The organism is Peptoclostridium sp. AF21-18 (assembly GCF_003478825.1).
GTDB lineage: Bacteria > Bacillota > Clostridia > Peptostreptococcales > Peptostreptococcaceae > Peptacetobacter.
On record NZ_QUGE01000014.1, the window covers coordinates 1 to 44,692 of the forward strand.

Annotated in this window: 31 protein-coding genes and 1 tRNA gene; 3 read left to right on the forward strand and 29 right to left on the reverse strand. The window is 30.5% G+C overall.

What is annotated here, in order from left to right:
* Window positions 1-101: 101 nt before the first annotated feature.
* From DWX74_RS07055 to DWX74_RS07160, 22 genes are all read right to left on the reverse strand, one after another.
* The gene (locus DWX74_RS07055) at window positions 102-1,229 is read right to left on the reverse strand and encodes a glycosyltransferase family 4 protein (protein WP_118549347.1); all 1,128 of its coding nucleotides are present in this window, start codon (window positions 1,227-1,229) and stop codon (window positions 102-104) included.
* Window positions 1,230-1,245: 16 nt separating this feature from the next.
* Window positions 1,246-2,538 carry a UDP-glucose dehydrogenase family protein gene (locus tag DWX74_RS07060; protein ID WP_118549348.1) on the reverse strand — a complete coding sequence of 431 codons (1,293 nt, stop codon included), beginning with the start codon at window positions 2,536-2,538 and terminating at the stop codon, window positions 1,246-1,248.
* 26 nt (window positions 2,539-2,564) lie between these two features.
* Window positions 2,565-3,317: a glycosyltransferase family 2 protein gene (locus tag DWX74_RS07065; protein WP_118549349.1), complete on the reverse strand. Its 753-nt coding sequence runs from the start codon at window positions 3,315-3,317 to the stop codon at window positions 2,565-2,567.
* A 50-nt stretch (window positions 3,318-3,367) separates the two neighbouring features.
* Window positions 3,368-4,273 (reverse strand): glycosyltransferase family 2 protein, encoded by a 906-nt coding sequence (locus DWX74_RS07070; protein ID WP_118549350.1) that lies wholly within the window; start codon window positions 4,271-4,273, stop codon window positions 3,368-3,370.
* Window positions 4,274-4,285: 12 nt separating this feature from the next.
* A complete protein-coding gene (locus tag DWX74_RS07075) occupies window positions 4,286-5,035 on the reverse strand; it encodes a glycosyltransferase family 2 protein (protein WP_199647602.1) in 750 nt (249 codons plus the stop codon).
* 21 nt (window positions 5,036-5,056) lie between these two features.
* Window positions 5,057-6,235 carry a CDP-glycerol glycerophosphotransferase family protein gene (locus DWX74_RS07080; protein WP_118549351.1) on the reverse strand — a complete coding sequence of 393 codons (1,179 nt, stop codon included), beginning with the start codon at window positions 6,233-6,235 and terminating at the stop codon, window positions 5,057-5,059.
* An 18-nt stretch (window positions 6,236-6,253) separates the two neighbouring features.
* A complete protein-coding gene (locus DWX74_RS07085; protein ID WP_199647604.1) occupies window positions 6,254-7,096 on the reverse strand; it encodes a glycosyltransferase family 2 protein in 843 nt (280 codons plus the stop codon).
* Window positions 7,062-8,243: a polysaccharide polymerase gene (locus DWX74_RS07090; protein ID WP_118549352.1), complete on the reverse strand. Its 1,182-nt coding sequence runs from the start codon at window positions 8,241-8,243 to the stop codon at window positions 7,062-7,064. Before DWX74_RS07090 ends, DWX74_RS07085 begins: the two co-directional genes overlap by 35 nt.
* 1 nt (window position 8,244) lies before the next feature.
* Window positions 8,245-8,979, reverse strand: coding sequence for a glycosyltransferase (locus DWX74_RS07095; RefSeq protein WP_118549353.1), 735 nt, complete (start codon window positions 8,977-8,979; stop codon window positions 8,245-8,247).
* Window positions 8,980-8,995: 16 nt separating this feature from the next.
* Window positions 8,996-10,696 (reverse strand): phospho-sugar mutase, encoded by a 1,701-nt coding sequence (locus DWX74_RS07100; protein ID WP_118549354.1) that lies wholly within the window; start codon window positions 10,694-10,696, stop codon window positions 8,996-8,998.
* A 12-nt stretch (window positions 10,697-10,708) separates the two neighbouring features.
* A complete protein-coding gene (gene murJ, locus DWX74_RS07105) occupies window positions 10,709-12,259 on the reverse strand; it encodes a murein biosynthesis integral membrane protein MurJ (RefSeq protein ID WP_118549355.1) in 1,551 nt (516 codons plus the stop codon).
* 95 nt (window positions 12,260-12,354) lie between these two features.
* A complete protein-coding gene (locus DWX74_RS07110) occupies window positions 12,355-13,014 on the reverse strand; it encodes a sugar transferase (RefSeq protein WP_286164265.1) in 660 nt (219 codons plus the stop codon).
* Window positions 13,015-13,091: 77 nt separating this feature from the next.
* Window positions 13,092-14,183, reverse strand: coding sequence for a cell wall-binding repeat-containing protein (locus tag DWX74_RS07115; RefSeq protein ID WP_118549357.1), 1,092 nt, complete (start codon window positions 14,181-14,183; stop codon window positions 13,092-13,094).
* A 101-nt stretch (window positions 14,184-14,284) separates the two neighbouring features.
* Window positions 14,285-16,297, reverse strand: a complete 2,013-nt coding sequence (locus DWX74_RS07120) for an N-acetylmuramoyl-L-alanine amidase (protein WP_118549358.1) — start codon at window positions 16,295-16,297, stop codon at window positions 14,285-14,287.
* Between the two features lie 264 nt (window positions 16,298-16,561).
* Complete coding sequence (locus tag DWX74_RS07125) at window positions 16,562-17,875, reverse strand: glycerophosphodiester phosphodiesterase family protein (protein WP_158573245.1); 1,314 nt, start codon at window positions 17,873-17,875, stop codon at window positions 16,562-16,564.
* Between the two features lie 1,294 nt (window positions 17,876-19,169).
* Window positions 19,170-21,299 carry a cell wall-binding repeat-containing protein gene (locus DWX74_RS07130; protein WP_158573246.1) on the reverse strand — a complete coding sequence of 710 codons (2,130 nt, stop codon included), beginning with the start codon at window positions 21,297-21,299 and terminating at the stop codon, window positions 19,170-19,172.
* A 622-nt stretch (window positions 21,300-21,921) separates the two neighbouring features.
* A tRNA-Gln gene (locus DWX74_RS07135) sits at window positions 21,922-21,996 on the reverse strand.
* A 202-nt stretch (window positions 21,997-22,198) separates the two neighbouring features.
* Complete coding sequence (locus DWX74_RS07140; RefSeq protein ID WP_118549361.1) at window positions 22,199-23,662, reverse strand: hypothetical protein; 1,464 nt, start codon at window positions 23,660-23,662, stop codon at window positions 22,199-22,201.
* 23 nt (window positions 23,663-23,685) lie between these two features.
* Window positions 23,686-23,955, reverse strand: coding sequence for a hypothetical protein (locus DWX74_RS07145; RefSeq protein WP_118549362.1), 270 nt, complete (start codon window positions 23,953-23,955; stop codon window positions 23,686-23,688).
* A gap of 290 nt (window positions 23,956-24,245) precedes the next feature.
* Window positions 24,246-24,755, reverse strand: a complete 510-nt coding sequence (locus DWX74_RS07150; RefSeq protein ID WP_118549363.1) for an AAA family ATPase — start codon at window positions 24,753-24,755, stop codon at window positions 24,246-24,248.
* A gap of 255 nt (window positions 24,756-25,010) precedes the next feature.
* Window positions 25,011-25,367 carry a hypothetical protein gene (locus DWX74_RS07155; protein WP_118549364.1) on the reverse strand — a complete coding sequence of 119 codons (357 nt, stop codon included), beginning with the start codon at window positions 25,365-25,367 and terminating at the stop codon, window positions 25,011-25,013.
* On the reverse strand, window positions 25,360-25,818 hold the full coding sequence (locus DWX74_RS07160) for an AAA family ATPase (RefSeq protein WP_118549365.1): 459 nt from the start codon (window positions 25,816-25,818) through the stop codon (window positions 25,360-25,362). The genes DWX74_RS07155 and DWX74_RS07160 overlap by 8 nt, the downstream gene beginning before the upstream one ends.
* A 335-nt stretch (window positions 25,819-26,153) precedes the next feature.
* On the opposite strand from DWX74_RS07160, the gene DWX74_RS07165 reads away from it, so the two are divergent.
* Window positions 26,154-28,496: a cell wall-binding repeat-containing protein gene (locus DWX74_RS07165; RefSeq protein WP_118549366.1), complete on the forward strand. Its 2,343-nt coding sequence runs from the start codon at window positions 26,154-26,156 to the stop codon at window positions 28,494-28,496.
* A gap of 215 nt (window positions 28,497-28,711) precedes the next feature.
* Here DWX74_RS07165 and DWX74_RS07170 read toward each other — a convergent pair whose 3' ends face one another.
* Window positions 28,712-30,463: an RNA-binding domain-containing protein gene (locus tag DWX74_RS07170; protein WP_118549367.1), complete on the reverse strand. Its 1,752-nt coding sequence runs from the start codon at window positions 30,461-30,463 to the stop codon at window positions 28,712-28,714.
* A 392-nt stretch (window positions 30,464-30,855) separates the two neighbouring features.
* Between DWX74_RS07170 and DWX74_RS07175 the strand changes: the two genes are divergently transcribed.
* Entirely contained in the window at window positions 30,856-32,970 is a 2,115-nt protein-coding gene (locus tag DWX74_RS07175) for a cell wall-binding repeat-containing protein (protein ID WP_118549368.1), read from the forward strand.
* 196 nt (window positions 32,971-33,166) lie between these two features.
* Here DWX74_RS07175 and DWX74_RS07180 read toward each other — a convergent pair whose 3' ends face one another.
* Together DWX74_RS07180 and DWX74_RS07185 are read right to left on the reverse strand one after the other, a co-directional pair.
* Window positions 33,167-33,934 (reverse strand): hypothetical protein, encoded by a 768-nt coding sequence (locus DWX74_RS07180; RefSeq protein ID WP_118549369.1) that lies wholly within the window; start codon window positions 33,932-33,934, stop codon window positions 33,167-33,169.
* Window positions 33,915-35,294 carry an ATP-binding protein gene (locus DWX74_RS07185; protein ID WP_118549370.1) on the reverse strand — a complete coding sequence of 460 codons (1,380 nt, stop codon included), beginning with the start codon at window positions 35,292-35,294 and terminating at the stop codon, window positions 33,915-33,917. The genes DWX74_RS07180 and DWX74_RS07185 overlap by 20 nt, the downstream gene beginning before the upstream one ends.
* A 268-nt stretch (window positions 35,295-35,562) precedes the next feature.
* Between DWX74_RS07185 and DWX74_RS07190 the strand changes: the two genes are divergently transcribed.
* Window positions 35,563-37,890, forward strand: a complete 2,328-nt coding sequence (locus DWX74_RS07190; RefSeq protein WP_118549371.1) for a cell wall-binding repeat-containing protein — start codon at window positions 35,563-35,565, stop codon at window positions 37,888-37,890.
* 429 nt (window positions 37,891-38,319) lie between these two features.
* On the opposite strand, the gene DWX74_RS07195 is transcribed toward DWX74_RS07190, so the two are convergent.
* The 4 genes from DWX74_RS07195 to DWX74_RS07210 form a co-directional block, all read right to left on the reverse strand.
* Window positions 38,320-40,635 (reverse strand): cell wall-binding repeat-containing protein, encoded by a 2,316-nt coding sequence (locus tag DWX74_RS07195; protein ID WP_118549372.1) that lies wholly within the window; start codon window positions 40,633-40,635, stop codon window positions 38,320-38,322.
* A 184-nt stretch (window positions 40,636-40,819) separates the two neighbouring features.
* Complete coding sequence (locus DWX74_RS07200; protein WP_118549373.1) at window positions 40,820-41,827, reverse strand: hypothetical protein; 1,008 nt, start codon at window positions 41,825-41,827, stop codon at window positions 40,820-40,822.
* 2 nt (window positions 41,828-41,829) lie between these two features.
* Window positions 41,830-42,297, reverse strand: a complete 468-nt coding sequence (locus DWX74_RS07205; protein ID WP_118549374.1) for a DUF4869 domain-containing protein — start codon at window positions 42,295-42,297, stop codon at window positions 41,830-41,832.
* A 268-nt stretch (window positions 42,298-42,565) separates the two neighbouring features.
* Window positions 42,566-44,602, reverse strand: coding sequence for a cell wall-binding repeat-containing protein (locus DWX74_RS07210; protein ID WP_118549375.1), 2,037 nt, complete (start codon window positions 44,600-44,602; stop codon window positions 42,566-42,568).
* Window positions 44,603-44,692: the final 90 nt, after the last annotated feature.

Here is a 44,692-nt window from a genome sequence, read left to right on the forward strand (position 1 = left end):
CACAAGTTTTCCACAGTTTTAAATTATTATAATTTCCTTAAGAATAAAAAAAGTTCTCGGCATTAATAATTGTATTAATACCAAGAACTACTAATCATCATTTAAAAAGTATCATAATACTTTATATATTCTTCAACAACATTGTCCCAATTGAAGTCATTTTTTATTTTTTCTTCAAGATATTCCATATTCCATACATTTCTGTTGTATATATCCTCTACTCTATCAGCTATTTCAGATACATTGTTGCAGTCAACCGCATATCCTGCCTCTCCTTCTTTAAAGTAGCCATATACACCCTCATTTTTAGTGTATATTATAGGAAGACCTTGAGATAAAGCTTCTATATATACTAGACCAAAAGTTTCTCTTTTAGAAGGCATTATAAATATATCATTTCTTCTATAAAATTTTATAAGCTCCTCTTTAGGCATAAATCCATAAAAGTTTAAAGCTCCTTCTAATTCACCTTCAGCAAGTTTCTTTATCTTGCCTTCTTCCGGTCCTTTTCCTATTATATCCAATGTAGCATTATATCCTCTTTTTATAAGCTCTTTTAATACTGCTATTGTAGTATCTAAGTTTTTAACCCCTTCAAGTCTTCCGGCATAAACAAGTCTTATCTCTTTATCCTTGAATACTCTCTCTCTCATATCCATATTATCAAGCCAGAATTTATCTACACCATTTGGTATTACAATAGATTTTTTCTTCATTTCTTCTTTAAGATTTTCTGGTACATAAGTATCTATTACATCATCCTTATAGTAAGGTGATATAAATACTAAATACTTAGCATTCTTCATTATTTCAACACCTAGCTTTCTAAGCATTATCATCTTTTTGAAAAACACTTTAACATCAGTAGCCCTTATAGCTACCATGTAATCATATCCAAGCTTTCTTTTTAGTTTAAGTGCTAAGTAACCATTTACAAAAAGCGAATGTGCATGTACAACATCAACACCATCAAAATCCACTTTTTTATACATATCTTTTTCTATTCTATAATTTTTTAGATGGAATATTATTCTATCTAACTTTCCAAAACATTTAGAATAGATATAATTTATCCTCTCTGACTCAATTCCTTTATACTTTCCTATGTTTTCATCTCTATCTACGGGAATATATATATCATTTAATATCCCTGGTCTATCCATATGAGATATCAAATGCTTATATATTGTCGAACTTATATAGTATGAATTTATATGTAAAATTTTCATTTCCTTCTCCTAAAATTTATCTACCTATTGAATAGTACTCTATTCCGGCATTTTTCATATCTTCAGGACAGTAGCAATTTCTTCCATCATAAACTATACTTTCTGCCATATTTTCATTAAAATCATTAGGAGTAAGATCTTTAACCTCTTTCCATTCAGTCATTATAAAACAAAGTTTAGCATCTTTTAACGCTTCCTTAGCTGTTTTTGTATAGACTATCTTATCTCCAAACAATGTCTTTGCATTTTCAACACCAACTGGATCAAATGCATATATATCAGCACCTCTATCAAGAAGGTATTCTATATTTGGTATAGCTGGTGATTCTCTTAAATCATCAGTACCTGGTTTAAATGTAAGACCTAGTATAGCTACCTTCATACCTTCAAATGATTCTATCTTTTCTGCTGCAGCTCTAACTAATTTTAACTTCTGCTGCTCATTTACCTCTATAGCTGCTCTAACAGTCTTTAACTCATATCCATTCTGAGCTGATAACCAGTGAAGAGCCTTTGTATCTTTAGGGAAACAAGAACCACCATATCCTATTCCAGCTCTCAAGAACTTGCTTCCTATTCTATCATCGTAGCTCATTCCTTTTGCAACATCCTCAACATTGGCCCCTACTATCTCACATAAATTAGCTATATCATTCATATAAGATATTTTTAAAGCTAAGAAGTCGTTTGATGCATATTTTATCATCTCAGCACTGTTTCTGTCAGTTATAATCATAGGGATTTCAAAAGGAGAATAAATTTCTTTCATTATTCCCTCAGCCCATTCACTTTCAACACCTATTACTATCCTAGACGCATTTAATGTGTCGTGAACTGCTGTACCCTGTGCTAAAAACTCTGGGTTAGAAGCTAGCTCAATATGAATATTTTTATTTAAGTTTCTTCTTATATACTCTTCTATTTTTCCATTAGTTCCTATTGGAACTGTAGATTTTATTACTATTAATGTGTCTTTTTCTATGCTTTTAGAAATCTGTATAGCAACCTTTTTTATATAATCAAGATTAGCTGATCCATCGCTTCTCTCAGGTGTACCTACAGCTATAAAGATTACATCAGAATTTTTATAAGCAGATTCATAATCTGTTGTATAATCAATTCTTCCTTCTTTATAATTTTTCTGCATTATTTCTTCTAGTCCTTCTTCGTATATAGGTGAAAAACCAGCCTTCATTTTTTCTACCTTTTTTTCATCTATATCGACACAGACTACATTATGTCCTTTTTCAGCTAAACAAGCACCTGTCACAAGACCAACATATCCTGTTCCTGCTACTGCTATTTTCATCATTTCGCCTCCCAATCAATACAACGCTATAATCTCTTTCTTATAGCATTAACTACATAAAAACAGAATACATACATGCTTTTAAATAGACCTAAGCCCTCCACGTTTCTATACGTATTCCATGTTCTCTTTAAGGCTTTTATCTTATTACTAGATAGAGAATTACCTACTATTCTATAATTAACTAGTGGCTCCTCTATCCCGTATGCATACTTTTCTGTTCTAAGTATTTTCAACCATGTAGCAGTATCCTGTCCTCTCTTAACTAGAGGCATCTCAAAATCACCGATAATTTTTCTATCTAATACTACGGTTGAACATCCTATTATAGTGTTCTTTAAAAGACCTTCATAATCAATCTTTCTTGGAGCTCTTGCTATTTTATTAGTTTTTTCTCCATTTTCTCTCATATATCTATATGAAGTAAAGGAAAAACCTATATTTTCCTTTAGCATATGTTCAATCTGTTTTTCTAACTTAGTTTCCTCCCAGAGATCATCGCTATCTACAAACGCTATAAATCTGCCTTTTGCGTTTTTTATACCAGTGTTTCTACTAATAGCTGCTCCGGAATTCTTTTCTAATTTGATATATCTTATTCTATCATCACTATTTTGGAATTTTTCTATTATTTCTGATGAACTATCTTTTGAGCAGTCGTCCACTAAAATAAGTTCCCAATTCTTATATGACTGCTTCTGTATCGATTTTATTGTATCCTCTAAAAACCGCTCTGCATTATATACAGGAGTTATTATTGATACCAATGGTTCATTCATACGTTATACTCTCCTTATATATTAGCAATATTATTTTTTCAAACTAAAACTTATTCCTTAACAAATTTCTTTTGTCTTAAATATTTGTAATAACCTAGTGGAAAACATAATATATACATAAATTTATCACTTATCTTATTTATTTCTTTAAAATACTTACTATCTGATAATAATGAATATCTTGCCAAATTTATATAGTTCTTTATCCACATATAAGGGAAGTCCTTAAATGGATAAGTATTCTGATTTGTAAGATATAAATACTCTAATGCTCTTCCTTTTAATGCACTCTTTTTAAGAATATTTCTTGTAAGCCCATCTTCTAAGTATTCTCTTATTATCATTGGCTCATTTATACATATAACCTTATAATATTTAGATATTTCATACCAAACAACGCTCTCTGGCAAGAATTTTATCCCTTCTCTCTCTGGGAAAGGATAATGTTTTAGAATATCAGTTAAAAATACTATTGTTTTATCACCTTTTACTCCAAATTTATAATACAGCTCTGCAAAATGGCATATTAAATGTTCATCAGGAATTTCTGTTCCAAGTGTCTTTCCATCCTCCATTTTTGAACAAAGCCCTACAACTCCACAAAACTCATCTTTATTTTCTACCTTATTCCACTCTTGGATAACTAAATCCATTGAATTAGGCATAAGTCCATCATCGCTATCTACAATAAAGAAAAATTCTCCATTGGCATTTTTAACACCTGTATTTATAGCAGTGTGTTTTCCACCGTTTACTTTCTTTATATATCTTATATCTAAGACATCCTCTTCTATAAATTTCTTTACTAATTCCTCTGTATTATCTGTACTTCCATCGTCAACTATCAACCACTCAAAGTCATTGTATGTCTGTTTTTTTAAATCTTCATAAAGCTTTGATAGCGTATATTCTCTATTATAAGTAGGAGTAAATATTGTAAATTTATATCTATACATAATCTTTCCCTCCTAACTCTTTTTTATCCCATTTATAGCATAATTTATAAAATAATAAATAGCCTTTGGGAATGGTATCTTTTCAATATTTCTATATATATTCCAAGTCCACTTAGCAGCCTTAAACTTATTCCCGCTAAGAGAAGTACTTGATTTTCTATACATAGCAAGAACCTCGTCGATACCATAAGCGGTAATACCTCTTTTTAATATAGAAAGCCAAAGAACATAGTCCTCATGTCTTTCCCCACTCATTCTTATATCAAATCCAAGCTTTTCTCTGTTTATAATAACAGTAAGACATCCTAAAACATTTCCTTTAAGCAATGTTTTATAATCAACACTATGTGGTACTCTTATTTCCTTGTGCATCCTATCGCTATTTTCATCCATTAGTTCATATGCAGTAAATGTTATAACATAGTCGTTTTCTTGCATAAACCTAATCTGCTTCTCTAATTTTTCACGGTCCCATATATCGTCACTATCTAAAAAGGCAATAAAAGCCCCGTTAGCCATTTTTAAGGCAATATTCCTAGCATTAGAAACACCAGAATTTTTTTCAGTTCTTATATATTTTATTCTATCGTCATTTTCTGAGTATAATTTTGCTATTTCAGAACAACCATCTGTTGAACAGTCATCGACAATTATCATTTCCCAGTTTTTATAACTCTGCTCAAGAACTGATTCTATTGTCCCTACAATATATTTTTCAGCATTATACATGGGCGTAATTATAGACACTAAATTTTTATCCATCTTAATTTTCCTCATCATTTGTTATTTATTTAATTTTTCTACTATGCAATTGTAAATTCTTTCGCAATTGCCATTATCATTGTATCTGAAAAATTTATTTCTTGCAATCCTTTGACTCTCTGTAACCTCAAAACCACTTTCTATTATTTTAACCAATTTCTCAACAGCTTGATCTTTATTGTAAGCCACATCCCCAAACATTTCATTATCTAAATCTATATAAGAATCAACCTCTTCTTTATATTTTTCAACATCAAACTGATAGAAAAGTATAGGTCTATCCATATACATAAAGTCCATTGCTACACCAGAGTAGTCTGTTATATTAGCTGCTGATGCAGTTATCTCATCGGCTAATGTAACATCTTTATCTAAAAATATAATTCTTTTTCCAGTTATATTTTCTTTTATATCATCGATAAACTCGTGCATTAAATGGTGCATATAGAATTTTATATTTACATCATTAGCCTCTAATGCTTCATTAAGCTTATCGTCATTTAAGAATAGCATAATATTGCTAAAATACTCAGTATCAGTAAATTTTTTATCGCCAAACTTAATCCAATCTCTCCAAGTAGGCATATATAATATATCTCTTGAAGCAGGCTTTTTATTTAATGGAAGATTGTCCTGTCTTGCACAGCCTGTAACACAAACTGCATCCTCGTCCATTCCCCACTCATTTACCATTATATTTCTTTCAAAATCAGATATAGCTGTTGCCATATTATAACTGCGCATAAGCTCATCTATTAAATTCTTAAATCTTGCATTCATAGGTTTTCTTTTCTTAAAGCTTATAGCTCCATGATTTAAAAATACCTTAAATGTCTTCTTATGGAATCTATTAAGAAGAGGTACTGCAAAATTGTACGGTGCTATATCTGCAGAAGGAGCATGTGAAAATATAACTACCTCCGCATTATAATAGTACAGATAATTTTCCACACTTCCCTTTATTAACTTATTGCCAGGAATTTTATCTTTTATCTTACTATTTTTATCAATAACCCAATATATATCTATTTCCTTGTGATTTTTTAATATATACTCATATAAAAACTTCGAGTTATCGTCGTATATATCTCCAGAATGACCACCTATTAGCCATATATTCTTATCCTTAAAAATACTTTTTTTGAATGGGTACTGAAGTAAAGCTAAAATCATATTAAATAATTTCTTTATCTTTTCCATAACTTACCTCATCTAACATTACATTTTATATTGTCTAAATCCCTCTATTCTACCTTTTATAGTAGCTTCATGGTAATCTCTATCCTTGTTTAAAATTATTCCACCTATATTTCTTATAAGCTTATATGCCATAATCTTTATAAATTTATAATTTTTTCTATAAACTATCTCTTTCTTACAAAGAGCTCCAAATCCTCTACCGTAATTAAAATCTCTTTCATACTTTGCACTAGATTTAGAATGTTTCTTAACTGGATGATGTATAATATCGTCACCAAAATATCTTCCTTTAAACCCTCTACTAAGAAGATCTAAAACATAATCAGTTTCTTCTCCTGCTCCAAACTCAGCTCCAACTCCAAGTCTTTCATCGAATCTAGTATAACTATCACTACTTCCAAAATTAACAAAAAACGTTATGGAGCAAACTGTAAACGAAATATTTGTGCTCTCTATCTCACAAATACCGTCATTCATCTTTATAAAGCCTTCTTTTTCATCAAAATCTAGTGTTTTACAACTATAGATTTTATAGTCCTGATTTTTTTCAAAAAAATTAATAGCCTTCTCTATAGTATCAGGCTTGTATGCGCAGTCGTCATCAGGAAAGGCTAAAACCTCTCCCTTTGCGACATCAATTCCTAAATTTCTATTGTAGCTAAGTCCTTTTTTATTGCTCTTTATATATTTTATATCTAAACAATCTACATATTTATCGACAATTTCTTTAACTTTATCGTTATCATTCTGATCTACAACAATAAGCTCAAAATTCTTATATGTCTGCTCAAGCAAACTATCCATAAATCTGTATATATCATCAAACCTATTTAACGTAGGCATTATTAGCGACACTAGCATCTTTTCTTCTCCTAAACTTAACCTTATTTTTTAACGTATCATCCAATATAATATATTTAATTAAAAATACTATACCGAAATTAAATCCTGCCTCAAATAATATATTTTCAGCAAATGAATAAACTAAAAACATTACTATAACAGCAATATACTTGTTTTCATTTTTCTTTATAAAAATATCTAATCCCTTGTACAATAAAAACATAAAGAATACCACAGATACTAAACCTAACATAACTGTTAAATACACATATGAATTATCCAAAGGATTTGCCTGTTTTATCTCTGCAGAATATACATTTCCAAATAAAGATAAGAAATTACCTTCTTGTGTTAAGTATATATTCCAGTATCTAGGTCTAGAAGCTAAAACTGAATTTAAAAGCTCACTCTTTGAGAATAAAACACCTATAGCTACCGATCCTACTAAAAGTAGTATAGGTGATATCTTTACTAAAAAACTTATCTTAGTATATCTCTTTAAATCTATATACTTCAATATCTCAACAAGGAATAAAGCTGCTATCATAGTCAATAGCCCAGTTCTACTCATAGTAACTTTATAAATAAATATAGTCATCACAAGTAATATTGCTCTATCCACCATATTATACTTATCAAACCTCAAGAAAATATATGCTGCGTAAACACCTATAGAATAGAAGAACACAAGATTTGGGTTATGTAGTCCAAAGCAGTTTCTAACAACATATACACCATCTTTTAATCTATAATGTGTATCTGAAATCTTTATCAAATCTGGTAAAAAATTTCCAATAAGAACAAATGCTATTATAAACAATGCATTTATAATAAGATAATTCTTTACAACATACTCATCATCTATATCTCTTACACTTATTGCCAATAATATCAGAACTAGAATAGCGCCTTCTCTAGTAAAAACATACAATACACATGCAGTTAAAAAGATTGCTAGTTCTGTAATATTATGCTTTCTTATCAATAAAAACTGAATCATCAAAAGCCCCATAGAAGCATAAAATAATAGTGATGAACTTTTCTCTATAAAAGCTGTGGGCTCTAAATTAAAAATCATATATCTTCTAAGTAAAATTACAACCATTGTAATACTAAAGAAAGCCCTACTTAAATTACTGTTTTCTCGCATATTTAATCTCTCCATACTATCTTCTCCTCTTTAGAGTTAGTAGAGTATTACTTGCAAAAATTCTCATACATTTATAAATCTTTTTAAATCCAGACATATGCTTTGTTTCTAGGAAATAATTTCTTTTTTTTGCCCAGCTTTTTCCCCACCAGTGTATAACATAAGTATTTTCTGTAATACAATCGTCTGTATAATCTTCATTATAATTAAATGGGTAAAAATACTCTTCATTGTAAACTTTTATTCCTTCAGAAAAATTATTTCTATCAAACTTTTCATACTTTTCATTAAGTATATAAGTCATTATCTTTGGAATTGTATATAAATCAGACTTCATAACATCCTCATTGTAAAAATCAAGCATATCCTTGATAAATGGATGATGTGGCTCAGCTCCTATTATCGCTCCATTTGCATATTTTTCGCTCTCATATCCAAAGAACAGTCTATTTTCTTCCAAAAGAGGTGTTAAATCTTTCAGCACCTGAATATCTGTATCCATATAAAGCCCACCCTGCTCATATAGAACCTTTAATCTCATATAATCTGCTATAAATGCCCAAAGTTTCTGTTTATAGCATTCTTCAAGGAATTTTTTTCCTTTAATTTCTTTTTCTATATCAAAATTTTTCTCATTCCACTCTATAATCTCATAATCAGGAAGCTTATCTTTCCAAATATTAATACAAATATTCTCTACATTTCCTTTTGGACCGCCAAGCCAGACATAATGAATTTTCTTATCTATCAAATAAATCCCCCCTACTCTATAAACGAGCTTCTATATACTCCATAAATTTTTCGATTTTTTTATCAGACTCTACTTCATTATCTCCACAAACACCAAAGTAGAACTTAATCTTTGGTTCAGTTCCAGATGGTCTTATAGCTATCCAAGACTTATCTTCTAAAACAAATTTAAGAACATCAGCTTTAGGAAGCCCATCTATTCCTTCTTTGTAATCTAACTTTCTATCAACCTTCACTCCAGCTATAGAATCTATATCGTCATTTCTAAATGACTTCATAATCTCAGCTATCTTCTCAACTCCATCTATACCCTTTAAAGTAATAGACTTAAGCGCTTCCTTATAATAACCAAACTTATCATAAATCTCCATAAGCGCATCGTAAAGACTCATACCTTTTAGCTTATAGCAAAGTGCTGCTTCAGATAGTATTAAAGATGCAACAACAGCGTCTTTATCTCTAGCGTGAGTACCTACAAGATATCCATAGCTTTCTTCGTATCCTATAACGAAATTCTTAACTACACTTCCAAAATCTTCGTACTCGTGTATTTTCTCACCTATAAACTTAAATCCAGTAAGAGTATTTACAACTTCTGCTCCATAATGCTCAGCAATAGCAGCACCAAGCTCTGAAGTAACTATAGTTTTTATAATTACTGATTTTTCTGGAATAGTACCAGCTTCAGCCATCTTAGAGAATAGATAATTTACGATTATCGCTCCAGTCTGATTTCCATTTAAAACAACGTACTCTCCATTATTATCTCTAACAACTATCCCAACTCTATCACAGTCTGGATCTGTACCTATAATTAAATCCGCATTGCTTTCCTTAGCCATATCTATAGCTATATTAAACACAGCCTTTTCCTCAGGGTTTGGATACTCAACTGTACTAAACTCTGTATCAGGTAACTCCTGTTCCTTAACAACAGCAACATCTGTAAATCCAGCATCCTTAAGCGCTCTTCTAACTGGAACATTACCTGTACCATGTATTGGAGTATAAATTATTCTTAACTTATCTCCGTTTTCAGAAACCATCTTCTTATCTCTAATCTGGCTTAAAACAGCTTCATTAAACGCATTGTCGACATCATCATCTAAAACAGTTATCATTCCAGACTCTAAATAAGAATCAAAACTTCCTGCCTTTATATCACCTAAAGAATCAATAGAATTTACCTCATCTATAATCTCATTAGCTTCATCGACACATATCTGTCCACCATAGCTTCCATATACCTTGTATCCATTGTATTCTTTTGGATTGTGGCTAGCTGTAATAACTATCCCCATCTGACAATTTAAATGTCTAATTGCAAAAGAAAGCATAGGTGTAGCTCTAAGACTATCAAACACAAAAGCTTTAACACCATAAGCTGCTAATGTAGCTGAAGCCTCCTCACAAAACTCTCTAGACATTCTTCTACTATCATGAGCTATAACAACCCCACGACTTTTACCTTCTTCGCCAAACTTTCTTTCTATATATTTACAAACTCCCCGAGTAGCTTTTCTAACAGTATAGACATTCATTCTATTTGTACCTGCTCCGATAATACCTCTCATACCTGCAGTACCAAACTCTAAACTCTTATAAAATCTTTCCTTTATCTCATTTTCATCGTCTGCTATCCCTCTAAGCTCGTCCTTTATATCTTCATCAAAATAAGAAGACTCCATCCACTCGTTATATATATCTTTATAGCTCATATTTATTCTCCTTTATCTCTTAAGAAATTTAGACTTAGCTTTTCCAAATATATCAAAAACTAAGCTCATCTCATCTACTTTTAATATCATTATTAATATAAAGTATACTACAACACTTACAACAACTGAACAAACTAATGATAAAAGTTCATTTATCATTCCTGCACCAAGTATACCATACATTCCTTTATATACAAAAACAGTACATACTCCCATTGTAACAGAAGAAACCAAACTCTTAAGACCAGTTTTTAAAATCTTATCTCCACCGAAGTATCCTGTTCTCTTCTTTAAAGATCTAAATAAAAGCATCACAGTAACAATAGATGCTATACTTGTAGAAATAGCAAGCCCCTTATAACCTAAAGGCTTAATTAAAATTAAATTCATTACTATATTCATTACAAGAGCAATACTCGCATTTATCATAGGCGTCTTAGTATCTGATAACGAATAGAATACTCTAGTAATAACATCTCTAACTCCCATAGCTGCAAGCCCTAAAGAGTACAGACGTAATGCGTTGTATGTCATATTAGTAGACTCTGCATCAAAAGCCCCTCTTTGAAATAAAATCCTTACAATAGGCTCAGCAAGCACAATAGCTCCTACAGTTATAGGTAAAACTAAAAGTAAAATACAATTAGAAGACTTCACTATTGTATTTACAAAATCTTCCTTCTTGTCAGCATTTATCATTCTAGCTAACTTAGGATATATAACAGTTACTATAGATGTAACAAATAAAGCCATAACAAAATCGTTAAGCTTATTTGCATAGTTTAGAGCCGAAAGCGGACCATCTCCAAGAGTAGTCGCAAGTGCCTTATCAACTGCAGTATTAATCTGCCCTATAGCAACACCTATAATCATAGGAAGCATTAGTATAATCATACTCTTTATATTCTCTTCCTTAACATTCAAATAAGGCTGATACTTATAACCTTTCTTAATTGCAAAAGGTAGCTGGAACAGCATCTGACTTGCCATACCAAGAAGCGCACCTATAGCCATAACAATTACATTAGTCTTAGTACTGATAGCTATAGCTGAAATTATAAAAATATTGTACGGAATCCCAATTAAACTAGGAACCGTAAAACTATCATTAACATTCAAGTACGTACCTAAAATCTTACTAAGCGCTAAGAAAATAACACCTATTATCATAATCTTAGTAAATGATACAGCTATTCTAAACTTTTCACCTGTAAATCCTACTGCAAACACCTTTACAAACTCATCAGTAAACAAAAGTCCAAAAATAGCTACAACTATCGCCAATAAAGCAATAATATTTATCATATTATTAGTAAACTTTAACGCACCCTCAGTGCCCTCTTTTTCCTTAGTTTCAAAATATATTGGAACATATATTGTAGCAATAGCAGAACCTACAATAGCAATTATAAGCCCTGGTATATTTAGCGTTAATAAAAATACGTCTGCATATGCCCCTGTACCATAAAAACTAGCCAAAACTACCTCTCTAAAAAATCCCAAAACCTTAGAGAGCATAGTGGCTATCATAATCCAAACTGCTGCCTTAGCTGTACCTGCCATCTCATTTCTCCTTCATATCTCTTAAATAACACTCAAAATAAAATATTTTTCAAAATAAAAGGGCTCTTTTAGAGCCCTCAAAAATACTATTCAAATTATCTAGCTCCATCTCCTGTTAAAACAACAGCAACTGTTTTGAATATAATCTTAAAATCAAGTAGTACACTTCTATTTTTTATATAATATATATCCTCAACAAGTTTTTCAGCTGGAGTCATATCATAACCACCGTTTACCTGTGCCCAACCAGTAAGCCCTGGCTTAACTGCAAGTCTATTTATAAAACCTGGTATCTCTCTATTGAACTGTTCTGTAAACTGTGGTCTTTCTGGTCTTGGACCAATAAGACTCATATCACCCTTTAGAATATTGAACAACTGAGGAATCTCATCTATTCTGGTTTTTCTTATAAATCTTCCAACTTTCGTAATTCTTGGATCGTCTTTTTCTGCCCACTGAGCACCGAACTTCTCAGCATCAGTTCTCATTGATCTCAATTTATATATATAAAACCTCTTTCCGCCTTTTCCTAGTCTTTCCTGCTTATAAGTTATAGGCCCGTTATCCTCAATCTTTATCCGTATTCCAAATATTATAACTAGCGGTATTCCTATCGCTAATCCAATCAATGATAATATTATATTTAAAACTCGCTGATAAAAATCAAAAATAGCTCCACCTTTAACTATGCCATAATCTATAGAGTCTATAAAATCCTGTAAGTTTTTATCTTCATCACTTCTATATTCAGACATAATTACCTCCATTACATTAATTCCTATTGTTATATTATACTCAAAAATGAATATATTATCAATAGCTTATGAAAATCCTACTCTTTTAAAGCTCTAAAAGTAATTAATGCAATCATAACTATCAAAATAAATGAAGTCACAATTCTAGCAATATCGCTATCTAAATTTATCACGCTAGTCTTTTTAATCTCAAATCCAACGCTGCAAAGCTTCTTAATATTATATTTCTTTAAGAAGTCCCTTGCATCATCTTGAATATAATTTGTATCATTTATTAAAATAGGCTCGCCACTTTTTGCCATTCTTGGAACAGCTGCAATACTATTTACAAACTCACCTACATTTAAATCCTTACCATTTATTAAATTTCCACCTTTTGCGACATAAACCTTGTCTACCTTATCCATATCGTAAAACGCTTCAATTACATTTCTATTAACTTCATACTTATCCTTACCAGAAATTCTCTGCACATTAGGAAGCACTTTATCAACTGTACCACTAAGATCATTAAACCTACCTATAACATAAGTTTTCTCTATACCATTCTCTCTGGCAAACTCAGCCGCTTTATAAAGATTAGACTCATTAACAGTTAAAATAGGTATCCCTTTCTCAGCAGCCTTTCCCAAAACAGAAACTCCTATAGAATAACCATTCTTTCCATCAAAGACTACAAACATCTCCTTGCTTTTAGTCTTTTTAACTGTCAACTCAGCAAATAATTTACTGACATCACCTCTATTTTTCCGTACTATTCTCTCTACATCAGTACCAGTTCTTTCTATTGTTCTCTCTATAGGCTTAGATATCGTATTTATTCCTCCTAAAATATAAACCTTATTTAAATGATTCTCGCTTATAAAAGAATAAATCTCACTTGGTAAATCTCCCTTTTCTGTAAGTAGTAGAGGTATATTATTAGCATAGGCGTAAGGTACAGCATTCATAGCAGAGCCTATATCATTAGTATTAATTAAAATCGCTTCTTTAGGATTATCCCAGTAGCCTTCACCACAGCTTATAATAGTCTCATATCTATTAACTCCCTGTATCTTTTCCTTTTCATACCCTCTTAGATATAGCTTATTTATCACCTTTCCAGAGAACAAATAAGCTACAACTAATAATAATGCAAGTAACACCGCTGTTATTTTCTTCTTATTCATAATTTTATCTCCTAATCCTACTTAGCAAAACTAACAGCAGTTCTATAAACAATTAAATACATCTAAGGAATTCCCTAGATGTATTCAATCGTTACTTCCTATTATTTTATAGATTCAGCTATACCAGCTGCTATCTGATTTCCTAGAGTATTCACCTTAGAATCTGAATTAAGCTTATTCATATCCTTTGTACTATCTATAAATGCACATTCTATAAGCATAGATGGATAATTATTGTGTCTTAAAACATAGTAGTAATCAGTTCCACTGCTATTAGCTTTTGCTTTTATTCCTCTATTTGTAAAACCAAATGTATTTACAATTCTCTTTAACACATTTGATGCGGCAGTTTTTGTTAACCCACCATTCTTGTCCCTTACATTATAATACACTTCTGTACCATTTGCACTACCATTATATGAATTATAGTGAATACTTGTAAATAATTTTGGTCCTACTTCATTAGAAATAGTAGTTCTTGTACCTAATGATAAATAAGTATCGTCACTTCTAGTGAGAACTACATTATATCCTTTAGCTCTTAAAGCAGAACTTGCTGCAAGAGTAGTTCTTAAAGCGTAATCTTTTTCTTTTCTTCCACCAGAAACAGCTCCTGAATCTGAACCCCCGTGTCCTGCATCAAGAACAACAGTATTATTGCCAGAAGCATTAGTATTAGTATTTGAATTGTGTTTAGAAACACTGTTTGATATTGAAGTTATAACCTTAGAAGTTATACCTCCACCTACCTGATAAACTTTATCTGCTTTATAAGTATTTAAAACTTCTGTGTGTCTAGCAGAAACATAATTAGTAGGATTTATAAGAATAGGAGACTTTTTAGTTGCTGCTAAAGGTCCACTAGTCATCGCATCTACAAGCTGATCAGACTTAGCAACAAATAAAGCGCTTAAATTCTTATCATGGTAGAATTTCTGGATAACAGCTGCATTTGTTTCATGTCTATCAGATCCATATACTCTATTTTTTGAAACATCTGCGCTTACTACACCATCAATCTTATTTAAAACATACTTAGAAACAACATTTTCTCCACCTATAACATATGCATCAGATAAACTTTCTGATTTTAACCAACTATATACAGAAGAATTTATAGAATTTTTATCTGTAAGTATTATTGGCTGTTTATCTTCACCTGCTTTTGCTGCTATAGTAAGTGCGTCTATCTGACCATTTGTTCCATTTGCAACATATACCTTATTTACATCGTGATTTTTATCTATAGCCTTAGCTATATTTAAAGAAATTTCTGTAATATTATTTCCACCTATACGAGAAATTGAAGCTCCACTCTTCTTTAAAGCATTTATTGCTCCAGAACCAACCTGGCTTTCATTACCTACAACTATTATATTCTTAACATTTAATCTCTTTAATTCATTTATAACATAGTCTGGTGTACTATTATTATTAGTTAAAAGGATTGGTGCTTTGTAAGTAGTTGCAAGAGGTGTAGCTATAACTCCTTCTGTAGTAGCATATCTATTAACTACAACAACTGTATCAGCTTTACTCCAACCTGCCTGAGAAACTTTTATAGCTGTCTTATATCTATTATCTCCTACAAGCTTATCAACTGGAGCTGCAGCTCTAGCTAAACTTCTCTGAACCATATTAGAAGCTGATTCACCTTCAGCAACTGCTTTTTGAACCGCTTCATCATCTATTAATATTTCCTGAGTAATATCACAAGAATCTAAATCAAGTCCCATACTTTCTAAATCACTTCTATTTAAAGTATATGGATTTGCTGACTTAACTTCTATCTTATCTAATTCCCAAACATTTAAGTATTCTGGTTCCTGATCAAACTTAACAGTACCTTCGTAAACATCTTTATCTTTATTGTATTTTAATTCAGAACTTATAGTCATATCGTAACATTTAAAATCTGCAACTATCTTTTCAGCATCTAATTTTTCCTTAAACTTAACTGAAATACCAGACTCTGTCCCAAAAACTACACTCTTACTTTCTATATCAACACTTATTGCTTTTTCCTGTGCACTACTCTGTGCAAATGCCATAGTTGGTGCCATCATTGTCGCTGCCATAACAACAGCTGTTGTCGCTTTAAATCTTCTCTTCATAAACTCCTCCTTAATTTTCATAAATTTAATATAACCTAAACCGTAGCTTCCTCACTACAAAATCATTCTCTAAACCGACTTTCAAAAGGCGATTTTAACCTTTTTAACAAATATTATGTAAATCTCATAACATTATGTAAATCATTATAGCACAAAAAGTTACAATTTGTAACCTTTTATCCCAAGCTTTTTGCCAAATTAAAACATTTTAGTGACATTTTTTTTCAATTAACATAAGTGCCGTCGTTTTTACTATCTATTTTACTAATTATTTATTTCCTCTTTATTATTTTCTTTAACCTCGTATCTATTCTCGCCAGTCTTAGGATTTATAAAATCAGAATAAATTCCCTTAGCACCTAGCTCCTCTAGCTCCTTAACTTTATCCGTATTATTATATGTATTTACATAAACATAAATACCTCTCTGTTTAAGTTCTCTAATAAACTTAGAATCTAACTTTAGTTTATCTATAACTACCACCTTTATACCATTTTCATAAGAAAAATCTATAACCTCTTTAGCCCTCAAACTCTCTTGCTTATAAAGAGTATAAATCATAGATTTAAATTCATATGTATCCATTACATCATTTAACATCTGTTCATCGTAAATCTGAGGAATCATCCTATCAAGTACCTTTACATTTTCCTCTTTAGCAATCTTTACACACCTTTCATAAACATTCTTACACTCACGAGGCTGCCCTTTAACATCTACAACAAACTGAACATCCTTATATTTTTCGGCAAGCTTACAAACATCTCTAAAAGATAGTGCCGTATACATACCATTTATCTTAGTAGCTAAAAACTCTTTAAGAGTAGGCTTATTTACAGCCCAAGTTGGAGATAAACCTAAATCCTTAAGCCCTTGCTCCCCCCAAGAATGAAGAAGCACAGGTTGATTATCACTAGTCAAAGCCAAATCAAACTCAAAAATTCTATACCCTAACTTATAATTAAACTCAAACGCTTCTAAACTATTTGTATAAACTCTCTTATTGATTCCACCCATAGCGTGTGCAATATACTTATTATCCTTCATCCAATCGTATGTAAATCTCTCCTTAAAACTATCTATAAACACCCTATTACCAGAAAGCTCAAGAATATTTACATACATACAATCTTGAAGAAACTCAAGTGGAGCATAAAGCTTACCTTCCATAAGTTCTATCCTACCATCCATCTTTACCTCTTCCTTTGCGTTTCTATTATAAACAACATTAGATCCTTTCTTTAAATCATAAACAGTATCTTGATACTTAAGCTCTATCTTTCCAAAATTTTTCTCCTCATAACTGTACTTAGCGTCTAACGCCTTCATAATATCATCTAGTGGTAAAAAAACTATATTATTTCTAATCTTATACGGCTTTGTTGGCTTAAACTTCTTATTATTAACATAAATAACCTGATTAATCTCTGTATCCTTATACTCAGCTATCCTCTTGCTCTCTTTAGCCTGCATAACACCTAAATAACCAGCAAACACAACAACTACCGCCAAAATAACTCCAGCAACCTTACTTGCTATCCTTGCAGACCTAAACTTTCTAAAAAAACTCTTTATCATAAAAACTTCCTCCATTAATATCTATCAACTTCAATCAAAACTCTATATAAAAATTTACTCAATAATATCTATATTATACTTTATAACTCAACATTTTCTCTACTTTTAAAAACAAAAAAGTACAAAAAAATAAACACTTCCGCTCCGAGATTTACATATTTACTCTCAACAAAACTATTTACTAACTTGCTCCTCAGATCTGTTATGATTTTATATGCAGCAGCCGAAATTTTTGTTTTGAACAATATCAATTCGCACGACAATCTGCAAGCGACTTGCAACTCATAAATGTGTTACATAAAAGTGCGAGTCGCTGAAGCTTGGAGGCGAATGATATGTTCAACGCAAAATAGGCTGCTACAAATAAAATTGTAACAGCCTATTTACCCACTATCTACAAGAGATATCTAAAAATAATGTATATTCATCTTCACAATCTGTTTGAGGGAACAGACAGGAAAATATGAATAATCCTATAAATAATTCCTTATACATATATTATACAACAAAATGTTCTATTTGCAACAAAATTATACATTTTTCAAAATAATTTCATATCAAAAAAGTTCTATTGTATAATACATATATATTATATTAATATAATACCCAAAAACACAAAATTCAAACAAAAAAATAATAATTTTCCAATTCAACCTAACCCATCCTAAAAAAAGACAGGTGATCCACTGTGGAATGATGAATCACCTGCCAAACAAAAGAATGTTTGTGAAAGTTATCCAACAATCTATCAAGATTGTCAAATAAGAAAAAAGATGTGTTTAGAGAAAAAAAGAAAAACGATTTGCTACCCAAAAAGGAAAACGGTAGCTTTTAACGAAACTGAGGAAAAACGGAGAAAAAAATAAATAAGAAAAATTATCAGTAGTAATGCCGGGAGCGCATCCCCGACATTACATTTCCAAATCTATTTTTAAATCCAAACCCAGTATATTTATCTGCCACACAGTCCCCACTGTGTGGCAGTGAATAACATCTTTAACTCAATACTAACTTTCTAAATTTATTCTAAAACCAACTCAAAAACTAACTGTGATTGAGTATGAATATATTTTATGTTTATTTAATTTATTTTTACCTAATAATTCTAACTTGATCGTTCTAATTAGTTATAATTTTTTACATCGTTTACTTTATCTATTGTGAAGTAATTAGTTATACTTTGTTTATTGTGAAGTGTTTATGTTTTGACTATAATTAACTTATCCTTATAATCTTAATTCTTAAATACTTTATAATTTTGAAATCAATTTAATATACTATTTTGCTTCAATAATTATTTTTCAAGTCCAAGTAAGTTAGCTAATGTCTTAACAACATCAAGACTAACACCATGACCTACCTGGTAAAGAGCATTTGCATTTTTACCGTATAATTCTAAAGCATTTAGCTGAGCTTTATCTAATTTATTTGTAGCAAGTACTATTGGAGCATTATTAAGAGCTGCTAAGTTAGATACTGTTAATGCATCAACTAATTCCATTTTATTTCTCTGTCCGTCTTTTGCTACTAAAACATCAGTATTGTCACCAAATCCATTTTTAGCGTAGAATGTGCTTATAACTTTTGCATTAGTTTCCTGTCTATTTTCACCAGCTATTCTTGTAACTGGGTTAGTTTTATTAACAGCTTCTTTTATACTATCAAAATCAGCTTTAGAAACAACAGATTCTCCACCTACAACAGTAACTGCTTTATTGCTTAAGTATTCTAAAGTATCATCTGATAAACCACTATTTTTAGATACTATTATTGGAGCCTGATTACCAGCATTAAGGTTTTTATTTGATGCAACTGAAGCTATAGACATAGCATCTGCTTCACCATTTGCTCCTACAACATATGCATTTGTAGCACCATTTATAACATTGGCAACTTTCATAGAAGTATCTTCTCTATCTTTACCGCCGTATCTCTTAACTGTAAATCCATATGATTTAAGTTCTTTTTCTACATTTCTTGATACAACACTAGTACCACCAACTATATCTATTTCTATACCACTTAAGTTTCCTACCTCCGCATTTCCAGCTAAAGTTTTTATGTAATCTGCAGTAGCTTTTGGTATTCTATCTTTTTCAACTAAAAGCATTGGTGCATTTGCCTGAGCTGCTAATGGTGATGCAGATAATCCATCTACTAATGAATTTCCGTTAACCATAACTATTTTACCAGTTCCGCCACTAAAAGCTTTATTCTGATCTGCATATTCTTTAGCTACTTCTACAGCTGTTTCATATCTATTTTCACCTGCAAGTATATCTACTCTTGCATTTTCATTGTATAACCAACTTAATAAAGTCTGAGCATCATTTTTGTTTTCACCTTTTATTGTATAGTTTGTTAATTTTTTACTATTAGTTTTATCTGTAACAGCTATAGTAAATCCATAGTTTCCATCAGCTGATTTGCTAAGAGGATAATTTGCATCACCTATAGTTGCTCCTGATAATGTAGCAAACTTAACATTAGTATTTGGTATAGTATTTGCAGTTGGATTTGATTCTTTTAACTTAGTTAATAAATCATGTCCTTCTGTAGTTAACATAACACCATTGAATAAATCAGATGTTTTGAATGAATTTGCTGAACTTCCTACTACTTTATAGCTATCAACAACCTGATCTGGTATATCCTGATAAGTATTTAAACTTTCTTGTGCCATAACTGGGAATCCACAGAAATCTGCTGCTGATGCTGGTGCACCTGTTGCTATAGGTGTTACCTGACCTTTAGTATTTATATATTTTGTAAAGTCTAATAATTTATCACCTGGTTTTATAACTATAGGTCCTTTAGTTCCTGCATTTGCATTTAAGTTTATAGTTATTGATTTACCAGGATCAACTGTTATATTAGGGTTTATTGTTGGTGCTGGATCAGATACACCTGTGCTAGTATGCTCTTCTGGCGCTTCTGCTCTACTTACTGCATTTCCTAATATATTACTGTTACTTGCTAGTGCAGTAGTTATTGCTTCTGCAGTAGCATTACTCATATCTGACTCTGTATATTCTGTTTTTAACGTATTTGCATAAACATTATTACCTTCCTGTACAAATCCTCTTGACCATACAGAAACTGTCTGACCAGCAGTTAAACTACCTATAGCAGTCTGTAGAGCAGACTGAAGCCCTTCACCGCTATTAAGAGCTGTTGTTATAGCTGGAACTTCTTTTCCATCTACTTTAACATAGTAAACATACTGACCTGCATATGCTCCATTTCTTTTATCATTTGAGAATTTTATATTTTTTTCTGATAATAAAGTTTCTCTAACTTTTCCTATTAGTAATCCTAGGTTGCTTGCCTGTACTTCCGTATCTGTTGTAGCAGCCATTATTGGTGCAACAGTTGTAGCTAGCATCGCTCCTGCCATTACTACTGATAATTTTTTCTTATTCATTATCATTACCTCCATTTTCGTTTTATAATTTGTTACATCTCTTCTTATTTCTATTCTCGGCACCATAAAAATATGTGCTGTTTTCTTCCACACCTCAAGTTTATATCAACTGAGAAATAATAACAAGTGGGTTTACTTCTATTATTAAAACGAATCTTTATTAACAGTTATTAAAATAATATATTTTTTACTTTTATCTCTAAAATACTATAGTTTTCTTGATAACTTATTCTCATATATCTTCACATACTATTCATAATTGAAACTCAGCTAAAAACCTCTATCAACTATGGTAATACTGATAAGTAATCATTATTTATATTTATATATCCATAATAATAAATTATTTTTATCTGATTTTCATTTAAAACTTCACACGAACTTCTTTAGACCTTAAAACCATTTTTAATTATCATTTATGATTTTACCATTAAATATTTTAATCATTATTTTCTAGCAACTCTATCTCCTAGAGAGCAAATACATAGTTATACCTGCTCAAACGCAAAAAAAGATGCCCCACAATCTGTGAGACATCTTTTCGATAAGTGTTTTAATACTGGTATTATGGTTTTATTTACTAACTAAAAAATACTCTATCCTAGGATAGAGTATCTTAAACTGGCTGGGGATATAGGATTCGAACCTATGCATACAGGAGTCAGAGTCATGTGCCTTACCGCTTGGCGAATCCCCAATATTCTTTTCTCTTAGGAAGCTCTCTCCCTTCGACAAGATATATAATACTACAGATTCAAAACTTATGCAATACTTTTTTAAAACTTTTTTCAAAAAAAATAAAAAAACTTGAAAAAAACAATAAAAGAACTAGTATAATATCCTACTCATAAAATATTATTACTAGTTCTTTCTTTTTAAACTACAGTTACAATAAACTATTATTTAAATCTTATATATATTTTTTTTGAATAAAGATAAAGCATAAGCACAAATATTAATAGTATATAAATAACCAAAAATCCTATCATTCTGCTTCCACTTCCAAATACCGCAGATAATACATCTACAACAAGCCACTCATCTAGCCTTAGTCCACATCCTCTTGCTACAGAACACACATTTACTTTAAACAGCGTATTTTTTAAAAACTCATTAATCCCAACAACAAACACTGGGCTAGCTCCCATAACCACAAACGGACGCGAAACTATATGAGAAATCTTGCTCCTATTCAAATCAAAAACTCCAAACAACGCTGCAAAAACAACACAATATCCGCCTAAAACAACCATCACAAAAGAAGGCGACATCACGCTCGCATTATATGGGCAATTTCTCTCCATTAAAAGAGCGATAATCACAAAAAACATCCCCATAATCAGAATCTTATTGCTCTTATCTCTATTCTCTACTCTCCTATTGCACAGAAAACTTCCAGCTGCCATAGCCAGACAACCTCCACACAAAGCAGAAACAGTTGACATAATTCCGTATCTCTCAAAATCTCCAATATGACCTGGCATAACCTTAGAATCCACAAAATACGCAAGACAATTCTTTGCAGTATCTCCAAAATTAACACTTGCAAAATAATAACCTGTAAGACCTGCCAACCCTATCGCAGTTAAAAATACAGCGATAACTAAAATCTTAAAATTAAATCTCCTAAACAAAACATATAAAAGAGATCCAACCATATACACAACAGCTATCATCTGTAAAATTCCCATAATCCTAAAACTATTAAAATTCCAAGCTCCAATTAAATTTATCAATATCCCGATTACAAATAATATAATACCTACCTTGACCTTCTTGATACAAATCTCCTTAAAGCTCTTCTTTTTCTTAACATCTAGCTCAACCTCTGTTGGAATCATAAAACAAACAGATGCCAACAACAATGGAAGTCCTAAATCGCCAAAACTTATCCCATTCCACTTAGAAAATGCTAAAAAATCAGGCAACTCACCCAAAACACCAATTCCAGATGAGCAAATAATACTAATCACAGCAATTCCCATAATAAGCTCGACAGTCGTGTATCTTCTCTTTAACACCTCTCCACCGATAACCTCTTTGAGATAATATGGATCCTTTTCTACCCTATTAATAACAGTCTGCTCAGTAGAACTAACTTCCTCATCTGATTCTACTTTCTTTTCATTCTTACTTTCTTTCTTCTGTTTAGGACTTATATCTTTTCTATTTCCTTCATTAATATATACACCTTCTTTGATATGTACATCTTCCTCAATTTCTGGAACATCATACCCATCGTACACTGGCATATCCTCATCCACAAAATGTATATTGTCCTCTACAATCTTAGCAATTTTCTCTAATTGAATCTCTTGCTCAATATTTTTCTTTACATCTATATCGTCATTCTTACCATTCAAACTAATCACCCTTGCTAAAACATTTATTTTTTCTTCTTCTTTTTCTTCTTTTTCTTAGTCTGCATAGGTGGTACCTTAGCTCCATTATCATACATCGCTGGTCCTTTAGGCTTGTTTCTATTTCTAAACGCTTTCATACCGTATGCGACAAATAGACCTACACCAATCCCTAAAGCAACTTCACCAAAACTTACCTCTGGAGTTGTCTTTGCTCCTGTAGCTGCAAATATATTTGTAGCAGTAGCTAAAGTGAACACGCTCGCTAATGCAACTATTCTTTTAAAATTTCTCATCGTTTACTTTCCTTTCTCTAAAAACTTTCACATAATTATATTATATAAGAAAAAGATGAATATAAAAACAGTTATAAAGTTTTTTTATTTATTATTTTACTGCATAAAAGAACCCCCACTCAGGGATTCCTAGGAATCAAACTGGACACTTAAGTCTGTGGGGGTATTGATGTCTTTTAAATTCTCATCATTTCTTATTTTCTTTCCACTAGAAGTCTTAAAATCGGCTAACGAATACAACGTAGAATTTCCACTAGAATCCTTTTCTGTAAACCAAATTTCATCTCTTCTCAGCAAATTATTTGAAAGCTCCCACAAATCATGACTTGTAAATACAATCTGAGCATGTATAGAATCGTCAAAAGTAGAATTAATGTTTCTGGCTCAAGTGCTGTTTCGATATTATTTCTATCTTTTTCAGATATTCCACTTAAATCCAGCTCATTTTCCTCTCTATTTCTGTAGAATATAGTCTTAAATTCAGTACTAGTCTTGTAACTTTTGCTCAACCATTCCTCTGAAATCCCTTTTGAATCTATACAAAATCCATACTGATATGTAACAACTTTATTAGATTCCTTCTGTATAAAGAAAACTTCAAACATAGATTCCCGATTTCTACTCACCTCATCAAATAAAAATGGTATCGGTGCATTGAACTCTCTATCGTTGTAGCTTATATCTCCTCCATATAGAAATGAATTTATCACATAATCATTCATATATTTAAAAACTTCTTGCACATTTGACTTTCCACTTGCATTAGCTCCAAAAATAGCTGCAGATAAAAAAGCTCCTATCGTATTAGCTACAGATAAATGAAATAAACTTAAAAGCTAATGGTGCAAAAGCTTTATATCAGATAGGTGGAGGAGTTAATCCTTCAGTAATGGAGAAACTTGCTGATTTACTTGGATTACCAGATGCAGCATCTGCAACTAATCCATATTAGGATTAATTTTGAATAACTAAAAGTTAATATAAACTAAAAAGAAACGGAGATTTTATAGTCTCCGTTTTCTTTTGTCTTTATAATTTATTACAAACATATATCCTTATAATTCAGAAAAATCTTTAACTGCTTCAATCATAGGATAACTAATGAATAACTTCCCGTTCTCTGTTTCATTATCAAAAATATCTAACATCTCATCTATGATATCATCGTGATTATCTACATCATTTGCGTGTCTATCGTAATCAAAAAATAGATAAATCTCTCCAAAAGTATCTTTTTTATATCCTTCAAATAACTTACCTTTCGACTTAAATACTTCTTCAATTATATTTATAATATCCAAATCTTCAAAGAAATCATATTCTTTCATTTTCTTATATAAAGTATAAATATTTGTTTCCATATGAAGTACGATTTCTTCAATATCAAGTTCATCAAAATTATTACTATTCATAAAAATCTATTTTTAAACTTTCACTTCCTTTTAAATCACAGTGACCTTTAGCTAGTAAATAGTCGTATTCAAGAACAGTTTTTCCATTTATATCAATTCTTTCATAAAGCATTTCTTCTTCTCCTGCTTTCCTATAATTATAAACAAGCTCATCTGTTACAAATGAAAAATAATACGTGAACTCAGCAAAATCATTTCTATTTAAGTTTAGATATGGATTTGCATCTATTGAAGTTTTTTCTCTATCGTCTATTAAATGATTTATAGCATCTAAAAGTGCTAAACCAAGATTACTCTTTCCAGAACTATTTTTACCAAATATTGAACATACCTTTACAGTACTATTCTCTATCATCTCTTTATTGAAATCGTAGTTGTGAGCTTTTGATAAGTCTAGTGTAAATTTATTCTCAAAGTTTTTAAATCTTTCTACTTCAAATTTTTTTAGCATAATTCCACCTCCGTTTAAGTATAGTATATTATATATCCGTAAAAAAATTACGGACAATATAAGAGGCACTATTTCTATAACAAAAAACATTTGTTCTTGTTGGTATTGCTTTTTTTGACATAGTTTTTACGATAAAAAAATTAATTTTTATTACATTATATATTAATTTTATTATTATTTATGTGTTTTGATGTAGGATGTTTAGTGTTTTGTGGGTGGTGGTCGCGCTCCGTACAATAAAACTGTGGAAGAATAAATAATTGCGAAGAGCAAGAGAATAGAGAAAAAAAGAGATGCAACGAATAAAAAAGGAAAAGGAAAACGGAGGTAAAAGAATGAATAAGGAAAGATTATCAGTAGTAATGGCTGGAGCGATGTTAGCAAGTAGTGTAGCGCCAGTATTAGCTGCAGAAACAACAACACAGAAAGACTACGAAGTCAATGGAAGTAACAAAGGGTTATTAATCAGAGATTTAAGAGAATTAATATTAACTAAAGGAACATTCGAAAATGTTGACGTTAACGGAGATTTAGCTGGTCATTCAGTACATTATGCAAAATTTGTAACTACAACTAAAACAGTTGAAGAAGTTGGAAGTCATTATTCTAAAATTGAAGAAGCAATAAATGCAGAATTAAAATATTTAGGTGAAACTGCAGTATTCAATGCTTCATCTACAAATGGTCATGTTGGTAAAGAACATACTGTAAAAGTTGGGAATTCAGAAGTAACATTTTTCGTAACTAGTGATGCAAAAAAACCTGGAACATTTAGCATAAAATCAAAATACGATAATAAAAACTTTGATAAATTAGAAACACTTATACAGAATGCAACTACTGGATCAAAAGTAGAAGTTTGGGATAATGGGCATATAGAAAAAGATGGCAAATTCTATGGAAAAACATTAGAAGAAACTAAAGTTGCAGGTAAATTTACTGCAACTGATTTAACAACAGAATACAATAACTTTGTAAATGCAGTTGATAAAAATACTTATCCAGCAGTTTATAAAATGGAATTAAAAGATAATGTATTAACAGTGTACACAAGATATGCATCAGGACAGACAGAAGATACTAGACAGAAAAAAGAATACACAGTTGGAAGTGACTATGTAGATTTCACTAAAGCTATAGCTATGGATGGAAATCTTGCAAAACCAGATTTTACAGATGAAAATGGTAAAAAATGGATAACTGCAGAAGTAAAAGAATTTGCAATGAAAGATGATAAAGCCACTACTATTCCTAAAGATACTGATATAACAGATAAACATCTTCATACAGTAACAATAACAGATGTAGATAATGTACATAATGTAGTATTATCAGACTTATATGATGGATTATTCTTAACAGAAAAAGGTGAAGAATTATTAGATACATTAAAAGCATACGATGCAGAAGGATATCCAAAATGTATAGTTAGAGAAGGTAATGTTAAAACAGAAGCAAATGGATTATATTCATTAACTATAGAATTAGAAAAAACTATAAATAAAGAAACAGTTAAAAATCAGGTTGTAATAACAACTAATAATAAAGCTAGATTAGATTTCTTTGCTGATGGAATAGCTGCAGATGATTATACTCATCACGGAAGTAAAGCAATAAGAAAATTCCCAGTACAGAAATTAGTAGGAGCAACTAGACACGAAACAGCAGTAAAAGTAGCAAAAGAAAATGCAGATATAAGAACAGTAGCAGAAAACGGAAACATAGTATTAGTAAACTCAGACTCATTAGTAGATGGATTAGCAGCAGCACCATTAGCAGCATCAGCAATAAACTTAAGAGGTTCTGCAAATGGAACAACTTCTACTATAACTAATAAAGACTATGTAGCACCAATCTTATTAACAAACAGAGATGGATTAGATAAAGCAACAAAAGACTACATAAAAGAAATAGTAGCACACCAGAGAGTAGGAAACTTAGACAAAGTAACAGTATACCTAGTAGGTGGAGAAGCTGTAATATCTAAAGCAGTAGAAAACGACTTAAAAGAAGCAGGCTTAAGAGTAATAAGAGCAGGTGGAAAAGATAGAGAAGAAACATCATTAAAAGTAGCTAACTTAATAGAAAAAGATACTAGAGTAGATATAAAAAATGCATTCGTAGTAGGAGCAAATGGTGAAGCAGATGCAATGTCAATAGCATCATATGCAGCAGACAATAATACACCAATAATAGTAGAATCAGTACACGGAATATCAGAAGCTACAGTAGAATTCTTAAAAGGATACAAAAAAGAAAATGCTAAAGATGTAACAATAGTAGGTGGAGAAAAAGTTGTATCTAAAGAAACAGAAGAATTATTAAAATCAGAATTAAAAGATAAAGATGTAGATAGATTAGCTGGAGCAAACAGAAAAGCAACAAATGCAAAAGTTATAGATTTATTATATACTCCAGGATCATTAAATCACATACTAGTATCAAAAGATGGTATAGCAAGAGAAGGCGAATTAATAGATGCATTAACAGCAACATCAATAGCAGCAAAATACCACACTCCAATAGTACTAGGAACAAACAACTTATCTAAAGAACAGATAGAAGCTATAGAAGATAAAACTAACAGAAGAGCTGATAAATACGTATACCAGATAGGTGGAAATGTAGCAGAATCAGTAATGAGAACTATAGCTGAAAGATTAAACTTAGCAAAATAATTAACATTGAACTAACAAACGTTAATATATAAGAGTAAGGGCGAGGATTTATTCCTCGTCTTTTCTTTTTACCAAAACTAAAAAAGACAAAAATAGACTTGCTTTTGTAAGTCTATTTTTGCCTCAATAAAATCAAAAAACATACGTTCTGTATTTCGTTATCTATATTTACTTTTATAAATATAATACGTTTAAACCATAATACTTATACCATATTACTTTAAAATATATCTTGTCTTTGATCCAGAGCCTATCATTTCTATTTTTCCCATATTAACTAATGAATTAAATATTTTTCTTGCTTTCGACTTGCTAACTCCAAACGTTTCAATAGCTAATTTTGTTGTAATATATCCGTTATTACTTATAAAATCAACTACCAAAGACTGCTCTTCATTTAAACGAGTGTTCTTTAAATCATCTATTTTAACATTTTCCAAGCCAATTCTACTCTTAATATCATTTGAAAGATAATATTCTGTACCTCTTCCATTACCTAAAACTTTTAAAACTCCTTTACTTACAAGCTTTTTCAATATCTTAGAAATATATTTTGAATTTTTATCCAATACTTGTTGCAAATATGAATTATTGACTATATCTTCTAACATAGTAATTAATATTACATCAATTTCTTCTTTTGAAAACTCACTTAAAATTTCTTCAACAAAAATTTCCTTTTCAGACCTATCATCTTCAATATCGATGTTTTTATGATCTACATTTATATCTTCTATATCTTCAGACTTCATATTTAATACAAGCTCTACTCTATCTGGAGAAAAACTTTCTTTTAATTCTGGTTTTATCCAATTCTCATCATCCCAAATCTTAGCTATCTTTCCTATACCAGAGCCAGCTCTCTCACCAATTCCAATCAAATTAAACATTTTAAAAATATTTTCATTTCTTGGATCGCTGATACCACCATTTATAGCTTCTTCCAAAGAAACTCTCAATGTACCTGGATTTGAAAATTTAAAATAATCATCTCCCTTCTCTACAACTATACCTCGTTCAACTCTATAATCTGTATGAATTAAAGTATTTGCAAGAGCTTCTCTAATAGCCTCGTGTAAAAGCGTAGTATCTTGACGAATACCATTTACCAACTTAAACGGAACTTTTAAATTCATAGTCAAATCATTTACAATCATAAAATAAAAATCATAGATATTACCACTCCAAAGACCGTTATTAGAAGTTATTCTATTTTCCCACCTTATATTAGAGTCAGTTGATTTTTCTCTGTAATCTAAGAAATATTTTGGAAATTCATCTGTTATTTCTCTATCTTCTCCAAACATCAAAAGCCCTGCATAAGTAATACCCTCTTCTCCAGTAGTTCTATTTTTTCCGTAAGCCCCAATCTTATACAAAAACTGCTTTGTGTCTAAAGCTAACCAAGGATGGTTTGGATTTTTGCTCTCCAATCTATTTTTATAACTTCTTATACTTTTAATATTCAAATCTTCTATTCCAAAGCCTTCTAAAATAGTACTATCCTGAGAAATATCACTAGAATCAGCAATCATTCTATCAATTTCTTGCTTATTGCATTTATAATCTCCACTATGATTTCTTCTAAAAGTACCTGCATGTTTATTGATATTATATGGATTATCCCCTATAAATATTGGCTTTTGTCTTCTATCTGCCCTAGGAATAAATATTTTTATTACATCTTTTCCATCTATTTTTTCAATACTTATATCTCTATCAGAAAGAATATTCATACTAGCTTTGTTATTATTATTTAAATTATCCCAAAATTCCTTAATAACTTTATCTGTATTATTTACACCTGAAATATAGAATTTACCTTTTTTTTCTTTTATTCCCAGATAAATAGTTCCACCACTAGTATTTGCAAATGCCGAATAAGTCTCCCATAAATCTCTTGGTAAATTATCTGCAGCTTCTTTACATTCTATTTCACCATTTTCTAAAATTTCATCTATATTCATATCAATCACTTTCCTTTATGTATTTTATTATTAAATTAAATCGATTTATTTTAGTATTGGAATCGATTTGTTTTAACTTGGATATAATATTATAATAGCATAAATAATGTATATTTGAGTAAGTTTTTTGTTATTTTTGTAAATCGATTTATTTTAGATATGTGTTTATAAACTTTTATGAGTAATCGGTTCTATTTAGGTGTTAATTTGCTCTATTTTAATCGATTATGATTAAATCGATTAAGTTTAAGTTTTGAGTTTGTGTTTTTGGGGTTGTGGTCGCGCTCCGTACAATAAAACTGTGGAAGAATAAATAATTGCGAAGAGCAAGAGAATAGAGAAAAAAAGAGATGTAACGAATAAAAAAGGAAAAGGAAAACGGAGGTAAAAGAATGAATAAGAAAAGATTATCAGTAGTAATGGCTGGAGCGATGTTAGCAAGTAGTGTAGCGCCAGTATTAGCTGCAACAGAAACAGTTGTTAATGAATCAGAAAGAGGTTTATTAATAAAAAGATTAAGAGAACTAGTATCTGGAACTGTATTCTCTAATATAGAAGAAAATAAAAAACAGTCAGAAGATGCAAACGGAAACCATGATAACCCAGGACAGTCAGTTTATTATATCAAGGTAGTAGATGCAAAAGGAAACAAAGTAGACAATTATACATTAGCAAACTTAGCTGATTTAGAAAAAGATTTACAGAATGAGAAAAAAATACCAGCCGGTTCAAAATTAAGTGTATATGATAGAGGACATATTGTTAAAGATGGTGTTGTTTACAACCATGCTTTAGAAACTGTTCAAGAAGCTGTAACTTATACTACTCCAGATTTAGAAAAAGTATATAATGATTTTAAAGGTGGAAAAAATGCACAGAAATATTCTGATGTTATATACAAAATGTCTTTTGAAGACGGTATTCTTAAAGTAACATGCAGAACTGCTCCAACTGAAAGTGAATACAAAGTATTAGAATACAAAGCAGGTTCTAATAAAGTTAAATTTAACAGACCTATGGATGTTAATGGTAATGTATTAGTAAAAGACAAAGATGGAGAATGGCCAACATTCGATCACTTTGAAGAAGAAAAAAAAGTTAGTGTTACAGAAGGTAAAAATATACCAACAAAATTAATAGAAACTATAACTTTAACAGACGAAGATGCTAAATACGAAACAGTATTATCTAAATTATATGATGGATTATTCTTAAAAGAAGACGGACAGAAATTATTAGAAGCATTAAAAGAATATGATGCTAATGTAGATAAAAAATATAAAACTACAATATCAACTATTGAAAAAAATGGTAGAGGTTTATACGAATTAACAATAAAATTCGAAAAAACTATAAACAAAGAAACTATAAAACAGACTCTTGTAATAACAACAAATGACAAAGATAAATTAGAATTCTTTAAAGATGGAATAGCTTCTAAAAAAACTCCTGGACATAAAACTTTATACAGAAAATTCCCAGTACAGAAATTAGAGGGAACTGATAGACACGAAACAGCAGTAAAAGTAGCAAGAGAAAATGCAGATATAAAAACAGTAGCAGAAAACGGAAACATAGTATTAGTAAACTCAGACTCATTAGTAGATGGATTAGCAGCAGCACCATTAGCAGCATCTGTAATAAATCAGGATAACACTATAGCAAAAGATAAAAACTATGTAGCACCAATCTTATTAACAAATAGAGATGGATTAGACAAAGTAACAAAAGACTACATAAAAGAAGTAGTAGCACACCAGAGAGTAGGAGCATTAGACAAAGTAACAGTATACCTAGTAGGTGGAGAAGCAGTAATATCAGAATCAGTAGAAAATGATTTAGAAGAAGCAGGCTTAAGAGTAGTAAGAGCAGGCGGAAAAGATAGAGAAGCAACATCACTAAGAGTAGCAGAATTAATAGAAAAAGATACAAATGAAGATATAGAAAAAGCATTCTTAGTAGGAGCTACTGGAGAAGCAGATGCAATGTCAATAGCATCATATGCAGCAGACAGTAGAACACCAATAATAGTAGAATCAGTACATGGAATATCTAAAACAGCAGTAGACTACTTAAAAGGATACAAAGTAGACGCTGGTAAAGATGTAACAATAGTAGGTGGAGAAAAAGCAGTATCAACAGCTACAGAAGAAACATTAAAATCTGAAAAAGTTAAAGTAGAAAGATTAGCTGGAGCAAACAGAAAAGCTACAAATGCAAAAGTTATATCTACATTATATAAAAATCATTCTTTAACAGACATATTAGTATCAAAAGATGGTATAGCAAGAAAAGGTGAATTAATAGATGCATTAACAGCAACATCAATAGCAGCAAAATATCATTCACCAATAGTTTTAGCAACTGATAGTATAACAAAAGAACAGTTAAATGCTTTAGAATTAAAAGCTACTAGAGAAAAAACTAAATATGTATACCAGATAGGTGGAAACGTATCTGAATCAGTAGTAAGAACAATAGCTGATAGATTAAACTTAGCTAGATAATTAACTTTGAGCTAACAAACATTAATATATAAGATTAAAGGCGAGGGAAATTTCCTCGTCTTTTCTTTTTACCAAAACCAAAAAAGACAAAAATAGACTTGCTTTTGTAAGTCTATTTTTGCCTCAATAAAATCAAAAAAACATATGTTCTTTAAAATTATTCCTAACAATAAATACAACAACACTTATAACATCATTAACTTTCAGAATCCCTCATACACTTCTCAATAACTAACTTAGCTATATCATTAAAATACCCAAAATTATTTATAAAGAAAACATTCATATTAGAATATCTCATAAGAGAGTTTAAATCCTTCTTTATAAACTTCCAAGAATCATTAAATTTCTTTTCCATTCCAAACTCATCAACAAACTCTACAAACTTTTCCTCTTCACCATCATACAAATCAGAAAAATCCTCTGCAGAAATAACCTTTTTTGAACTATCCATATTTCTCTCTCCATGAAGAACATGGTCTAAATTACAAGAAAAATAATATATTTCTAAAGGTATATCTCCCAACATTTCACCCTTTATAACTGGCTCAAGCTTTTTAGACTTATATTTATTTCTCTTTCTGATTCCTTCCACATCGCTTGTATAAATTCCATTATCTTCATATCGAAGCTCTTCTTCACCAGAAGAAAAAACAGCTTCATCTGGAATATAACATCCATCTGTATCAGATATAACCACTATTTTCTCTATATCTTTTTCTGTAATTCCTCTATTTTCCAATAAAAATTTTGCCAATTCTATATTTATTAATTCAACAAGGGTTTTATTTTTATATCCTTTACTATCATTAGAAGAAAGATCACAACCTACAGTTTTAAAAAGTACTTGATCATTCATCAATTCTGAAATTATAGGCTTTAGTGCTTTTTCATCACTTTTTCCTTCAACAATTAATAGAAAGACTTTCTTTTTAGGCTTTATTTTAGTTTTCTTCGCTGACATAAAGTTTACCTGCCTTTCTAAATGCTTTTTCTATCCTATAATCTCTAGTTTCATTGTATACTTCCTCTTCCTGACCGCCAAGAAGAATTGCTGAATAGTAAAAATCTCTAATATTATTATTTGAATTAACTCCAGAAAGATAAATATATCTATTATCAGGATTTACAGTTGTAAAAATAATAGACTTGTATGGAAGTTTTTCAAGTGGTCTTAAATTATGAGATGTAAAAATAAACTGACCTTTTGCAGAGTCATTAAATATTTTTAAAATCTCACCCAGTAAATACTCATGAATACCAGAATCAAATTCATCCACTAGAAGACATACGGATTCTTTGTTATATACAGCAACAAGTGCACTTGTAATAGAAATTATTCTTTTTATCCCCTCTGATTCATATACTAAAGGAATATTTTTACCATCTCTTATACTCACTATCTCAAAACTTATTCCGTCACTTCCATCTTTCATAAGCTGCTCTTTTTCATTTACTATACCAATCTCTAAAGAAGGAACCAATGATTTTATAACAATATTTATCTGTTCAATAACACTTTTAACACCATCAAATATATTTACAGGCAAAATATTTGGCTTAAATAAATTAATTGCAAGCCTTCCTCTTTTTAGCCTATCACTATTTTGAAGATATACATTAAGAGAAACAAATTTATCAAGATATATACTTCCCATAGCATCATTTTTTATAATAATTAAATTTTTAATTGAAAAATATTTAAGAACTCTTACTACACAAAGAAGGTCATCCTCTCCTTTTTTTGCAAGTTCTTCAGCTACTCTATCCTTTGTTCCACTTCCAAAAATTAAAGATGCATCTGGATTTATCTCATATAATAATTTTGAAAACATATTAGTATCTTTTGAGATAGCTTTTTTTATTTTTGAATATGTTATTTCTCCATTCTCTGCTTCAAATAAAATCCTTTTTCTCTTCCATTCACTATCTTCAAATTTTTTAAGTGATAATTTCTCATGGTTTATAACATACTTATCATTATCACCAAGAGCTATGTTAAATTCATAATCTACAAACCCTTTGAAATCATCAAATTCTATGTAAAAGTTGTATTCTAAACGAGCCTTTTTAGAAGTAGTATTAATCATACTTCCAACATAATCTGGCAGATTTTTACCTGTTATGACAGCTTTTAAAATATCTGTAGCTTCTAAAATAGTTGATTTTCCAGAACCATTTTGACCATATATTCCAAGGATAGATCCAGATTTCGATAAATCTTCTTCATTTGTATTATTTGTTGTATTAATTTTTATAGATCCATGACATACATTCTTTATTCCTTCAATAGTAATTCCTACTATACGCATAAATTCCTTCATAAAAATTCCTCTTTCTAAACATAATATATATTTTTTTTATTCTTTATATCCATAATAACACTTTTTTACATATTTTCATACTTTTTGTATGAATTTAGTTGTAAAAAGTTATAAAGTGATTTTTATTTTGTCAGTTTGTGTTTTGGGGTGGGTGCGCGCGTTTCGTACAATAAAACTGTGGAAGAATAAATAATTGCGAAGAGCAAGAGAATAGAGAAAAAAAGAGATGTAACGAATAAAAAAGGAAAAGGAAAACGGAGGTAAAAGAATGAATAAGAAAAGATTATCAGTAGTAATGGCTGGAGCGATGTTAGCAAGTAGTGTAGCGCCAGTATTAGCTGCAGAAACAACAACACAGAAAGACTATACAGTCAATGGAAGTAACAGAGGTCTTTTAATAAAAAGCTTAAGAGAATTAATATTAACTAAAGGAACATTTGAAAATGTAAAAGAAAACAAAGAGTTAGCAGGACACTCAGTACACTATGTAACAGTAGATGGAGTAACTGAAACAACTGATAAAGAAACAGTTTCTGAAGTTGGATATATGTACGAAACTTTCGTAAAAGCTATAAATGCTAAATTAGCAGCTTTAGGAGAAGAAGTAACATTCCAGAAATCTGATTTAGCTTGGATAGCTGATGGTAAAGATCATGATGTTAAATTAGGAAACATAATAGTAACAGTTAATTTTGTTAACAATTCAGGAAGACCAGGAACATTTACTATAACTCGTACTAAAAAGTTTGATAATACTAATATAGCAGAATTAGAAACAGCTATACAGCATGCAAAATCAAACACAAAATTAAGAGTTTGGGATAATGGTCATATAGAAAAAGATGGAAAATACTATGGAAAAACTATAGAAAAAGGTTATGAAAAAAATCTATTCACTACAGGAGAATTAAAAGCAGCATATGATGCTTTCAAAGCAGCTGATCCTACAACTTATCCAGCAGTATTAGATATGGAATTCGATGGTAAAGTATTAACAGTAAAAACAAGATTAGTTGGAGAAGAAACAGAAGCATCAAGAAAAGTATTAACATACAAAGCAGATGATGTAGAAGTTAACTTCACTAAAGCTGTAAATGTTCATGGAGTAGAATTAGAACCTAATTTAGATGGTACATGGATAACTGAAAACATAGCTGGATTCGCTGAAGTTCCAGGAGTTGAAATTGAAAAAGGTAAAGATATAGCAAATAAAGAACTTTACACAGTAACAATAACAGATGTAGATAATGAACAGACTATAGTATTATCAGAATTATATAATGGATTATTCTTAACTGAAAAAGGTGAAGAGTTATTAGAAGCAATGAAAGAATATGATGAAAAAGATAGATACTACGTAGATTATCTTCCAACTGTAGATAAAAGTGCAAATGGATTATATACAATAACATTAACATTTACAAAAACTGTTAATAAAAATACAACAAAAAATGTAGTAAAAATAACATCAAATAATCTTGGAAAAATAGAATTCTTCGCAAAAGGAATAAAAGCACAGACTGTATCTGCAGAACATGGTGTAGTAGCAAGAAAATTCCCAGTACAGAAATTAGTAGGAGCAACTAGACACGAAACAGCAGTAAAAGTAGCAAAAGAAAATGCAGATATAAGAACAGTAGCAGAAAACGGAAACATAGTATTAGTAAACTCAGACTCATTAGTAGATGGATTAGCAGCAGCACCATTAGCAGCATCTGTAATAAATCAGGATAACACTATAGCAAAAGATAAAAACTATGTAGCACCAATCTTATTAACAAATAGAGATGGATTAGACAAAGTAACAAAAGACTACATAAAAGAAGTAGTAGCACACCAGAGAGTAGGAAACTTAGACAAAGTAACAGTATACTTAGTAGGTGGAGAAGCGGTAATATCTAAAGCTGTAGAAAACGACTTAAAAGAAGCAGGCTTAAGAGTAGTAAGAGCTGGTGGAAAAGATAGAGAAGCAACATCATTAAAAGTAGCAGAAATAATGGCTAAAGATACTGATGCAACTAATATAACAAATGCATTCTTAGTAGGAGCAAATGGTGCACCAGATGCAATGTCAATAGCATCATATGCAGCAGAAAACAAAACACCAATAATAGTAGAGTCAGTACATGGAATATCAGAAGCTACAGTAGACTACCTAAAAGGATACAAATTAGACGCTGGTAAAGATGTAACAATAGTAGGTGGAGAAAAAGTAGTATCAAAAGCTACAGAAGAAACATTAAAAGCAGAATTAAAAGATAAAACTATAGATAGATTATTCGGAGCAAACAGAAAAGAAACAAATGCAGAAGTAATCTCTAAATTATATGAAAATGGTTCAATAGATCATGTACTAGTATCAAAAGATGGTATAGCAAGAGAAGGCGAATTAATAGATGCATTAACAGCAACATCAATAGCAGCAAAATATCATACTCCAATAGTACTAGGAACAAATGAATTAACTAAATCACAGATAGAAGCTATAGAAGATGCAACTAATAGAAATGCTGATAAATACGTATACCAGATAGGTGGAAACGTAGCAGAATCAGTAGTAAGAACAATAGCTGATAGATTAAGTTTATCTAGATAATTAACTTTGAACTAACAAATGTTAATATATAAGGGTAAAGACGAGGGAAATTCCCTCGTCTTTTCTTTTTACCAAAATTAAAAAAGACAAAAATAGGCTTGCTTTGTAAGTCTATTTTTGTCTTTAAAAGGCTGTTACGAACAAATGTTTGATTAGATGTTTATATTTTTCTGACTGAAGATAAATTTTAAAGAAGTAACTCTTTCTTTTTATTATAAAAATTTAATTATATAGATAGTTAATATACAGTATCTGATGAAAATAAAAAATAAAATGAACATATGTTCTATTAAATAAAAAAACAAAAATAGACTTACAAAAGCAAGCCTATTTTTGTTTTTATAAATAGAAATAAATAATAAAAAAAGCGAGGAAAAATTCCTCGCTTTTAATCTGTTTATCTATCAACTATGCCTAGACAAAACTTAATTATTTTGCTAAACCAACTCTTTCAGCTATTGTTTTTATAACTGATGGTGCAACACCTTTACCTACCTGGTATACATATACACCATTTCTGCTAGATTTTAATTCTAATGCGTTTATCTGTTCTTTAGTTAATTCATTAGTTCCAAGAACTATTGGTGAATGATCTTTAGCTGCTAAAGAAGTTGCTGTTAATGCATCTATTAATACATCATCTTTAGATACTACTAACTGATCTAATTCACGGTTAGCATATAATGTATTTATAACTTCTGCATTTGTTTCTTTTCTTTTAGCTCCTGCTAATCTATCAGTTTTTATTTTTTCTGCTTTTAATGTTTCTTCTGTAGCTTTTGATACTACTTTTTCTCCACCTATTATTGTTACATTTTTACCAGCGAAGTTGTCATTTTTATATCCTTTGAAGAATTCTACAGCATCATCAGATAATCCATGAACTGATTCAACTATTACTGGAGTTTTATGTTCTGCTGCATATGATGCTATTGACATTGCATCTGCTTCTCCGTTTGCTCCTATTAAAAATGCTTCTGTGTAAGCTGTTGCACTAGTATCTTTTTTCATTAATTCAGCTACTTTTAATGATGTTGCTTCTCTATCTTTTCCACCTGCTCTTACTACTCTTAGACCTATTTCTTTTAAGTCGTTTTCTACAGCTTTAGATATTACTGCTTCTCCACCTACTAAGTATACTGTTACTTTATCTAATGCACCAACTCTCTGATGAGCTACTACTTCTTTCATGTAGTCTTTTGTTTCTTTTGGTATACCATTTGCATTTGTTAATAGTATTGGTGCTACATAGTTAGACTGTTTTCCATCCCAGCTTCCACCGTTACCATTTATAGTATTACCATTATTTACAACAGATGCTGCTAATGGTGCTGCCGCTAATCCATCTACTAATGAATCTGAGTTTACTAATACTATGTTTCCATTTTCTGCTACTGTTTTTATATCTGCATTTTCTTTTGCTACTTTTACTGCTGTATCAAATCTGTTAGCTCCTTCTAATTTCTGAACTGGGAATTTTCTAACATTTTTAGTACCATGATGAGTAGTTCCTTTTACAGCGATTCCATTACGGAATAAAACTAATTTTTCATAGTCATTAGTTGTTATTGTTACTACATTTTTAACTGTTTTTTTGTTTAGAGGTTTTTCTAATTCTATAGTTAATGAATATAATCCATTAGCATTTGTTTTTATATCGCCTTCTCCTCTAACTATGTATCCATTTGCATATCCTTCTGCATCGTATGCTTTTAATGTATCAAATAATTCCTGTCCTTTTTCTGTTAGGAATAATCCATCATATAAGTCTGATAATTTTGCAGTGTATTCATTACTTACATCTGTTATTGTTACTGTGTAAAGATGTTTATCTTCTAAGTCAGCACCTTCTGTTGCACCTGTTTTTGTTTTAATCTGGAATCCGTCTATATCTTTTGTTATCCATGTATTCTGGAAGTCTGGTTTTAATAGCTGTTTTGCAGCATTTATAGCTTTGTCAAATTCAACTTTGTCACTTCCAACTTCATATTTGAAAGTTTTTCTTCCAGATTCTTCTTCAGTATCTACCTGTCTTGTTTCTACAGTTAATACATTGTTTTCTAATTTCATATCGTATACTGCTGGGTAAGTAGTAGGATCAGCTGCTTTGAAAGCATCATATGCTGCTTTTAAACTATCTGCATCAAATTTTTCAGCTATTATAGAGTCAGCTAAAACTTTACCATAGTATCTTCCGTCTTTTTCTATATGTCCGTTGTCCCAAACTTCTACTTTTGATCCTGTAGCTGCATCCTGTATAAGTGATTCTAATTTATCAAAGTTTTTATTGTCATATTTTGATTTTATGCTAAATGTTCCAGGTTTATTTGCATCATTAGTTACGAAAAATGTTACTTCTGAATTTCCAACTTTTACAGTATGTTCTTTACCAACATGACCATTTGTAGATGAAGCATGGAATACTGCAGTTTCACCTAAATATTTTAATTCTTCATTTATAGCTGCTTCAATTTTAGAATATCCACTTCCAACTTTTTCAACTGTTTTAGTTGTAGTTACAAATTTTGCATAGTATACTGAATGTCCTGCTAAGTCATCATTTACTACTACGTTATCAAATATTTTAGAGTTTACAAAGTTTCTTAAATCTCTGATTAATAACCCTTTGTTTGAGTTGTTTACTGTATAGTCTTTCTGTGTTGTTGTTTCTGCAGCTAATACTGGCGCTACACTACTTGCTAACATCGCTCCAGCCATTACTACTGATAATCTTTTCTTATTCATTCTTTTACCTCCGTTTTCCTTTTCCTTTTTTATTCGTTACATCTCTTTTTTTCTCTATTCTCTTGCTCTTCGCAATTATTTATTCTTCCACAGTTTTATTGTACGAAACGCGCGACCACACCCACAAAACACTAAACAAAATAAAAAACACCGAAATCAATAACAATTTCGGTGTTTTCGTAATTTATTCTATACTATCTTTTAAACATTCTCTACTTATCGGTATCTGAGATGCTATTTTATCTTTATTAATTCCTTCTTGATAGAATCTTTTTAAATTAGTCTTATCATATGAAGCATATGCATAATATTTAGAAATATCCTCAACAAGGCTAGTAAAATATCTTTCCCAACTTATAAATTTTCTACTATCAATATAATCTGATGGATTTTCTAAAATCTTTTCAATCATCTTATTATGATTTCCAAATATCTTTGCAGACAATATCAAATATTCAAATGATTCTGGAAGAAATACCTTTATATTATTTCTATATCGTGTAAATTCTTCTAAAGTCTTTACCTGAGAGCCAAATGCAGCTCCATCAGCAACTATTAGTGTATCTTCATTATCTGGTATTTCTTCTAATGGTTTTATTATAGAGCTATTTCCACCAGAGGAGAAGCAGTTGCAATCATATACCTTACTAAAAAATTGGTATCCTGCTTTTTTATCTTCAGTTATAATATTATCTACATATATATCTTTATTATCTTTAAAGTTATCGTATTTTGAGTAAATTCTGTAAAACTTATTAACAACAGGCTCTAAACCACCATATTTACCAGACTCTTTAATTCCATATATCTCATCTACACTGTAGGGTAAATTGCTTAAGCTTTCTCTATTTACAATAACATAATAGTTTGAAGTATTTTGGATTGCTTTTGCAAATTCCTCTGTTTTTACATATGTCGCATCCTCATCAAAAAATATTATACTATTTCCAGTTTCTTTGATTCGTCTTTCCCAATCGTATTCATCACTAGAAAATGCTATACAAGGATAATCACAGTCAACACGTATAAACCCTTGAAGCGTTTTGTCTTTTGCAGCTCTTATCAATGATATAAGGACTGTTTTTCCAGTTGCAGAATTTCCCTCTATTATAGTTATATTTCTATTTAATGTAAATTCATAGGTGATTTTGTTAGCTATATTACTAATTTTTATATGGACTTTTCCTTTCACAATTATCCCTCCAAAAATTTATATCCCTTATAAGTAAATTCTTTATTATTTTTAACTACAGATCCATCATTTACAATAAATATTTCATCATTATCATCTAAGTCAAAATGCATTAAATACCTTAAATTAATAGTTATATCTTTATTTTTTGCTATTTTTAGTAAATATGGAGAGCAGTTATCACCACAATGAGTTGCATTAAATATCATATCAGGATGCTGATTAATCATAATTAAAGTTTTTACACCACCAGAAAGTGTCTGTGGTGGAATTGGTCCGAGTACAGGACTTTGAATTAAATTTGGACCAATAACATCTGATTTATCAATTTCTTTTATCATTTCTACACTAAGTGGATTTATTATATCCTCACTTGTATGCCGTATATCAAATGCAAGTGGGGGATTTTCTACCACATTGTATTTTTCTATGTCATCTCTATAACTTCTGCTAAATAATATTTTTAACATAGTTTTTGTCCTTCCTTTACTTGTTTTGTTTATTGATTTTTTAATTTATTTTTCATATATAAATTATATCATAATAGAATAGTGTAGAGTACGATTATTCAGTTGTAAAATATAATACAGAACGTATGTTTTTTTGTTTATTGAGGCAAAAATAGACTTACAAAAGCAAGTCTATTTTTGTCTTTTTTTAATTTTTGTAAAAAGAAAAGACGAGGAATAAATCCTCGCCTTTAATCTTATATATTAACGTTTGTTAGTTCAATGTTAATTATTTTGCTAAACCAACTCTAGTAGCTATCTGTTTTAATACATCTCTAGCTACACCATGTCCTACCTGGTAAACATATATTCCTGTTCTCTGAGCTTTCTTTTCTATAGCATTTATCTGATTTTCATTTAATTTATTTGTTCCAAGTACTATAGGAGCATTATCTTTAACTGCTAGTGATGTTGCTGTTAATGCATCTATTAATTCTGATTTTTTAGCTACACCGTCTTTTGATATAACTATCTGTTTTAAACCACTTGGAGCAAATCTATTTATTATTTCAGCATTAGTATTCTGTCTATTTGATCCAGCTATTCTATCTACAGCTATTTTTTCAGCTTTTAAAGTTTCTTCAGTAGCTTTAGAAACAACTGATTCACCACCTATTATAGTAGCTGATTTCTCAAGAGAAGATTTGTATCCATGTAAGAATTCTATTGTGTCTTCTGATACACCTTTAGGAGATTCAACTATTATTGGCTGTCTTTTTTTAGCGGCTACAGAAGCTATTGACATAGCATCCGCTTCTCCATTAGCACCTACAAGGAATGCATTTTCAAAGTATTCGCCGTTTTCTTTTTCCATTAATTTAGCTACTTCTAGTGAAGTTGCTTCTCTGTCTTTTCCGCCAGCTCTTACTATTCTTAATCCAAGATCTTTTAATTCATTTTCTAATGATTTAGATATAACTGATTCTCCACCTACTAAGTATACTGTTACTTTATCTAAGTTTCCTACAGTCTGATATTTTATTAATTCTCTTATGTAATCTTTTGTAGCTTTTGGTATAGAATCAGATTCTGTTAATAATATTGGTGCTACTTTATCATTATCTCCCCACCAATTTCCATCATTATCAAGATTTATAACTGAAGCTGCTAAAGGTGCTGCTGCTAATCCATCTACTAATGAATTTCCATTTACTAGTACTATATTTCCGTTTGTTGCAACGTCTTTTATTGATGCATTTTCTTTTGCTACTTTTACTGCTGTTTCATATCTATTGTCTCCAGCTAATACTTCTACCTGAGCTTTTGCATCCACCATCCATTTTCTGAATAATTCTAACTGAGCTTCGTTGTTAGTAGTTATTTTAACTACTTTTTTAACTTTTTTGTTAGTTACTTCATTCTGATCATAGAAGTTTATATCTAAAGTGAATAGACCATTAGCAGTAGAATCAACCTGACCTACTGAATATTTGTATCCGTCATTAGCATCAGATTTGCACATTTTAGCTGCATCTAATAATTCCTGACCTTTTTCTGTTAAAAGAAGTCCATCATATAAATCTGATAATTTGAAGTTTATAATTTCGTCAGCATTTGATATTGTAACATTAGCTAATAATTTAGATACTAATTTATCACCTTTTGAAGTAGTTACTCTTGCTGATTCTTTGAATCCAGCTAAGTTACTCCAATCTGATTCATGAGTTCCATTTATAAGATTTTTATCATCATCTATTGGTTTTGTGAAGTCTACAGCTTTATCTCCTTCTTTGAAAGTTAAAGTCCATAGTTTATCTTCAGATTCAGCTTTTCTTGTTACAACTGTAAGAGTTTTATCTGCTTCTGAATAGTCCATACTTTTTACAGCTGGATAAGTATTCATATTATAAGCTAAAGCTAATCCTTTTAATTCATCAGCTCCAAAAGTTCTAGTTGTTGAAACTTCTTCTAATGCATAAGCATAGTATTTTCCATTTTTTTCTGCAAATCCTCTATCATATACACTTATAACTGTATCTTTATCTGCTGCTTTAAGAGCTTCTTCTAAAGCTTTTATTCCTGCTTCTGTAACATCGTGATAATAAGTTGATCCCACTTTAACTTCATATACAGACTGTCCTGCATAACTATTATTGTCTGCTATATTAGCATAAACTTTTGATGTTAATAAGTTTCTTAAGTCTCTTATTAATATTCCTTTATTTGAGCCATTCACTTCATATGAAGGAGTAGCTGCTAATACTGGCGCTACACTACTTGCTAACATCGCTCCAGCCATTACTACTGATAATCTTTTCTTATTCATTCTTTTACCTCCGTTTTCCTTTTCCTTTTTTATTCGTTACATCTCTTTTTTTCTCTATTCTCTTGCTCTTCGCAATTATTTATTCTTCCA

Bases quoted from the DNA above. Each gene is read 5' to 3' on its own strand.
- DWX74_RS07055 (WP_118549347.1), bottom strand. From the start codon at position 1,229: ATGAAAATTTTACATATAAATTCATACTATATAAGTTCGACAATATAT.
- DWX74_RS07060 (WP_118549348.1), bottom strand. From the start codon at position 2,538: ATGAAAATAGCAGTAGCAGGAACAGGATATGTTGGTCTTGTGACAGGT.
- DWX74_RS07065 (WP_118549349.1), bottom strand. From the start codon at position 3,317: ATGAATGAACCATTGGTATCAATAATAACTCCTGTATATAATGCAGAG.
- DWX74_RS07070 (WP_118549350.1), bottom strand. From the start codon at position 4,273: ATGTATAGATATAAATTTACAATATTTACTCCTACTTATAATAGAGAA.
- DWX74_RS07075 (WP_199647602.1), bottom strand. From the start codon at position 5,035: ATGGATAAAAATTTAGTGTCTATAATTACGCCCATGTATAATGCTGAA.
- DWX74_RS07080 (WP_118549351.1), bottom strand. From the start codon at position 6,235: ATGGAAAAGATAAAGAAATTATTTAATATGATTTTAGCTTTACTTCAG.
- DWX74_RS07085 (WP_199647604.1), bottom strand. From the start codon at position 7,096: ATGCTAGTGTCGCTAATAATGCCTACGTTAAATAGGTTTGATGATATA.
- DWX74_RS07090 (WP_118549352.1), bottom strand. From the start codon at position 8,243: ATGGAGAGATTAAATATGCGAGAAAACAGTAATTTAAGTAGGGCTTTC.
- DWX74_RS07100 (WP_118549354.1), bottom strand. From the start codon at position 10,696: ATGAGCTATAAAGATATATATAACGAGTGGATGGAGTCTTCTTATTTT.
- murJ (WP_118549355.1), bottom strand. From the start codon at position 12,259: ATGGCAGGTACAGCTAAGGCAGCAGTTTGGATTATGATAGCCACTATG.
- DWX74_RS07110 (WP_286164265.1), bottom strand. From the start codon at position 13,014: ATGTCTGAATATAGAAGTGATGAAGATAAAAACTTACAGGATTTTATA.
- DWX74_RS07115 (WP_118549357.1), bottom strand. From the start codon at position 14,183: ATGAATAAGAAGAAAATAACAGCGGTGTTACTTGCATTATTATTAGTT.
- DWX74_RS07120 (WP_118549358.1), bottom strand. From the start codon at position 16,297: ATGAAGAGAAGATTTAAAGCGACAACAGCTGTTGTTATGGCAGCGACA.
- DWX74_RS07125 (WP_158573245.1), bottom strand. From the start codon at position 17,875: ATGATAAAGAGTTTTTTTAGAAAGTTTAGGTCTGCAAGGATAGCAAGT.
- DWX74_RS07130 (WP_158573246.1), bottom strand. From the start codon at position 21,299: ATGAATAAGAAAAAATTATCAGTAGTAATGGCAGGAGCGATGCTAGCT.
- DWX74_RS07145 (WP_118549362.1), bottom strand. From the start codon at position 23,955: ATGAGAAATTTTAAAAGAATAGTTGCATTAGCGAGCGTGTTCACTTTA.
- DWX74_RS07155 (WP_118549364.1), bottom strand. From the start codon at position 25,367: ATGAATAGTAATAATTTTGATGAACTTGATATTGAAGAAATCGTACTT.
- DWX74_RS07160 (WP_118549365.1), bottom strand. From the start codon at position 25,818: ATGCTAAAAAAATTTGAAGTAGAAAGATTTAAAAACTTTGAGAATAAA.
- DWX74_RS07165 (WP_118549366.1), top strand. From the start codon at position 26,154: ATGAATAAGGAAAGATTATCAGTAGTAATGGCTGGAGCGATGTTAGCA.
- DWX74_RS07170 (WP_118549367.1), bottom strand. From the start codon at position 30,463: ATGAATATAGATGAAATTTTAGAAAATGGTGAAATAGAATGTAAAGAA.
- DWX74_RS07175 (WP_118549368.1), top strand. From the start codon at position 30,856: ATGAATAAGAAAAGATTATCAGTAGTAATGGCTGGAGCGATGTTAGCA.
- DWX74_RS07180 (WP_118549369.1), bottom strand. From the start codon at position 33,934: ATGTCAGCGAAGAAAACTAAAATAAAGCCTAAAAAGAAAGTCTTTCTA.
- DWX74_RS07185 (WP_118549370.1), bottom strand. From the start codon at position 35,294: ATGAAGGAATTTATGCGTATAGTAGGAATTACTATTGAAGGAATAAAG.
- DWX74_RS07190 (WP_118549371.1), top strand. From the start codon at position 35,563: ATGAATAAGAAAAGATTATCAGTAGTAATGGCTGGAGCGATGTTAGCA.
- DWX74_RS07195 (WP_118549372.1), bottom strand. From the start codon at position 40,635: ATGAATAAGAAAAGATTATCAGTAGTAATGGCTGGAGCGATGTTAGCA.
- DWX74_RS07205 (WP_118549374.1), bottom strand. From the start codon at position 42,297: ATGTTAAAAATATTATTTAGCAGAAGTTATAGAGATGACATAGAAAAA.
- DWX74_RS07210 (WP_118549375.1), bottom strand. From the start codon at position 44,602: ATGAATAAGAAAAGATTATCAGTAGTAATGGCTGGAGCGATGTTAGCA.